Source organism: Pseudalkalibacillus decolorationis (genome assembly GCF_024609785.1).
Lineage (GTDB): Bacteria > Bacillota > Bacilli > Bacillales > Fictibacillaceae > Pseudalkalibacillus > Pseudalkalibacillus decolorationis.
This window is the reverse complement of the sequence record NZ_JANHJQ010000002.1, coordinates 230686-288356: the sequence shown is the minus strand read 5'-3', so window position 1 is coordinate 288356 and position 57671 is coordinate 230686. Positions and strand designations below refer to the sequence as shown.

General features: G+C 37.3%; 66 protein-coding genes and 6 pseudogenes (2 of these 72 only partly in view). 47 read left to right on the top strand and 25 right to left on the bottom strand.

The annotated features are described in order from the left end of the window. Window positions 1-499: the 3' portion of a glutarate dioxygenase GlaH gene (gene glaH / locus NON16_RS03355; protein WP_257347081.1), read on the top strand. 437 nt of this gene lie to the left of the window's left edge; 499 of the gene's 936 nt are visible here — the last part of the coding sequence; its start codon lies beyond the left edge, outside the window; its stop codon occupies window positions 497-499. A gap of 163 nt (window positions 500-662) precedes the next feature. Here the strand turns inward: glaH and NON16_RS03350 are convergent, their stop codons facing one another. Then, on the bottom strand, window positions 663-2036 hold the full coding sequence (locus NON16_RS03350) for an MATE family efflux transporter (RefSeq protein ID WP_257347080.1): 1374 nt from the start codon (window positions 2034-2036) through the stop codon (window positions 663-665). Window positions 2037-2164: 128 nt separating this feature from the next. On the opposite strand from NON16_RS03350, the gene NON16_RS03345 reads away from it, so the two are divergent. The 3 genes from NON16_RS03345 (at window position 2165) to NON16_RS03335 (ending at window position 4298) form a co-directional block, all read left to right on the top strand. After that, complete coding sequence (locus tag NON16_RS03345) at window positions 2165-3187, top strand: NADP-dependent oxidoreductase (protein WP_257347078.1); 1023 nt, start codon at window positions 2165-2167, stop codon at window positions 3185-3187. A 273-nt stretch (window positions 3188-3460) separates the two neighbouring features. Next, window positions 3461-4084, top strand: a complete 624-nt coding sequence (locus NON16_RS03340) for a LysE family translocator (protein ID WP_257347076.1) — start codon at window positions 3461-3463, stop codon at window positions 4082-4084. 70 nt (window positions 4085-4154) lie between these two features. Then, window positions 4155-4298: a hypothetical protein gene (locus NON16_RS03335; RefSeq protein WP_257347074.1), complete on the top strand. Its 144-nt coding sequence runs from the start codon at window positions 4155-4157 to the stop codon at window positions 4296-4298. 52 nt (window positions 4299-4350) lie between these two features. On the opposite strand, the gene NON16_RS03330 is transcribed toward NON16_RS03335, so the two are convergent. Further along, window positions 4351-5307 carry a nucleoside hydrolase gene (locus NON16_RS03330; RefSeq protein ID WP_257347240.1) on the bottom strand — a complete coding sequence of 319 codons (957 nt, stop codon included), beginning with the start codon at window positions 5305-5307 and terminating at the stop codon, window positions 4351-4353. Window positions 5308-5412: 105 nt separating this feature from the next. On the opposite strand from NON16_RS03330, the gene NON16_RS03325 reads away from it, so the two are divergent. Together NON16_RS03325 and NON16_RS03320 are read left to right on the top strand one after the other, a co-directional pair. Beyond that, complete coding sequence (locus tag NON16_RS03325; protein WP_257347072.1) at window positions 5413-6129, top strand: class I SAM-dependent methyltransferase; 717 nt, start codon at window positions 5413-5415, stop codon at window positions 6127-6129. 40 nt (window positions 6130-6169) lie between these two features. Then, window positions 6170-6457 carry a DUF5316 domain-containing protein gene (locus NON16_RS03320; protein ID WP_257347070.1) on the top strand — a complete coding sequence of 96 codons (288 nt, stop codon included), beginning with the start codon at window positions 6170-6172 and terminating at the stop codon, window positions 6455-6457. 369 nt (window positions 6458-6826) lie between these two features. On the opposite strand, the gene NON16_RS03315 is transcribed toward NON16_RS03320, so the two are convergent. Further along, window positions 6827-7585: a DeoR/GlpR family DNA-binding transcription regulator gene (locus NON16_RS03315; protein WP_257347068.1), complete on the bottom strand. Its 759-nt coding sequence runs from the start codon at window positions 7583-7585 to the stop codon at window positions 6827-6829. Between the two features lie 162 nt (window positions 7586-7747). Here NON16_RS03315 and NON16_RS03310 point away from each other — a divergent pair, with 162 nt between their 5' ends. From NON16_RS03310 to NON16_RS03275, 8 genes are all read left to right on the top strand, one after another. Continuing rightward, window positions 7748-7885, top strand: coding sequence for a hypothetical protein (locus NON16_RS03310; protein ID WP_257347066.1), 138 nt, complete (start codon window positions 7748-7750; stop codon window positions 7883-7885). A 427-nt stretch (window positions 7886-8312) separates the two neighbouring features. Further along, window positions 8313-9311 carry a polysaccharide biosynthesis protein gene (locus tag NON16_RS03305; RefSeq protein ID WP_372508727.1) on the top strand — a complete coding sequence of 333 codons (999 nt, stop codon included), beginning with the start codon at window positions 8313-8315 and terminating at the stop codon, window positions 9309-9311. Window positions 9312-9459: 148 nt separating this feature from the next. Further along, window positions 9460-10527 (top strand): undecaprenyldiphospho-muramoylpentapeptide beta-N-acetylglucosaminyltransferase, encoded by a 1068-nt coding sequence (locus tag NON16_RS03300; RefSeq protein ID WP_257347065.1) that lies wholly within the window; start codon window positions 9460-9462, stop codon window positions 10525-10527. Window positions 10528-10629: 102 nt separating this feature from the next. Next, window positions 10630-11280 (top strand): response regulator transcription factor, encoded by a 651-nt coding sequence (locus NON16_RS03295; RefSeq protein WP_257347064.1) that lies wholly within the window; start codon window positions 10630-10632, stop codon window positions 11278-11280. Beyond that, a complete protein-coding gene (locus NON16_RS03290; RefSeq protein ID WP_257347062.1) occupies window positions 11273-12664 on the top strand; it encodes a sensor histidine kinase in 1392 nt (463 codons plus the stop codon). Before NON16_RS03295 ends, NON16_RS03290 begins: the two co-directional genes overlap by 8 nt. A 102-nt stretch (window positions 12665-12766) precedes the next feature. Next, the gene (locus NON16_RS03285; protein ID WP_257347060.1) at window positions 12767-12934 is read left to right on the top strand and encodes a hypothetical protein; all 168 of its coding nucleotides are present in this window, start codon (window positions 12767-12769) and stop codon (window positions 12932-12934) included. A 6-nt stretch (window positions 12935-12940) separates the two neighbouring features. Beyond that, complete coding sequence (locus NON16_RS03280; RefSeq protein WP_257347059.1) at window positions 12941-13072, top strand: hypothetical protein; 132 nt, start codon at window positions 12941-12943, stop codon at window positions 13070-13072. A gap of 301 nt (window positions 13073-13373) precedes the next feature. Then, window positions 13374-13997, top strand: a complete 624-nt coding sequence (locus NON16_RS03275; protein WP_425589723.1) for a YqeB family protein — start codon at window positions 13374-13376, stop codon at window positions 13995-13997. A gap of 233 nt (window positions 13998-14230) precedes the next feature. Here the strand turns inward: NON16_RS03275 and NON16_RS03270 are convergent, their stop codons facing one another. Next, window positions 14231-15235, bottom strand: coding sequence for a DUF3231 family protein (locus tag NON16_RS03270; RefSeq protein WP_257347055.1), 1005 nt, complete (start codon window positions 15233-15235; stop codon window positions 14231-14233). Window positions 15236-15444: 209 nt separating this feature from the next. Here NON16_RS03270 and NON16_RS03265 point away from each other — a divergent pair, with 209 nt between their 5' ends. The 4 genes from NON16_RS03265 to NON16_RS03250 all read left to right on the top strand — a co-directional run bounded on the left by NON16_RS03265 (window position 15445) and on the right by NON16_RS03250 (window position 17701). Continuing rightward, a complete protein-coding gene (locus tag NON16_RS03265) occupies window positions 15445-15984 on the top strand; it encodes a DUF3231 family protein (RefSeq protein WP_308216576.1) in 540 nt (179 codons plus the stop codon). A 181-nt stretch (window positions 15985-16165) separates the two neighbouring features. Beyond that, complete coding sequence (locus NON16_RS03260; protein WP_257347053.1) at window positions 16166-16891, top strand: ZIP family metal transporter; 726 nt, start codon at window positions 16166-16168, stop codon at window positions 16889-16891. A 21-nt stretch (window positions 16892-16912) separates the two neighbouring features. Beyond that, window positions 16913-17230: a thioredoxin family protein gene (locus NON16_RS03255; protein ID WP_257347051.1), complete on the top strand. Its 318-nt coding sequence runs from the start codon at window positions 16913-16915 to the stop codon at window positions 17228-17230. 261 nt (window positions 17231-17491) lie between these two features. Continuing rightward, window positions 17492-17701 carry a hypothetical protein gene (locus tag NON16_RS03250; protein ID WP_257347049.1) on the top strand — a complete coding sequence of 70 codons (210 nt, stop codon included), beginning with the start codon at window positions 17492-17494 and terminating at the stop codon, window positions 17699-17701. A gap of 153 nt (window positions 17702-17854) precedes the next feature. Here NON16_RS03250 and NON16_RS03245 read toward each other — a convergent pair whose 3' ends face one another. Continuing rightward, on the bottom strand, window positions 17855-19264 hold the full coding sequence (locus tag NON16_RS03245; RefSeq protein ID WP_257347047.1) for a YjiH family protein: 1410 nt from the start codon (window positions 19262-19264) through the stop codon (window positions 17855-17857). Between the two features lie 429 nt (window positions 19265-19693). Between NON16_RS03245 and NON16_RS03240 the strand changes: the two genes are divergently transcribed. Then, a complete protein-coding gene (locus tag NON16_RS03240) occupies window positions 19694-19783 on the top strand; it encodes a YjcZ family sporulation protein (RefSeq protein WP_257347045.1) in 90 nt (29 codons plus the stop codon). A 333-nt stretch (window positions 19784-20116) separates the two neighbouring features. Continuing rightward, entirely contained in the window at window positions 20117-20341 is a 225-nt protein-coding gene (locus NON16_RS03235) for a spore germination protein (RefSeq protein WP_257347043.1), read from the top strand. A gap of 93 nt (window positions 20342-20434) precedes the next feature. Here the strand turns inward: NON16_RS03235 and NON16_RS03230 are convergent, their stop codons facing one another. From NON16_RS03230 to NON16_RS03205, 6 genes are all read right to left on the bottom strand, one after another. Further along, window positions 20435-20866 carry an Hsp20/alpha crystallin family protein gene (locus NON16_RS03230; RefSeq protein WP_257347041.1) on the bottom strand — a complete coding sequence of 144 codons (432 nt, stop codon included), beginning with the start codon at window positions 20864-20866 and terminating at the stop codon, window positions 20435-20437. A gap of 27 nt (window positions 20867-20893) precedes the next feature. After that, window positions 20894-21121 carry a spore germination protein GerPB gene (locus NON16_RS03225; RefSeq protein WP_257347038.1) on the bottom strand — a complete coding sequence of 76 codons (228 nt, stop codon included), beginning with the start codon at window positions 21119-21121 and terminating at the stop codon, window positions 20894-20896. Between the two features lie 10 nt (window positions 21122-21131). Next, window positions 21132-21503 carry a spore germination protein GerPE gene (locus NON16_RS03220; protein ID WP_257347036.1) on the bottom strand — a complete coding sequence of 124 codons (372 nt, stop codon included), beginning with the start codon at window positions 21501-21503 and terminating at the stop codon, window positions 21132-21134. 3 nt (window positions 21504-21506) lie between these two features. After that, a complete protein-coding gene (locus NON16_RS03215) occupies window positions 21507-21689 on the bottom strand; it encodes a spore gernimation protein GerPD (protein ID WP_257347034.1) in 183 nt (60 codons plus the stop codon). Beyond that, complete coding sequence (gene gerPC / locus NON16_RS03210) at window positions 21679-22311, bottom strand: spore germination protein GerPC (RefSeq protein ID WP_257347033.1); 633 nt, start codon at window positions 22309-22311, stop codon at window positions 21679-21681. Before gerPC ends, NON16_RS03215 begins: the two co-directional genes overlap by 11 nt. A gap of 521 nt (window positions 22312-22832) precedes the next feature. Further along, on the bottom strand, window positions 22833-23054 hold the full coding sequence (locus NON16_RS03205; protein WP_257347031.1) for a spore germination protein: 222 nt from the start codon (window positions 23052-23054) through the stop codon (window positions 22833-22835). Window positions 23055-23204: 150 nt separating this feature from the next. Between NON16_RS03205 and NON16_RS03200 the strand changes: the two genes are divergently transcribed. Both NON16_RS03200 and NON16_RS03195 read left to right on the top strand, forming a co-directional pair. Then, window positions 23205-23429: a spore germination protein gene (locus NON16_RS03200; RefSeq protein ID WP_257347030.1), complete on the top strand. Its 225-nt coding sequence runs from the start codon at window positions 23205-23207 to the stop codon at window positions 23427-23429. 27 nt (window positions 23430-23456) lie between these two features. After that, a complete protein-coding gene (locus NON16_RS03195; protein ID WP_257347029.1) occupies window positions 23457-23927 on the top strand; it encodes an Hsp20/alpha crystallin family protein in 471 nt (156 codons plus the stop codon). Between the two features lie 75 nt (window positions 23928-24002). Here NON16_RS03195 and NON16_RS03190 read toward each other — a convergent pair whose 3' ends face one another. The 3 genes from NON16_RS03190 to NON16_RS03180 form a co-directional block, all read right to left on the bottom strand. Next, complete coding sequence (locus NON16_RS03190) at window positions 24003-24569, bottom strand: hypothetical protein (RefSeq protein ID WP_257347027.1); 567 nt, start codon at window positions 24567-24569, stop codon at window positions 24003-24005. 90 nt (window positions 24570-24659) lie between these two features. Next, complete coding sequence (locus tag NON16_RS03185) at window positions 24660-26051, bottom strand: S8 family peptidase (RefSeq protein ID WP_257347025.1); 1392 nt, start codon at window positions 26049-26051, stop codon at window positions 24660-24662. Between the two features lie 1417 nt (window positions 26052-27468). After that, on the bottom strand, window positions 27469-27750 hold the full coding sequence (locus NON16_RS03180) for a hypothetical protein (protein WP_257347023.1): 282 nt from the start codon (window positions 27748-27750) through the stop codon (window positions 27469-27471). A 325-nt stretch (window positions 27751-28075) separates the two neighbouring features. Here NON16_RS03180 and NON16_RS03175 point away from each other — a divergent pair, with 325 nt between their 5' ends. Both NON16_RS03175 and NON16_RS25555 read left to right on the top strand, forming a co-directional pair. Further along, complete coding sequence (locus NON16_RS03175) at window positions 28076-28711, top strand: MSMEG_1061 family FMN-dependent PPOX-type flavoprotein (protein ID WP_257347234.1); 636 nt, start codon at window positions 28076-28078, stop codon at window positions 28709-28711. 266 nt (window positions 28712-28977) lie between these two features. Beyond that, on the top strand, window positions 28978-29301 hold the full coding sequence (locus NON16_RS25555; RefSeq protein WP_257347022.1) for a four-helix bundle copper-binding protein: 324 nt from the start codon (window positions 28978-28980) through the stop codon (window positions 29299-29301). Between the two features lie 128 nt (window positions 29302-29429). Here NON16_RS25555 and NON16_RS03165 read toward each other — a convergent pair whose 3' ends face one another. Next, window positions 29430-31049, bottom strand: a complete 1620-nt coding sequence (locus tag NON16_RS03165) for an ABC-F family ATP-binding cassette domain-containing protein (RefSeq protein WP_257347020.1) — start codon at window positions 31047-31049, stop codon at window positions 29430-29432. Window positions 31050-31624: 575 nt separating this feature from the next. Here NON16_RS03165 and NON16_RS03160 point away from each other — a divergent pair. From NON16_RS03160 to NON16_RS03135, 6 genes are all read left to right on the top strand, one after another. After that, window positions 31625-33034, top strand: a complete 1410-nt coding sequence (locus tag NON16_RS03160) for a peptide MFS transporter (RefSeq protein WP_257347018.1) — start codon at window positions 31625-31627, stop codon at window positions 33032-33034. A 230-nt stretch (window positions 33035-33264) separates the two neighbouring features. After that, complete coding sequence (locus NON16_RS03155) at window positions 33265-33960, top strand: hypothetical protein (RefSeq protein ID WP_257347017.1); 696 nt, start codon at window positions 33265-33267, stop codon at window positions 33958-33960. Window positions 33961-33963: 3 nt separating this feature from the next. Then, the gene (locus NON16_RS03150; RefSeq protein ID WP_257347015.1) at window positions 33964-34857 is read left to right on the top strand and encodes a DUF3307 domain-containing protein; all 894 of its coding nucleotides are present in this window, start codon (window positions 33964-33966) and stop codon (window positions 34855-34857) included. A gap of 216 nt (window positions 34858-35073) precedes the next feature. After that, window positions 35074-35988: an ABC transporter ATP-binding protein gene (locus tag NON16_RS03145; protein WP_257347013.1), complete on the top strand. Its 915-nt coding sequence runs from the start codon at window positions 35074-35076 to the stop codon at window positions 35986-35988. Continuing rightward, window positions 35981-36748 (top strand): ABC transporter permease, encoded by a 768-nt coding sequence (locus NON16_RS03140; protein ID WP_257347011.1) that lies wholly within the window; start codon window positions 35981-35983, stop codon window positions 36746-36748. The genes NON16_RS03145 and NON16_RS03140 overlap by 8 nt, the downstream gene beginning before the upstream one ends. A gap of 112 nt (window positions 36749-36860) precedes the next feature. Further along, window positions 36861-37043 (top strand): hypothetical protein, encoded by a 183-nt coding sequence (locus NON16_RS03135; RefSeq protein WP_257347009.1) that lies wholly within the window; start codon window positions 36861-36863, stop codon window positions 37041-37043. A gap of 42 nt (window positions 37044-37085) precedes the next feature. Here NON16_RS03135 and NON16_RS25820 read toward each other — a convergent pair. Continuing rightward, window positions 37086-37158: pseudogene (locus NON16_RS25820) on the bottom strand (Tn3 family transposase); the annotation flags it as partial. 108 nt (window positions 37159-37266) lie between these two features. Here NON16_RS25820 and NON16_RS03130 point away from each other — a divergent pair. The 4 genes from NON16_RS03130 (at window position 37267) to NON16_RS03115 (ending at window position 41018) form a co-directional block, all read left to right on the top strand. Further along, window positions 37267-37698 (top strand): MarR family winged helix-turn-helix transcriptional regulator, encoded by a 432-nt coding sequence (locus NON16_RS03130; RefSeq protein ID WP_257347007.1) that lies wholly within the window; start codon window positions 37267-37269, stop codon window positions 37696-37698. 69 nt (window positions 37699-37767) lie between these two features. Next, window positions 37768-38325 carry an NADPH-dependent FMN reductase gene (locus tag NON16_RS03125; RefSeq protein WP_257347005.1) on the top strand — a complete coding sequence of 186 codons (558 nt, stop codon included), beginning with the start codon at window positions 37768-37770 and terminating at the stop codon, window positions 38323-38325. Between the two features lie 417 nt (window positions 38326-38742). After that, window positions 38743-40245: a transposase gene (locus tag NON16_RS03120; protein ID WP_257347003.1), complete on the top strand. Its 1503-nt coding sequence runs from the start codon at window positions 38743-38745 to the stop codon at window positions 40243-40245. Between the two features lie 518 nt (window positions 40246-40763). Further along, window positions 40764-41018 carry an N-acetyltransferase gene (locus NON16_RS03115; RefSeq protein WP_257347001.1) on the top strand — a complete coding sequence of 85 codons (255 nt, stop codon included), beginning with the start codon at window positions 40764-40766 and terminating at the stop codon, window positions 41016-41018. Between the two features lie 130 nt (window positions 41019-41148). Here NON16_RS03115 and NON16_RS03110 read toward each other — a convergent pair. Continuing rightward, window positions 41149-41562: pseudogene (locus NON16_RS03110) on the bottom strand (transposase); the annotation flags it as partial. A 284-nt stretch (window positions 41563-41846) separates the two neighbouring features. On the opposite strand from NON16_RS03110, the gene NON16_RS03105 reads away from it, so the two are divergent. From NON16_RS03105 to NON16_RS25550, 5 genes are all read left to right on the top strand, one after another. Continuing rightward, the gene (locus tag NON16_RS03105) at window positions 41847-41945 is read left to right on the top strand and encodes a YjcZ family sporulation protein (protein WP_257347233.1); all 99 of its coding nucleotides are present in this window, start codon (window positions 41847-41849) and stop codon (window positions 41943-41945) included. Window positions 41946-42349: 404 nt separating this feature from the next. After that, on the top strand, window positions 42350-42604 hold the full coding sequence (locus tag NON16_RS03100) for a stage VI sporulation protein F (RefSeq protein ID WP_257346999.1): 255 nt from the start codon (window positions 42350-42352) through the stop codon (window positions 42602-42604). An 828-nt stretch (window positions 42605-43432) separates the two neighbouring features. Further along, window positions 43433-43537, top strand: a complete 105-nt coding sequence (locus NON16_RS03095; RefSeq protein ID WP_257346998.1) for a YjcZ family sporulation protein — start codon at window positions 43433-43435, stop codon at window positions 43535-43537. A gap of 332 nt (window positions 43538-43869) precedes the next feature. Continuing rightward, entirely contained in the window at window positions 43870-44169 is a 300-nt protein-coding gene (locus NON16_RS03090) for a hypothetical protein (RefSeq protein WP_257346995.1), read from the top strand. Window positions 44170-44479: 310 nt separating this feature from the next. Further along, window positions 44480-44764 carry a transposase gene (locus tag NON16_RS25550; RefSeq protein WP_372508726.1) on the top strand — a complete coding sequence of 95 codons (285 nt, stop codon included), beginning with the start codon at window positions 44480-44482 and terminating at the stop codon, window positions 44762-44764. Between the two features lie 912 nt (window positions 44765-45676). Here the strand turns inward: NON16_RS25550 and NON16_RS03085 are convergent. The 4 genes and pseudogenes from NON16_RS03085 to NON16_RS25545 form a co-directional block, all read right to left on the bottom strand. Further along, a complete protein-coding gene (locus NON16_RS03085; RefSeq protein ID WP_372508739.1) occupies window positions 45677-45931 on the bottom strand; it encodes a YmaF family protein in 255 nt (84 codons plus the stop codon). 855 nt (window positions 45932-46786) lie between these two features. Further along, window positions 46787-47065, bottom strand: a complete 279-nt coding sequence (locus NON16_RS03080; RefSeq protein WP_257346993.1) for a YppG family protein — start codon at window positions 47063-47065, stop codon at window positions 46787-46789. A 218-nt stretch (window positions 47066-47283) separates the two neighbouring features. Beyond that, window positions 47284-47373: pseudogene (locus NON16_RS03075) on the bottom strand (YjcZ family sporulation protein); the annotation flags it as partial. Window positions 47374-48075: 702 nt separating this feature from the next. Further along, window positions 48076-48218, bottom strand: a pseudogene (locus NON16_RS25545) (transposase); the annotation flags it as partial. A 579-nt stretch (window positions 48219-48797) separates the two neighbouring features. Here NON16_RS25545 and NON16_RS03065 point away from each other — a divergent pair. The 4 genes and pseudogenes from NON16_RS03065 (at window position 48798) to NON16_RS03050 (ending at window position 52109) form a co-directional block, all read left to right on the top strand. After that, window positions 48798-49901, top strand: coding sequence for a GerAB/ArcD/ProY family transporter (locus NON16_RS03065; protein WP_257346991.1), 1104 nt, complete (start codon window positions 48798-48800; stop codon window positions 49899-49901). A gap of 352 nt (window positions 49902-50253) precedes the next feature. Next, window positions 50254-50514, top strand: a complete 261-nt coding sequence (locus NON16_RS03060; RefSeq protein ID WP_372508738.1) for an IreB family regulatory phosphoprotein — start codon at window positions 50254-50256, stop codon at window positions 50512-50514. A gap of 982 nt (window positions 50515-51496) precedes the next feature. Further along, window positions 51497-51615 (top strand): annotated as a pseudogene (locus tag NON16_RS03055) (alpha/beta fold hydrolase); the annotation flags it as partial. A 359-nt stretch (window positions 51616-51974) separates the two neighbouring features. Next, on the top strand, window positions 51975-52109 hold the full coding sequence (locus tag NON16_RS03050; RefSeq protein ID WP_257346987.1) for a YjcZ family sporulation protein: 135 nt from the start codon (window positions 51975-51977) through the stop codon (window positions 52107-52109). Window positions 52110-52436: 327 nt separating this feature from the next. On the opposite strand, the gene NON16_RS03045 is transcribed toward NON16_RS03050, so the two are convergent. The 4 genes from NON16_RS03045 to NON16_RS03030 form a co-directional block, all read right to left on the bottom strand. Next, window positions 52437-52547: a YjcZ family sporulation protein gene (locus NON16_RS03045; protein WP_257346985.1), complete on the bottom strand. Its 111-nt coding sequence runs from the start codon at window positions 52545-52547 to the stop codon at window positions 52437-52439. 123 nt (window positions 52548-52670) lie between these two features. Beyond that, window positions 52671-52823 carry a hypothetical protein gene (locus NON16_RS03040; RefSeq protein ID WP_257346983.1) on the bottom strand — a complete coding sequence of 51 codons (153 nt, stop codon included), beginning with the start codon at window positions 52821-52823 and terminating at the stop codon, window positions 52671-52673. Between the two features lie 216 nt (window positions 52824-53039). After that, window positions 53040-53204 carry a type 2 periplasmic-binding domain-containing protein gene (locus tag NON16_RS03035; protein ID WP_257346981.1) on the bottom strand — a complete coding sequence of 55 codons (165 nt, stop codon included), beginning with the start codon at window positions 53202-53204 and terminating at the stop codon, window positions 53040-53042. 62 nt (window positions 53205-53266) lie between these two features. Next, window positions 53267-54346, bottom strand: coding sequence for a bifunctional 3-deoxy-7-phosphoheptulonate synthase/chorismate mutase (locus tag NON16_RS03030; RefSeq protein ID WP_257347232.1), 1080 nt, complete (start codon window positions 54344-54346; stop codon window positions 53267-53269). Between the two features lie 732 nt (window positions 54347-55078). On the opposite strand from NON16_RS03030, the pseudogene NON16_RS03025 reads away from it, so the two are divergent. The 4 genes and pseudogenes from NON16_RS03025 to NON16_RS03010 form a co-directional block, all read left to right on the top strand. Beyond that, window positions 55079-55237 (top strand): annotated as a pseudogene (locus NON16_RS03025) (chorismate synthase); the annotation flags it as partial. A 38-nt stretch (window positions 55238-55275) separates the two neighbouring features. Further along, window positions 55276-56379, top strand: coding sequence for a histidinol-phosphate transaminase (gene hisC, locus NON16_RS03020; protein WP_257347230.1), 1104 nt, complete (start codon window positions 55276-55278; stop codon window positions 56377-56379). A 315-nt stretch (window positions 56380-56694) separates the two neighbouring features. After that, window positions 56695-56910 (top strand): hypothetical protein, encoded by a 216-nt coding sequence (locus tag NON16_RS03015; RefSeq protein WP_257346979.1) that lies wholly within the window; start codon window positions 56695-56697, stop codon window positions 56908-56910. Between the two features lie 216 nt (window positions 56911-57126). Next, window positions 57127-57671: the 5' portion of a shikimate kinase gene (locus NON16_RS03010; RefSeq protein WP_257346977.1), read on the top strand. 4 nt of this gene lie beyond the right edge of the window; 545 of the gene's 549 nt are visible here — the first part of the coding sequence; its start codon is at window positions 57127-57129; its stop codon lies beyond the right edge, outside the window.

Genomic DNA, 57671 nt, shown 5'->3' with positions numbered 1-57671 from the left:
ACAGGCCTATCGTCGCTTTACTCTTCATACGGATGGTACTTTTGTAAATGAACCCACAGATTGGTTGTTAATGATGAAGTTTGCAGAAGAAAATGCAATAGGTGGAGAATCTCGACTGTTGCATTTAGACGATTGGGAAGACTTAGAACATTATTCAACCCATCCACTTGCAACATGTCGTATCGAATACAAAGCCCCATCCAGCAAAAATGTTGAACAAACCGTCTACAACCAGACTTTTTTTGAACAAAACGGAAAGCCCTGTATTTGCTTTATTGATCAATTTGCTAATCCATCTACAATGGAGCAAGCGACATATTTAAAAGATCTTTCAGAATCCATGGAAAACAGTAAGCATACAATTGATCTTCCTTTACCTGTTGGAGATCTTGTCATGGTGAATAATATGTTTTGGCTACATGGAAGAGCAGCTTTCGAGAAAAGTCCAGACCTACATCGCGAATTACTTAGACAAAGAGGATACTTTGCCAAAGTGTAATTAATTCCGGTGATCCGAACAACTGAAAGAAAAAGAATATTTGTACTCATTAAGGTTTGAGAAAAGATAATTGAGGAATTAGGCCGATCATCGATGCTTAGATTCGGAAAAGATCGGCCTTCTTTTATGAATAGAATTTTTAAAATACTTGACGACTTGTAGTCTATATTGTCTTTTTGGAAAGTCCTGTTTGAATAGAGTAACGTTTTTGCAAGTGACGAAGCCGAAAGTACAAGGTGATGGCACCACAAAGCAAACCAGAACTTAACCCGATCCAATACCCAAATGGTCCTAACGAGCTGTAATTTGCTAATACGTATCCAAGCGGCAAACCAACAACCCAGTACGAAATTAACGCCATAATGAGTGTAATATTTACATCTTTATAACCACGCAAGGCGCCTTGTATCGGTGCAGCAATCGCATCCGATAACTGAAAGAAAATCGCATAAATCAAGAAATGTGCGGTTAGTTCCAACACTGCGTTGTCCTTTGTATATAAACCTGCAATTGGTTCACTAAACAAAATCAAAATGCCCGCAGACAATAAAGAAATTAACACAGCAATTGTAATTCCAAGTGTACTATATTGCCGAGCATCCTCAATTCGCTTTGCACCAACTTCAAAACCTACCGTAATTGTCAATGCCATCGAGATACTTAATGGAATCATATAAAGCATAGATGCAAAGTTAATTGCTGCTTGATGTGCCGCAATTGTTGTTGTATTATATTCACTCATTAATAATGTTACCGCTGCAAAAATACTTACCTCAAAAAAGATCGCAAAACCTATTGGAATTCCTATTTTCAAAAGCTCTTTCCAAGATGATAAAGATACCCGGTACCATTTTTGAAAAATACGAAAGAGAGAGAACGGTTCATGTCGAGCTACAACAAAGATCGTAATGATTAAAATAAACCAATACGTTATCGAAGATGCATATCCTGCACCCACACCCCCAAGTTCTGGTAATCCCCATTTTCCGAATATCAATAAATAGTTAAACACTACATTAATCGGTAATGATAATAGCGTTATTACCATGGTTGTGCGGGTTTCTCCTAAAGCATCAATGAAGCACCGTAATACTGTATACAGAAATAAGGGCAGAACTCCAAAAGATAGGGCGAACAAATAACGGAAAGCTACAGTTTCTACTTTATTATCTAATTCCATAGCACCTAATATTGGGCCTAGAACAACCGAACCAATTACAATCACAACTATTGAAAGAAAGATAGATAAATACACAGCTTGCACGACAGAATACGGGACCTTTTTCCGCTGATCCCCGCCAACTAACTGTGAAACAATCGGTGTCAATGCCATCAGTATACCACTCAAACCTGTAAATACCGGAACCCATAGGCTCGAGCCAATCGCTACACCTGCTAAATCTTCTGGACTCGCTTGCCCGCTCATTAATGTATCAAAGAAACTCATTGAATATAAACCGACCTGTGTAACGACAATTGGAAATAAAATAAGTAAAAATTGTTTTAACTTTTGCCTTGTTGTGTTTGTTTTGTACATTTTCTAACCTCATCATTTAAACGTAATTTTGTAATTATATCACACAACTATGCTTTATAAGCGTACTATTTTGTTCTCTACTTAATGAGAACTATAATAGGGTTAACGCTAAAAAAGGTGGGATATATATGACATCAATTACAACCAAACAAATACGACTAGCAAAAAGACCAAAAGGAATGCCGGAAAAATCGGATTTTGAATGGAACAAAATGGCACTCGAAAATCCTGACACTGGCGAAGTATTGCTGAAAACGTTATACGTTTCTGTTGATCCATACATGAGAGGGCGAATGAGCGACAGTAAGTCATATGTCAAACCTTATGAAGTAGGTAAAATGATCACAGGAGGTGTTATTGCTGAAGTCATTGATTCGAAAAGTTCGGATCTCCAAAAAGGTGATGTTGTTATCGGTGACCTTGGCTGGCAAACGTATCATTTGGTTCCAGAGAATCAATTGCGGAAGATTAATCCTGAGCAAGCACCTATTTCAACACACCTTGGTGTATTAGGAATGCCTGGTATGACTGCTTATTTTGGACTTCTTGATATTGGTAAACCGAAAGAAGGAGAGACGGTCGTTGTGTCAGGGGCTGCAGGAGCAGTTGGAACTGTAGTCGGTCAAATCGCGAAGATTGCTGGGGCTAAAGTTGTCGGGATTGCAGGGACTCAAGAGAAAATCAATTACTTAAAAAACGACCTGCATTTTGATGAAGTCGTCAATTACAAATCGGAAAACTTTCGGGACGAATTGAAACAGGCATGTCAAGACGGTATTGACGTTTATTATGACAATGTCGGTGGAGAAGTGTCGGACTCAGTATTACGGTTAATTAATAAAGGAGCTCGTATACCAGTTTGCGGTCAGATTTCATTGTACAACCTTGAAAAACCAGATTTAGGTCCAAGAATTCAATCTCAATTATTAATCAATAGCGCTTTAATGAAAGGATTCATCGTTTCTGATTATGGTGCACATTTTGAAGAAGCGATCCAAGACCTAGCAAAATGGTTGAACGAAGGAAGGCTAACTTACCGAGAAACGGTAGTAGAAGGCTTCAATAATATTCCTGATGCATTTCTAGGTCTTTTTAAAGGGGAAAACATCGGTAAGTATATTGTCAAAGTAGCAGATAGAGAAGTAAATTAAACTGGTCCAAATGTAATCTATCCAATGGAAATGTTAATTAATCAATAAGACGTTTATCGACACATTTCTATAATGACCTATATAATAGGGACTAAATAAGAAGGATGACTTATTTTTCAAGATAAGTCATCCTTCTAAACACCTATTTGATCTGTTTTAACATACTGAATCAGTTGACTTTGGTACGGAGAGACCGAATAATGGGCGGATAAACATAGCAACAAATGATCCAAGAAGTGCCATATTACTTATTTAGAAAAGGAGTTCAGAACTATGGAATTGCAAACAATCAGCTACTTTCTATTAGCATCCATTCTATTAACCATCACACCTGGTCCTGACTTTATGTTTGTTTTTGCACAAAGTGTTTCCCAAGGAAAAAGAGCGGGTATTGCAACTGGATTAGGTCTTTGTACAGGATTGATTGGACATACCCTTGCTGCTGCCATCGGTATTTCAGCAATAATATATCAATCTAGTCTAGCGTTTAATGTGATTAAAATAGCAGGTGCAATCTATCTTCTTTATCTAGCCGTACAAGCATTTCGAGAAACAGATCAGCCTGCCGAACAAAAAGCTGAATCCCATACAACATTCGTTTTATATCGAAAAGGGATCTTAATGAACTTACTTAATCCAAAGGTTTCGATTTTTTTCCTAGCTTTCCTACCACAATTCGTCGCGACAGGTGAGGGTAATATACCGATACAAATGGTAGTTTTAGGTGTGCTTTTTATTATTCAGGCACTGGCTATTTTTACGTTGTTATCCATTCTTGCAGGATCAGTAGGGAATCGGCTGTGGAAAAATCCAACCATTTTAAAATGGATAAACCGGACAAAAGGTCTTGTATTTGGTTTTTTTGCTATCCGATTACTGTTCGAAAAAAACAATTAAATATTTTTACGGCATTTTCAGCACCATGACCATACCTCAAATAAAGGGAATCTAAGGATACAGGTAGAACATGTATAGGATTATAGGGAAAGGTATGGATAATATTGGAGTTCAGCCTGACATTTACATTCCATGGACACCGCAACATTTAGAAGGAAAAGATATTGACTTAGAAAAAGCAATTTCACTTTTATATGAGCAAGCCAATATCTAAATACCGACAACAGGTGACTATAGTCCGCAACATATTTTGACTAAAAGGATCGTTATTTTACAATTTTACCTGTCATGACATCCAAAAAGTCTTGATAAAATAGTTGATAGTTAAACTGTACGGCGATTCGAACCTTATTTGTTGAGTTCTCCAATAAGTTAGACGATCCAGGGCGAAAATCAGCAATTGTAACTCCAAGACCTGGCCCAATAATATCATCGACCACAACTGTTTTATAAATAAAGCTGCATAACTCGGGATTTACGAGGGCACTTATGGATATCACATCATGTATCGGTGCTCCAGGTATTCCTGGGACAAGCTTTTCATAGACCTTGATATAATAGTTAATAACTTTAGGGACCAATGTACGAAATGGGTTTTTTGACTGTTGACGAATGATCTCAGCCATACTACTGGTCACGTACGCATACCTCGTAACATTTAAAGGGAATAAGCTAACGTTTTGAGCACTAGAAAGAACAATTTTTGTAGCTGTCGGGTCTCCATATACATTTGCTTCAGCTAGAGGTGTTACATTCCCGGGTACAAGGAAAGCCCCACCCATGAGGAAGAATTCGTTTACCTTTTGCATTAGATCTGATTCCAGAAGGAACGTCATTGCTAATGTTGTATTTCGCCCAATATCAACTATTGTAATGTCATTCTCAAATGCTTTGATAATTTTAAAAATGCTACTGAAGGGTAGAAATTTACCCGAAACCGTCTCAGGTGGCCGTATCGGTCCAAGTCCCTCAGGTCCATGTATTTCCGGATAATATACGGTAGCATCACCTGTAAGAGGACCTTCAGCACCTCGAATGACTGGTATCTTTTCCAGGTTGCCGATTTCCAAAAGGTAATTGGCGTTCTCTATAGCTTGTTCCTTTGTTACGTTACCGTAGCTTGCCACTACACCTACCAAATTAATATCTTGATGAAGGATACAATAAATTAGCGCTACTGAATCATCGATACCTGGATCTGTAAAAAGAAGAACGTTTTTAATTGGAATTCCCTCCTACATATAAAGTTACGGTAATATAATGTTTATGTTTGGAAAATTACGAATAACTCAAAACTTGGAATATAGGGGAAGAGAGGTTCGTTTGTTATGAAGAACGTTTCATATGATGCTTTTCAAAAGCTTGCTGATTATTATTTTCGAAATGTAGATGAGAAGCCCGCGAATGCCGATTACGAGCGGCCAGGAACCTTATCCTTATTACCTGACGTAGATGGGCTTCGCGTTCTTGACGCTGGATGTGGCACAGGATGGTATACAAAATGGTTAGATGACAAGGGAGCGAAAGTAACATCAATTGATTTTAGTCCAAATATGATCGAGTTAACAAAACAGAGAGTTGGAGAGGAAGCAGTTGTATTTCAAGCAAACCTTTCAGAACCAATTCCACAAATTAGTAGTAACAGCTTCGATCTTGTAGTCTCACCGTTAACATTACATTATATAAAAAATTGGGAAATCCCATTTAGTGAGTTTAATCGGGTTTTGCGAGACAAAGGAAGGCTCGTCTTTTCTGTCCATCACCCATTTATGGATTTCACACAGTTTAATCGTGATAACTATTTTGCAACTGAGCTCCTAGAAGACACCTGGAATGTGCAAGGTGAAGAAGTAACCGTTCATTTTTATCGAAGACCGTTATCTGAAATCATAAAACCATTATATTTAAATGGTTTTGTCATTGAAAAAATAATTGAACCGATGCCAACTGAAACATATCGCGAAAAAGCACCCGAATCATATAATAAACTATCTAAGAAGCCGCAATTTCTTTTCATTAGAGCTCAAAAGAAAATGTCTATTTAAATGGGATAATTTCATACATGGAGGAGGATATAGGGGGAACATGAAAAAATCGTTCTTAGTTGGGTTAAGTATACTCGGAATTTCAATCCTCATTTCGTTATTCACAAATGACTGGAATATGCTTTATACGATTTCAGGTACCGCTGGTGTCGTAGCGTTATTTATTAGTGGGCTATATATAGGTGCTTTTATAAGCGGTAACCAAATACGAGGAAATCATTATTCTGAAAATAAAACTGACCGAAAGAGGCGGAGAAAATATGCGAATAACTTATCAGCATTTAGTGCTCCAAATCTTTTAGGTGTGATTATTATGTATTTCCTTTAAGAAAAGCGCAAGCGCCCTGCTTAGCCACGAAGGTCACTGGAAGACCGACGAGGAGGCTCGGCCCAAACGAGTTTGGCCCTGCGTGGGAATATACATGAAGTACTTCAGTGTGTTGCCGCCGCAGGAGGCCTGAAGTGATCCAAGTGGTTGGGCGCTGAAGCTGGACATTACATCCATGCCGCAAACTTTTATACTTTCTTTACTCATAAAGAAAACTTGGCTATTGTCAAGCCTTAGCGCTGGCGATCGCCTTAGTCCCTAAAGGGGTGACCTAAAGGCCCTTGCTTTACACGTTAAGAAAGTATTTTTATACTTTCTTAACGTGTAAACGGAGACAGAGGTTAACTTACAATAAGCTAACCTCGTTTTTTAATCCACCACGATTAATTCAACATTAGACTCTTCCAAAAGAGACATAATATCGCTGTCAGGTGTTCGATCTGTAATGATAATATCAACATCTTGAAACGTTACGCTCCGATACAACTGCTTCTTTTTAAACTTCGTATAGTCCGCAAGAACAATCACTTGCTCCCCATGGCGTGTCATTTCCTTTTTGACCATTGCATCTTCCTCGTGTGGATATGTAAATCCCTTTTCGGAAATACCCGCAGCGCCAATGAATACTTTATCAACATAATAATGATTGAGCTTTTCGATTAACGTAGACCCATACAAAAAACCATGATCCTTGTTCAATATGCCACCAAGTAAGTGAATTTCTACATTTGGCTTTTTCGAGAGAATTTGAGCTTGATCAATCGAATTTGTTAAAACCACTGTTGATTCTTTATTAAGATTTTCTGCAAGATATTGGACGGTTGTAGATGTGTCAAACAATAGAGTATCACCAGGTTGTATAAGTAATTGTGCACGTGATGCAATTTTATTTTTTCCGGTAGAATCGAACTGTAAGCGATCGGAATAACTTTTGATAATTTCTTTTTTCTTAGGTAGGATAGCTCCTCCCCTTGTACGGATGATTTCATTTTGTTCCTCAAGCCTTACAAGATCCCTTCTAGCAGTGTCACGGGAAATTGTAAACTCCTCCATCATCTCGTTTACACTAATACGACCGTTCGTCTTCAAATATTCAATAATCTCATGTAATCGTTCTTCTTGATACATTACATACCATCCTTAATAATGACTTGTTCTCATTATAAGCACTTTAAGTTATTAAAGCAATCGACTTCTAAGATACACTTAAATAACTTAAGTTAATCACTTGCATTTTCACTTATATTAACTTACAATTAATTAAAAATACTTACCATTAGGAGGGGTATTGTGATAACGGGATTTTTATCAATCATATTCCTTTGCGTTTTGGAGGTAGGCCTTGCCATGCTCGTAGTCGAAGATAAGTCTTATCCTGGTGAAGAACCAAATAAAAATGATCCATTTAGTTCGATATTCAAATATTAAAGTGTAATATAATATTATTATGTAAATAAGTAAATATTAGAAAGTGAATCGACACATTAAGTTATTTTATTTAACGTCTGATAGTTGAACACATATATAGAAAACACCATTCTCTATTTGAATGGTGTTTTTCTATAGTAACTTTGTTTTCAACATGGTCTTTGGTAAAGTTACCCAACCTATAGATGTTATCTCATGAAGCTAACTAACTTATAAATAATTCAGAGCCTTATCCTTTATCATGTAGTTTTTTATAACTATTATGATGATTGTCAAACTAATGTAACAAACAAAAACTATTATTTAACTAGAATAAAAGCTCATCAAAATATACGTCATGATGGCTGTTATGAATTGAACATTTTTCGTTATGCAATGTAAAGCGAAATGATTGAATTATTTTATGATTTATATGGAGGGGAAAATATTGAATAATAGTACATTTTTAATTACAGGCGGTACAGGATCATGGGGTCTTGAAATTGTGAAACAGCTTTTTGATCATAAACCGAAAGAAATTCGTATTTTTTCGCGGAATGAAACAAGACAAGTTGAGATGCAACAACAATTTGCTAATGATGATAGATTCAAGTTTGTCATCGGTGACATCCGTGATAAGGAAGAACTTATGCAAGCATCTGAGGGTGTCGATTATGTTTTTCATCTGGCAGCATTAAAACATGTACCTGTTTGTGAATATCAACCATTTGAAGGCATAAAGACAAATGTACTTGGTACTCAAAATGTGATTGAAGCAGCGATTGAAAACGATGTAAAAAAAGTCATATACGTTTCAACTGATAAAGTTTCGGATCCGTCAAATACTTACGGAATTACGAAGGCTCTTGGAGAAAAGCTAATTATTCATGCAAATTTAAAAGAAACAAACACTAAATTTATTTGTGTAAGAAGTGGTAATGTTCTTGGATCCAGTGGCAGCGTCATTCCTATTTTCAAGAATCAAATAAAACAATTTTCACAAATAGGGATTACTGATCAACGTATGACTCGATTTTTTTTAACGATTGAAAATGCCGTTCAATTGTTGTTTAAAGCAACAATAAACGGTAAAGGCGGAGAAACATATGTTATGAACATGCCTTCTATTAAAATAGCTGATCTAGCCCAAGTGTTAATTAAATCATCAGGTGAAAAAAATATTGTAATAAACGAAATAGGTGTTCGTCCTGGAGAGAAATTGAACGAAACCCTCTTTACCGAATGTGAAAGCAGCCGAACTGTATATTTTGATAAAGATTTTTTTGTAATCCTGCCTTCTATTACTATGCCAGGGCTTCAAGATCATTATACTAGCAGCACACAGATAAACATGAAGGAATATAATTCTGCTACAAAGCAAATTTCAAATCGAGAAGTTGAACAAATGTTAATGAAAGGAGGTTTTCTGTCGTGGAACGAAAACTGACAAGCTCATTCCGTGTAAGGAGCTGAAAAATGATGAAAAATAAAGGAAACTTTATTAACTTAATTATATTCGACATAAGAAAAACACGTACAGTATGACTGTATGTAATAGGATGATATTTGTTAATGATAAAGGCAGGGGAAATAAGTTGAAGAAAAGTATTGTTTTTACTGGAGGCGGATCTGCCGGTCATGTAATGGTCAATTTCGTGCTGATCCCGAAGTTTATTCACGAAGGTTGGGATGTGCATTACATCGGCTCTGAAAACGGAATCGAGAAACAATTAATGGCACGTTTCCCAGCCGTTCAATATTATAGCGTTTCAACTGGGAAGTTAAGGCGCTACTTAGCTTGGAATAATGTGAAAGATCCCTTTAAAGTAATCAAAGGAATCCTCCAATCGTATCAGTTGTTTAGGAAGATTAATGCTGATGTTGTATTTTCTGCAGGAGGATTTGTAGCGGTACCTGTTGTCTTAGGAGGATGGTTTAACAAAGTTCCAGTAGTGATTCGTGAACCCGATCGGACACTTGGACTTGCAAACAAACTATCTCTCCCATTTGCGACAAAAGTATGTACGACCTTTCCTGAAACTGGACAAGCCCTGAAAAACAATAAGACGATTCATATCGGTGGTATCATTAGAGATGATTTGACAAAGGGCAGCCAGATTCAAGGCTTTTCTTATTGTGGATTTACAAAAGAGAAACCTGTGTTGTTGATTATGGGTGGAAGTCAAGGAGCTCAACGTATTAATGAAATTGTCAGATCATGTTTAGATGAATTACTTACAGATTTTCAAATTGTGCACATTTGTGGGAAACAAAAAGTCGATCCATCGATACGGTTAAAAGGCTATCGACAATTTGAATATATCAATGAGGAATTATCTGATGTGATGGCTATGACAGATTTTGTGGTTTCAAGGGCAGGCTCAACAGCTATTTTTGAATTATTGTCTTTACAAAAGCCGATGCTTCTTATTCCACTATCCTATAGGGCAAGCAGGGGGGAGCAAATCATTAATGCTCAATCCTTTCAAAATGCTGGATATGCAGAAGTGCTACTTCATGAGAATTTGAACAAAGGTACATTGATCGATGCGATTTACACTTTATATCAAGATCGCGAAAAATACCTCGAGAATATGAAGAAGAATAAAGAAGACCGAGCAATATATAAGCTAATGGATTTGATTAGGAAAGTTACTGTTTAGAAGCATCTATGCATAGAAATTTTATTATGTAAAGACTAGCACACTGTGAAATATAAAGTTGAAGAATCAACTTTATATGAATTCCATAAATCGGAGGAAAAAATGAACGTACTGATCGCAGATGATGAAAAAGATATGTTGAAAATTTTAAAGGTTTATTTCGAGCGTGAAGGATTTCATGTTTTTCTAGCTGAAGATGGAGAAGAAGCACTAACTATTATTTATAACAACAAAATCAATTTAGCTATACTGGACTGGATGATGCCTGAGATAAGCGGCTTGAAGGTCTGTAAAGAAATAAAAAGTAAAAGTGACACAAAGGTACTGATGCTCACAGCAAAAAGTGACAATGAAGATGAGCTTGAAGCTTTAATAATTGGAGCAGATGATTATGTTAGGAAACCTTTCCATCCTGGGATTTTATTAGCCAGGGCAAAGAAACTACTTCGAAAGGAAAAGATCGTTCATATAAAAGATATAAAAGTTGATTTTGAAGCAAAAAAGCTTTATAAATACGACATGGATTTGAATGCGACAAAAACGGAATTCGAACTTATAAGCTGCTTGTTAAATCATAAAGGGAGTATATTGACACGGAAAAAACTCCTGGATATCGTTTGGGGGTTTGACTACTTCGGGGAAGAGCGGACGGTCGATACCCATATTAGAAGATTACGTGAAAAAATTGGAGAAGGTGTCATAAAAACTCATAGAGGATTGGGGTATAGTTTGGAGGAAGAGGAGAATGAATAAACTTGGAAGAAAGCTATCCATAAGCATCTCCATAGCAGTAATCGTCATTTTTTCTATTTCAATCTTCCTTACTCAATACTTTTTGCCAAACTATTACTTGCATAAAACAAAAGAAAAGGTAGAGGATGTTTCTGACAAGATAGAAGGAATGGATAAGGCTACATTTATCGATTCCATAGAAAGTATTGAAAATAAATATGGTATAACCATCGTTTACGAGCCTATTCATAGCAATGTAGATGAATTGAATGAGACAATACGTAATCAATTAGCAAAAAAACGAATTACATTAAATAAATTTTGGATTACAAAAGAAGCACTGCAAAGATTGGAGAAAGGAAACACAGTTAATAAACTATATGATCAAGGAAAGTTAAAATCAAGCTTCCTAGCTAGCTTTATGCAAAAGGAAGACATTCTGGTTTTAGTCGGGGTTTCAATTGCCCATTTTAGCGATACTGCAAACATCGTCAATGAATTCAATTTATATATGTTAGGTTTTTCCGTTATCATAATCGTCATGTTAGTCTGGTTAATGTCGACAAAAATAACCACTCCGTTAAAAGAGTTGAAAGATGTTTCTAAAGATATTTCAAATTTAAAATTTGAAACTGTCCATATCAAAACAAATGATGAAATCGAGGAGCTTGCTGACAGCATCAATGTGATGAGTGATAAGCTTAATAAGGCTCATCTAAATTTAAAGCAAAAAAATGAAAACCTAAAAATAGTTACGTCTGATCTTACTCATGAACTTAAAACACCGTTGTCTTTAATAAAAGCCTATTGTGTAGGAATCAAAGATGGGCTGGACGACGGTACATATATTGACACGATCATAAAACAAACAGATAATATGTCCAATGTAATCGAGGATTTATTAAACTTCTCGAAAATTGAAAGAGATGAGATTGAAAGGATCCCTATTAATCTTTTCGAATTAGTTCATAAGTGCCTTCTAAAGCACAAAATAGAGATCGAGACAAAAGAAATAAAAGTTAGAATTTATAATTCTCATTTACAACAATTATTTGTGTTGGCTGATGAAGAGAAGATCGAGATGGTGTTTAACAATTTAATTAGTAATGCGATAAAATATACAGAGGATGATAGGATTGACATTGAATTTGAGGATTTTGAAAATGAGATCGTATTTAAAATTAGGAACGGTACTAATATACAACAAACAGAAATGATTGATCAAATCTGGGAGCCATTTTATGTTTTAGAAGAATCAAGAAACAAAAAAACCTCTGGCACAGGCTTAGGACTTGCTATTGTTCATTCAATTCTTAATCGTCATCTTTTTAATCATGGAGTCTCGATTTTGAATAATCAGATACAATTCTATATATGTTTTCAAAAGAATCCTTTCAATCATTAGGGTTCTTTTTTTATGAGCCATAAAAGCCAACGTAACTTTGTGGAGAATAAAAACTAATGTAACAAAAAGAAATTATAGTGTGCGAAGACAGGAGGGAAAGAAATGAAAAAGAAGCTGATGATGATACTTTGTGTCACGCTAGTTATTGGTTTTTTTGCGGGCTGTGACAATAAGGAACAGAAGGAGAAAACCGATAAGTCTAGCCATGTTCATACCTCGGATTTCACATTCGATGTGAACCCCGAAACATTTGAATTGTTTATCAAGTAGGGTGGTGTGAAGGAAAGGGCATCGATGCCAATGCCGAAAATGAAGGTGTCGAAGGTGAAGAAGGATAACGACAAAATTACGTGGAGTTATCCGGATGAGAAAGTAAACGTGAAGATCGAGAGAAAGAGAAGTATTTAGATATTGATATTAAATCGACAGGGACTAAAGCGTTTCAATGGCCGAAGTAAGTGCAGACAGCTACATGTTGCCTTTAGGGGAAGGGAAATTCATCCCGAATGATGATCCGTATTGGAGAGAATTTTTAAAGGATGAGAAGTTGACCTTTAGTGAGTCCTTTTCCATGAGGTTTTTCACCTTAAACCATACGAACTATTCAGTCTCGTATATCGTGGAGAAGGAAAGGAATTATGAGAGATAACAAAACGGTTCTCGGACTCAATAAGTTCGAAAAAGCACTCATTGTTTTAGTTCCTATGGTATAGGTGGTTCGATTGGTTGGTTTATTCCTGCCATTGCAGATTGGGTACTGACGCTTCCGATAGTCCCAATGGAGAAGCTAATCTTATTAATTGCATCATTTAACAGCCTATGGGTTTCAATCGTAGCTACCGTTATTGGAATTATTGTTGGTGTATTGTTGACATTTATTATTTTTGACGAGAGTCTTGAAGTTGCGATTTCCTATAAAAATTTGCATTTAAAATTAAGAGATAAGATTGATATCATTGAGAAAAAAGACATTTCAGCAATTTATATGGAAAATAAGCAGTTAATCATCTTTGGCCAAAGTAGCGATGAATTAGATAGAGAAGTTATTGAAACGAAAGAGGATACTGTTCCAGAAGCATTTAATCATTACCAATATCCTTGGAATGAGAAAGATCCATTTGACAGCCAATACCAACGATGGGTTCTAGGGCATCCTGACTTTCCTGAAAACATTAATGCATTACTTTATGCTCGAGAACATGCATTAAAAGAGAATAAAAAGAAAAATACTAAATATCTACGAGAGGATTTAGCTAAATTGGGAGTTATCATTAGGAATGAAAGAAATGGCCAATACGCGAGGCTTGCTAAAGTTGCTAATCATGAAAACTAATCAAGTTACTCAAAACAAGAAGCGTACATTCTGCATTGACAGGGATTAGTTTCTCGGTTCAGGAATATATCTTATTCCACCTTACTAGGGGATGAACAAAAACATCCTTATTTGATTCATGAACCTTTTTTACAAGACGAAATTGTTTTAATTGTTGGAAAGAATCATCCTCTTGCCAAACAAAAACACAAAAGGCCTATTGAAACCTCCAGGCCTTTTTACAGTATATTATTTCATGGATTAGCTAACTTATCACGATCAGCTGCTTTTGGAGGATATTCCATCCAACCATTATCAATCATAATGTTTGCACCGTCTTCTGCATACTTCCCGATTTCTGATGTTAGTCGACCGTATTGTGCCTGTATATCCCGTCTCATCGTTGTCGCCATACTTGTTCCATAATAACCCATCGATATCGCGATCAGGGCAGTCGTATGGAACATCATCAATTTGTCTGAGAAAGGAGTAACAGTCGAGTCGGTTACCTCCATATCCCAGGACATCGGAACAGGCAAATCATCCTCACGTAAAATCGATCCGAAGACTTCAACATGCTTAGCTGCGATTTCTTTTCCTCTTACCATATATTGCTTCACTTTCTTGGAAGCAGCTGCCTGGCTAAATCCAATAAGAGTGGACATTCCTAATGCATTTCGCTGAATATTGTCACACAAATTGGTGACTTCTAACGATACTAATGGTCTCCTGTTACCAAACCAACCTGTAAGAAAGCTCTGTTTTGTAACAAATTCTACTTTTTCCGGCTTTGGAATATTTGGTGGACGGATATAGAGTCCTTTACTTAATAAAAGATCTGAAGCCATTTTATGAAGCTTCGTAAATTCGGAAAGACATTCAGAAAAGTAATTGTGGATATCATTGCGTGCTGATAACGCGACAGCAACACTAAATGCATTAATACCTAACTTCCCCAACTGTTGAATATAATTTAATATAAAACTATCTGAATATAGACGTGGAGCACCCACATTCACATCATTTTCTGTAAATCCGTAAGGAACAGGATATTTTTCTTGGTTAAAGAAGAGGGTAAGTTGATCGATGTGTGCCTCCGTTAATTCTAAAACGTGTTGTACAATTGTACGAACATCTTCGTCCTCAACAATCTCTATAAAATATTGAAAGACACATTTAGTTAACGTGTCATTTTGATATGCCCCCCAAATCTGTGAAATTTCTGCTGCTGACAACGTCGCATTGTGATGCACTTCCATAACATAATCCCTCCTAAACAGTAAAAGTGAATCTTAAAATTTTTTTACGTAATGGCAAACTTTATAAGGGTAGTTAAACTTCCTCCAGTATCAATCTATTTAGTCGTTGTATAGTTTACCCAATTATATAAAGGTTATTTGGAAAATTAAGCACCTTTTTGTAATAAATATTGTCTACTTATCTTGGTTAAACTTTTAACAATAACGATATTTATGGAATCGATTTTGTTAAACATCAAAACTATTTAAAGGGTTGGTTTGGTAAGCGACGACCTTTGAATGCAACGGAAATTACCGGTCTTTGTTTTAACATAAAAAAAACGGTGATAAAAATTGTATTAGAAATCGGTTTTAGTCAGGTGGCTCATTCGAAGGACCTTCGGAAGTATTTCCAAAGAGGGGCAGAACTTTGTCATAAGCATGTTGAGATTTTCACTACAATTTTATCTGAGGATAATTTGCCATCTCCTAAACAATGGGAATCAGAGATTTCTAACTCCACCGTATCACCTTTTTCAGAAAAACTTATGCTCTATCATCTCGTGACGTTGGTTTCTGCATCATTAGGGTTTTACGGAGCGGGATTATCAGTTGTCCAAAGAAGAGACTTGGCAACTCACTATGGACGTCTTATCACCGAAATGGGGAAATATGCAGAGGATGGGGTCAATCTACTTATTAAGTATGGTTGGTTGGAGCAACCGCCAACAGCAGATGACCGTAATGCTTTGGCAAGTAAGAAAAAGTAAAGATGTATATAAGTAAGCCGGACCTCTAAGTTGTGCAACTGATGTAATGTTAGGTATACTTCCATTAGGGTAAATGTCTTTTATTTCAATAAAGATGCACGTTCCCCACAAACTACAATATACTGTTGATAATTGGGCTCTATATTGAAATTCTGAATTCATTCTAAAAAAGGAGATCCACATGGAAAGTGCAATCTTGGGAAGTATATTATCTGCATTAGCCACTGGACTCGGGGCTATACCGATTTTATTTTTTAAAAGTTTATCACATAAATGGCGAGACGTGACATTGGCTTTTACGGCAGGTGTGATGGTGGCTGCCTGTACGTTCAGCTTAATTCCCGAAGCCTTAAATCAATCGAATATTTATGTGATCAGCATCGGGTTACTAATGGGGACCTTCGTATTAAACCAAATTGAGAAAACGGTACCACACATTGATGTAGAACAGCACAATCGAATTAAGATTGATGGAAAGACCTATTTGATCATCGCCGCATTATGCATACACAATATCCCTGAAGGATTAAGTGTAGGGGTCAGTTATGCGAGTTCAACAGAAGAGTTAGGAAGTTTAATCGCTCTTGCCATCGGATTGCAAAACATGCCAGAGGGACTTTTAGTTTCATTGTTTTTAGTCAATCAGAACGTCGGGAAATGGGCAGCACTTGGTATTGCTACACTCACTGGTGCTATTGAAATTGTAGCAGCTTTATTTGGTTATTTGCTTGCCACGGTTATTGATGGTCTCGTTCCGTTCGGCCTCGCTTTTGCTGCTGGAGCAATGCTCTTTATCGTGTACAAAGAACTAATCCCCGAAAGCCATGGTGATGGTTATGAACGAAGCTCAACCTATTCCTTTGTAATAGGACTTATCGGAATGTTATATTTAACACATATTTTTTAAAACTTTAAATGGGGGATTATCATGGAAGAAATCAGAACAAAAAGCAAGTTTAATGAATTAATTGATTCAGAGGAAAAGTCAGTCATTAAATTTGAAACCGATTGGTGCCCCGACTGTAGACGTTTAGATATGTTTATTGGCGATATCATGCAAGAACATAACGATAAACAGTGGCACCAGATTGACAAAGATGCATTTCCAGAACTTGCTGAAAAGTATGAAGTTATGGGAATACCAAGTTTACTGGTCTTCAAGAATGGAGAGAAGATCGGACATTTACACAGTGCGAATGCAAAAACACCCGAATCGGTTAGAGAATTCCTTTCTTCACTTAAATAATAACTATCTCTTAGGATGTTTCATAACAAATATGAAGCATCCTATTTTTACACATTAAGAAAGTATAAAAATACTTTCTATAGTATAAGCGCAACTAAGGCGATCGCCAGCGCTAGCCAAGTTTTCTTTATTTAATAGACAATTTTAGGCATTTGTCCGTTCCGAAAATCCCCCATTTTCTATATGTTAGTAACGACAGATAAGGAAATTTGCGGAACTAAGAGGGAAGAGTTATAGGATATTATTAGAGGAGGTAACATGATGGGGAAGAAAAAGAATCAGTCTACAGAAGAAGTGGATACTAATGAAGAAAACGAATCCAGAAGATCCGTTCACCCTTGGGATGCAATGTGGGGATTTGGGGGAGATAGAGACGGTGAATCGGAAGTAGAAGAGGACACTGAAAGAGAAGTAGAAGAAGGTGAAGGTGAAGAGGAGCAGGAAGAAAGACGTGATCCTTGGTTATGGTAGTAATAATTGAATGAATGATTTACTTGAATAGGCTGGATAAATGGGGGAATTTCACCATTTATCCAGCCTATTTTTAGTAACCTTAGGGCTCCACAGGGCGCTTTCATTATTATTTTAAAGAAAACTTGGCTAGCGCCAAGTCTTCTTTAAAAATTAAAAGATTATATGTGCCATTAACACGATAATCGGTAGTGTGATCAGCGTTCGTAAAAGGAAGATGATAACGAGATCTTTAAAATTAACCGGTATTTTGGATCCAAGCAACAATCCGCCGACCTCTGACATATAAATTAGCTGTGTAACAGATAGACAAGCAATAATGAATAAAGTCATTTCACTTTCAATGATGCTGCTTCCGATAACTGTCGGGAGAAACATGTCAGCGAAGCCTACAACAATTGTTTGTGCAGCATCAGATGCTTCAGGTACCTGCATGAGTTCGAGCAATGGGACGAACGGAGCACCGACCCATACAAAGAAAGGTGTATATTCCGCGATAATCAATGCGATTGTTCCAATTGCCATAACAATTGGGATTACACCCATCCACATATCAAGGACGTTTTGTGTACCACCTTTGATAATCGCATTAAATGAGTTTGTCTTTCGGGCAGTCGTTGCTGCTTCTTCCAGTCCCCATTTCAATGGGCTTTTACCCTCTGGAATTACCTCAACATTACGATTCCCAGTCGTTTCAGAATACGTATTCTTTTTACGGGATAATGGTGGAATACGTGGTGTAATTAGTGCAGCAATTACTCCAGCAATTGCAATCGTCAAATAGTACGGACCAAAATATTCACCTAATCCCACTTGTTTAAGAACAACAATTGAGAATGTAATTGAAACCACAGAAAACGTCGTACCAATTACAGCAGCTTCACGCTTGGAGTAAAACCCTTCTTCGTATTGCTTACTTGTTAACAAGACACCGATTGTTCCATCCCCGAGCCATGAGGCTAAGCAATCTATCGATGATCGTCCAGGTAATGTGAATACAGGACGCATAATCTTTGTTAATAAAGCACCGAACAATTCTAGTAGTCCGAAATTCAACAGTAAAGGTAAGAGTAATCCAGCAAATAAGAACACTGAGAACAACACTGGAATAAGAGACCCTAGCAATAAGCCGCCTGTAACATCCGACCAGATTACCTCCGGGCCGATTTTAAACAATGTTAATATTGCAAAGATCATTCCAAGGATACGAGCAGTCACCCAAAGTGCACTTACATTAAACAGGGCGTTTAAAAAAAGATTTTTCATTATGGATGACGGTTTCGAAATTTTCGCGTAAAGCGTTAATAAGGCTGTTAAGGTAATGATCACAGTCATGATTGCAGGAATACTTGCACCCAATGTATTTTGTAGCCAGCTTGCTAGTATGGCTACTGGGATTGTGACTTGTTCTTCATTCGTAGCCTTATCTGTATACTCAATTGGAATCATAAAAAGGAAGATTCCAATAATAGAAGGTACGATGAATTTTACATAGTTTGCTACAGTAAGAGCTTGTTGTGGTTGTTGTACTTGTTGTGCTTGCTGTGAATTCTTGTTGTCCATGTGTCGACTTTCACCTCGAATAGTAGATTTATTGGTAACGCATACATCTCCCTTACATCATTTTTACCTTAAGAACGCCATTCGTCAACCTTACCAACCCTATTCATGTCTCCTTAGCCCAATGTGGTTTTGTATAAACATGTAAGTCATCATTCTGTTAAAAAGTAAAACAGACGAAGAATAATAGATTCTGTCTGAAAGTTGCAGAGATAAATGAATGAATAATAACCAAACAGTATAATCATAACATACTTAAATTTTCTAAAAAAGAGGGCGGTTGGGGCTTGTTAAGCATTATTTCTATTAAATTTCTATGAAATACTGAACACTTGTCCCTTTCATTAAATGATTCCAAAACATAGTATGTATTGAAAAGGGTTCGTCCTTTGGATTGAACCTCAACATTCCTTGAAAGGGGGATTTTATATTATGTCTTACAATAACGGTTCAGGATTTGCTTTAATCGTAGTGTTGTTTATTCTCCTTATCATCGTGGGAGTTAGCTTTGTAAAATACTAAAGAAAACTTGGCTCAGCCAAGCCTTTGGCGCCAGCTGAGCCTTAGCTGCGCTTATACTATAGAAAGTATTTTTATACTTTCTTAACGTGTAAAAAAGAGGAGGGAGTCCCAATCAACAGAAATCTGGTATTCATGTTTGGGGCTTTTTCTTTTTTTACGTTAAGTATAAAAGTTTGCGGCATGGATGTAATGTCCAGCTTCAGCGCCCAACCACTTGGATCACTTCAGGCCTCCTGCGGCGGCAACAGCCTCCTCGTCGGTCTTCCAGTGACCTTCGTGGCTGAGCAGGGCGCTTGCGCTTTTCTTATAAAATCGATCCAAAAGGGGAATTAGATGGCAGCGTTCATTTTCGCACCGATAAAAATTACATCAATTAGTGGAGAAGGTACTGTAAGTTTTGGAGACGTTTTTTACAACGCACCGAAATCAACCTCTAAATCCGTTGTAGGAGCCGGTGGAGGTAATACTGGGGATTGTTTACAAACAACGACCATTTTTAACATAACTTTACCGGTTGATTCGGATGTAAGTGACAGTAACAATATCGGAAATGTTTAACAACATGGGACTGGATCCATACTTAGCTAACTTAACTCCGTACACAACGATTTAACGTGAGGTTAAGTGCTTAACTAAAGGATTCAGTCCCACTTATTCGTCTTCATTTTTTATTTCAACCTTTTTCTTTTTCCGCTCGTCTGTCAACAAACGATACAAACGGATACATAGGAGTCCTTTCCGGTAATAAGCATCGATTGGATCTTCACGTACGGAGTAAGGAAGACTGATTTCACGCTCAAACCTTCCTTGATATATTTCGTTCTGTCGAATAGACATCCCTTTAATATGAAAACTCGTATTTCCGATCAGCTTAACGGCATTTTGATATACATAGACTTCCACATCATCCATGTTCTTTAATCCAGGAAGGGAAGCAACACAAAGTAATTCATGTTCTGATTCGTAAAGATTAATATGTGGACCGGCTGCTTTATTTTGATCCTCAAAGTTTGGAAAGAAACTTTGGTTCATGTATTTATCTGCAAGTTGTTTCCATTCCATCATCTTAGACCAGGAATCCATAACATCTCCTCAAATCTAACATCATTTTCACCCAGGTTGATTTAAAGGAACGAGGGGTCCTTCTAAGGTTGTTTCAGTAACTCCTCCAAAAGGCTGTTCTAAGGGGGGAGCAGGTTCAGTAAACCCTCCTGTATTATATAAGGATGACGTTGGCTTCATAACCCCGCATGTTCCAATTTGTAAAACAGAGGAGTTCGATAAACCGTCAATCCGGATTGTTTGGATGGAAATCGTTTGGTTGACAAATAATTTCATAGGAATCCTCCTACTCATATGGATCGACTTCAAATTGCCTAATGTGTTTAACGCGGCTTTCAGCGGTGATAAAGTCAGTGTTTCCAATTCGTACTGCAGAGGATGCTGCCACCCCTAATATATTGATTGTATTCACGTGAATAGCTTTACCTTCGTTTACAGTACAGACTTGGATTGCTTCAAAATCAGGTAAGGGGAGTCTTTTGGAAAAAATGGCGTACTTTTCAAATGGGTGCTCATCTTCGTTGTAGCTTGAAACCTGCTTCTGTACAGCAATTACCTTAGCGAAAGGTGTTAAAAACCGTGTATCACCTGCTTGAAACATAGATGAAGATGAAATCGTGTGAATCTGAACCTTTTGTACAATAGATGCTCGTTCCATTTCTTAGTTTCCCTTCGCTAATGGAACTAACGGTGTCCCGATAATTAAGGATTCTGGTGGTGTATCAAATATTGACTGACAATTAATTACGTCACTATCACCAACAAGTACTAGAGAGGAGGTTCCAACCCCAATAATACGAATGTCACCAACTGATAATTGTCGATTGATTACATTAAGTTCCATCCCGATTTCCACCCTGTGTTTTTTGTCGTTCATTATTTAAATAAATTTCAACGCCACTGACAATATCTTTTTTTACCTGATTCATGATTCGATCTGCCTCTTGATGAGGATTTTCCTGCGTTTTATCTTGTCTTGCTGCCATCACGTAATGTTGTAACCTAGTACTCATTTGTTTCTTTATATCATCGACAATTACTTGGTGCTGGGCTGGATCTACCGAATATTGTACCTTTTGTTCCATGCTTTTAATATCTGTATAAACATCCTCATTTAAGTAACGTTCAACACACATATTCATCCACTGATAAAAGTCATTTGAAAAAGGGGTACCGTTCATCGTTTGTTGATTGATATTTGCAGGATCACCGTTTACAGTAAAATCTTCAATATTATCTAATCCGTTTCCACCAGGGGAGAGTCCTATGTTTAGGGTACCTTCCAATGTATCGATTTTGAGTTGATCAAAGTTATACTCAATTGTCCGTGGTTCTTGTTTGTATTGGGAAAACTCTTTTTGCATGATAGAAAGTGTCAATTCCATTGCTTTTGTTTTCTGTTGTTGTTGATGAAGCAACTTTTCGAGTTTTTCAATCCTTTGATTCCAATAATTTGTATTGGTCAAACCCTCACCCCCTTACTATAAGCCTATGCGTATATAGTGAAAACTTCACTTTAATCTGTCATAAAGTGCGTGTTCAAAAAGAAGGACAAAAAGAGCCGTAATATCTGAAGTTCAACTAAATTCGTCACGTCCTGTGACAACGTTGAACTGACTCACATCGTGTGAGCCCGAGGCGTGAAAATCTCGAGGAAGGCAACTAACTTGAAGACCTCATTGCTGCCTTGCACCGAGGAAGCTTTCTTCGTTAGCATTTCCTTGGAGACGCAGGTGCACAATGAATTTTCCTCAATGAACCATTCCAGCATCCTCGTAATACGTGAGGACCGGAGAGATCGAACACAAGAGTAACCTACGGGAGCGGTACCTCGCACGCAGGAAAAGTGTTCTCCTTTTTCAAGGAACGAAGAAATTCGACAGCTCTAATAGGAAGTTCGACTAAACGCATCACGTCCTGTGATAACGTCGAACTGACTAACATCCTGTTAGCCTCCGGACTTTTTGAACAACCTCATAAAAGGGAGCTAGCTATTTCCAATGTTACTATTATCAACATTATCTGGATCAACCGTGTGTGTAACGCTATATCCATTGTGTACACGGAGGTAATCACCTGTGTTAAAGGACCCTGCTCCTGCGAACGTTTTCGTTTGACTTCTTGGTTCGGCATGATAAATATCTCCAATGTTGACAATGGAACTTCCTGAAACATCATTTATTTTGATTGCTCCAACAAAGGCAGGCATGAGTAACATCCTTTTGCATTGATTAGTTTATACCAGTTTATGCGGATGCCCGGTTTATTGTTCGTATACAGGTACCATCATCCATGCGAAATGCATAGGATACGATAAATATGTAATAAAGAGACGGATAGAGGGGAGAGGAAACAACTTTTGCCATCAATTATTTTAGCACCAATTAAAATCACTTCTGTATCCACTGAGGGTACTGTCAACTTTGGAGATACATTATATATTGCACCGAAATCAACTGCCAAATCTTCTAGTGGGTCTGGAGGAGGAAATACTGGCGATTTCATGCTTGTAAACAATGTCTGGAATGTAACAAATACGATTGATCCGGATATTAGTGATTCAAACAACCTTGCGAACTTTTAACACGATCCTTTTGAAGAGGAGAGACAGATGGATATTTGGAAAAAAAATCAGTTGTTCAATCTGTTTGATGAGAATAAATTAGAAGAATTCATGAAGTCAATGGATCAGTATTTCAATGATTCCCTTACAACCCTTGACCAACATTTGGATCATTTTCATTCAACCTATTTCTTTGATATCGATACGACAGAGACAGAACAGGAAATCATCTTACAAGCTCAATTACCCGTAAGAGAAAACGACCGTGTTAAGCTTGAAATGGTGAATCAACAATTGCGTGTTTTAATTCAACGTTTCGAGTCTGAGCAAGTGCAAAACGACCAAGGTCAAACGTTGCGATCCGAAAATTTTTCAAAACGAATTGAACGATATATTCCATTACCGCCAAACACATCGAGTGAAAAAGTAAAAGCCTCAATGTCGGGAGATCAATTAACAATCCGCATTCCAAAACAAGCTGACCATTCAACAGTCATTGATATTGATTTATCGGATTAACAAATAACAAGTCATGGGAAAGGGGCTGCCCCAAAGGGTTCGTTCCAGAACTTTTTAAGGCAACCTCCTTTTTGATTAAGGGTGCGATTCATGATTGGTATCATTTTTATCGTTCGGAATGTAAGTTAAATTAGATGCATAGATCGTGTACATTATTCCAGAGAAAACCAGGAGAACACAAAGAAGCCACTTATAAGGCGAAATTGTAGATGCCACTGGTCTATACCTTTTATTTAAGTACCAAACGAGAACAACTATTACGACTGTTTGAAGTAAGAAGAGGAATTTCAGCATCTCATTCCAATCTTCATAGGAAAGCATAGCCCCGAGCATCGCACCCATCATACCTCCCATAACTCCAGATAAAAGACCATCGATCGAGGCAATAATGCTGCACGGAAGCCCTAATATAAAACCGACTATTCCTCCAAAAGCCATACTTATTAACGTTGAAAGAAATAAATTTTCAATGATAAAACCAAAATAACAACCCGATACAAGACCTACTGTCATGCCTATTGACATTGCTATAGTCATGACTTCCATCGTTGAAACCTCAGTTTTCTTATTCAAAATAAAGGAAAATAAATACAAGAGTAAATTGAAGGTTACGATGAGCATTAGTGCAACCGCAAAAGTCATTTTATCGTTAGCCTCCTTTAGATTGTCCTAATGGAAGCATATGCGATAAACTAAAAGAGAATGATCAAGCGCCCTGTTCAGCCCCTTAGATTAGCCAATCTTTTCGATCCATTCACTCATTTGTCCGTACGGATATTTTTTGTCATAGGTTGCTTGCAGGGCTTCTGCGATGTTAATTACGCCGCTACCTGTGTAAATATCATTTCCTTCCTGACCCACATCCTCTGTCGTATCCTTTATGATAGTAATGACTTCATTGTTAGTGAGGTCGGGATAAAGAGAACGGATTAATCCCGCTAATGCTGCAACATGGGGAGTCGCCATCGATGTCCCGGAAAGAGCAGCATATTGCCCATCGAGATAGGTGCTTGCAATATCAACTCCAGGTGCAGAAACGTCAACATACTTTCCATAGTTTGAAAAAGGTGCTCTTTTCATGCTCGGGTTTACTGCAGCCACCCCTAAGACGCCATCAAAACCAGCGGGGTAACTTGTTTGGTTTGTATTTTCATTTCCTGAAGCGGCAACAAGAATGACATCATTTTCATTTGCATAATTAATCGCTTCCTCCATCGCTTTCGATGCTTTGTAATTTCCTAAGCTCATATTAATGATATCCGCTCCATGATCAGTTGCCCAACGGATACCCTTAGACACATTAAACGACGTTCCATAGCCTTCTCCATTCATCGCCTTTATTGGCATAATTTGGTTGTACCATGTCAAACCGGCTATACCTAACCCATTATTGGTTTCAGATGCAATGATTCCTGCAACGTGTGTACCATGCCCGTTATCATCGTTTGGTAATGGACTATCTGTCAGTACGTTGTAACCATCTGTGAGGCGATTTACGAGGTCTGGATGTTGCATATCAACACCCGTATCGATGACTGCGATCACCACATTCTCATTTCCACGTGTAAGATTCCAGCCTTCATTCGTTTGAATAGCCGGTAAATTCCATTGATATTGTTGATACAATTGATCGTTTATTTGGTTTTGAATATAAATATAATTTGGCTCAGCATATACAACACTTTTTTTACTGTTAAAATAATCGACAAGCTTGGGAGTAGAGAGGGTATTCGAGCGAAATATATACGTTGAATCCAATTTCTTTGCTACTTTTCCATTAATATCTTCGTTAATTTCTCCAAGCTCTGTATCGTTCGGTTTTGTTTCAAATCGAACCGTTACTTCCATGTCTTGATAATGACTATTGACCTTTTCATGCTTGATCACACCCATTGATGAGTTTGTATTTAACTTCTGCACGAGCTGGTTTCCATATTCAATTGAATCAACTTTAACCATTTGATTGGTTTGTTTTGTCTTGCCTAACTGTTGTGGTTTTCCTTGCCCAAGTGGAGCAACCTGATTCCTGGGTGCATCCACTTCATTTGTTGGAAAGAACACAAATACAAGACCTAACACACAAGCAGCGGCTACTACTAAAAAGGAAATGGACCTTTTCCGCATACAATTCACCTGCCATTCTAATTTGCTAATTTTAGTATGGCTTTTAATTGAATTTTTATAGGACCCAAAGTTTAAAATCGTCGTTTATTGTCTATTGCTTTTCTTTGTCCCTGTTTTTATCGTCCTTGGAATTAGGTATTGTTTGAAGATATGGCTTGTGGATATACGTATACATTTAGCGAGAGGGTATTGATAGAAGCTGTAACTGGCACCAAAAATTAAATACCTCCTATCAGTGGATGCCTTTTATACCCATTTTTTGTATTACAGTATCAATTATTGCATTAAAGATGATGACAGAAGGGTTACTGTCAGCAATGCTAAAAGGCGAAAAAGTGAATGATCGACCATATAAGTGCGTGTTCAAAAAGTAGACGAATCAGAAACAAGAAGTTCAAGGCACGACAGTTTTGAGGACCGGAACGTATGGTGTTAATACGTGAGAACCGGAAAAACCGAGTAACGTAGAAATTCGCCGTTTATCAGTTGGATACTTTTTGAACAACCTCTATAAGAAGAAAAAAGGGAGAAATACCAAGAAAAAAAGGTGATTGGAAAGGAGGATTTCTCAATTGTTACTAAAAAAAGAGCCTGAGGAATGGAAATCAACAACGTGTAAAAAGGACTGACCCACTCCAGACAACAGGAAGATAAATAACGTGTCCAATGGAGAAGAGCCAGCCACCTTTGCCAAGTTTTCTTTACACGTTAAGAAAGTATAAAAGTTTGCAGCATGGATGTAATGTCCAGCTTCAGCGCCCAACCACTTGGATCACTTCAGGCCTCCTGCGGCGGCAACAGCCTCCTCGTCGGTCTTCCAGTGACCTTCGTGGCTAAGCAGGGCGCTTGCGCTTTTCTCAAAGTTGTTCCAATATTGATCAAGTGAATCATACGATCTTCGGACGAATCCATTCATTCTTGTACGGGTGTTTGGATTTAGTAACTCGTTTCTATAACTACCCCCAAACCAAGAATAGTATAAAACTTGAATATTAACTTAAGACATGGCTTGCCAACCCAAGACTGGACCCTGCGATAATGCTGAAGATAAATAACCGCTTGAGGAACAACTTAAACCCTCCAAACATAATAGGATGGACAGGACAGGAGCGACAGTTTTGTATATTATTGTTATTTGATTTGACCAAATTTTAAAACGGATTATCCTCAGGGTCAATGATGGAAATGTTATTGGTTTGTACAGGAACATATTAGTTAGACTTATCGACCGAGAGTAACGTTTAATAAACGTTTTTGAAAGTTTTGGTTAAGGGATAGAGGTAATAAATCAGGGGGGAAATTCGAGTTTATAAGCTAAGCTTGTAAATGTAGTATTTATGCACATTAAATCGAGCCTATTTTCCTGCTGAACGCAGGATATGGCTATTCTATCAATAATCACATCATTTTTGTCAGGTTAAGAATCGAGGATTAGTTTACTACACTTTTGACATTTAACATCCGCAATATCTATGTTTCTTTTTTTAAAATAATCTATTACCCGATCATTCGCCAATAACAATTGAACAATAAAAGTATATTTCTCTGGACTATTTAGTAGCTCCTGATCGTATGAATGTAAATTCCAGTGAGCCTCTTTTTTGTTCCATTTCATCATCATTGTATAAAGCCGTCCACTATAAACAAAGGCAAAACGGATTTCATCATAATGAAAGGAGCGGATAACTAGGGATCTCAATTGCACACACCCTCTTTTTTGAATTTTATATCCTCTTAACCGAAAACCAGAAGCACAAATTCAGTTGATTAGCTTCATAATGTTGTAGTAAGCAGCAGAAGAGTGCTTTCAGTGTTAGAACTGTATGAAGGTCTATGATGAAAGACATTTAACGGTGTACGTGCATATTCCATATAGTGAGAAATTACGATGACTTTTTTCCATTATATATATAATCCTTCAATAATGGAATGATTCGTACCCGAATTAGCAATGATTTGCTATAATCAGTCATATATTCCTATTTATCGATAACAACGATTTGAAAGGAGGAGAGTACGTGAACATGTCAACCAACTATTTCTTTAAGGATCTGGTTTATACAGAATCAGAGGTAAAAGAACTTGTGGGGTCACCAAGTGTAAGGGGCGAGCAAAAGGTTATTACAGAGGTTGATGACCAATGCCGACATTTTATTCAAAATAGTCCTCTAATTGTTATAGCTACTTCAAGCTCTTCGGGGGCTGATTGTTCCCCAAGAGGAGATGCTCCCGGTTTTGTCAATGTCTTGGACCATAAACATTTACTCATTCCAGAAAGACCAGGTAATCGGAGAACTGACAGCATCAAAAACCTACTCGAAAACTCGACAATTGGACTTCTTTTTACCATTCCAGGAATGAATGAAACGTTACGAATCAATGGCAAAGGATATGTTTCCAGAGACCAAACGTTATTATCTCAATCAGAGGTAAACGGCAAGATCCCCGTCCTTGGAATAGGTGTAGAAGTGCAAGAATGTTTTCTTCATTGTGGAAAAGCTTTCATACGCTCGCAATTATGGAATCCGGAAAAATGGCCAGTTAAGGAACAACTTCCATCTCCATCTAAAATGCTGACGAGCCACATTAATATGAGAACCGTAACAGAAAAAGATATCACTGAAGTACTTAGAGATACCTATACGAATGAACTTTATTAAAGAGGTTGTTCAAAAAGTCCGGTAAAAATAGCTGTCGAATTTCTTCGTTGTTTGATCTCTCCGGTCCTCACGTATTAATAGCATACGTTCTGGTCCTCGAGATTTTCACGCCTCGAACTTCTCGGCTCTTTTTGTCCTCCTTTTTGAACACGCACTTAAAGAGTATATCGTTTTGACGTCTCCAATTAGAATGATTAAGTTTAATAGGAGATACATTGTGGTACAACTAAATCAAGCTGACCTTTAAAAAGGAGAGGAGCTTGATCATGCGCGAAAAATACAGAGAATGTCTAGATGAATGCCTCCAATGTGTAGTAGCTTGTGACCATTGCTATGATGCTTGTTTGGAATTGAATAATTCTCACATGAACAATTGTATCCGATTGACAAGAGAATGTGCGGAGATTTGTAATTTCGCAGCCTCATCAATGTCCAAGAATAGCCCATTTGCTGAACGGATTTGCGTACTTTGTGCCGATGTTTGTGAGGCGTGTGCAGACGAGTGTAATCAACATGAGCATGACCACTGTAAGCGATGTGCTGAAGTGTGTCTGAAATGTGCGGAGTCTTGCAGGAAGATGTTGAACTAACCATAAATCGTTAACATACCGTTAGAGGTTACAATTAATGCCTATCCGGGTAAAGCGGTGAAATTTAAAACATAATAAAGGCTGACCCAACTACTTTTATCCAAGTCAGGGTCAGCCTTTTTAATCATTTAGTTGTACATTGACTGCAATTGCTTTTGGACATCTTTGTTTTCTAAATACTCATCATAGGTCATTTGTTTGTCCATGATTCCTTTGTCTGTAACCTCGATGATTCGGTTTGCGATCGTTTGTACGAACTGGTGGTCATGAGAAGCAAACACCATGGACCCCTTGAATTTAATCATGCCATTGTTAAGTGCTGTAATTGATTCAAGGTCAAGGTGGTTTGTTGGTTCATCCATTAGCAGGACATTGGCGTTACTCAGCATCATTTTCGAAAGCATACACCGCACCTTTTCTCCACCAGAGAGGACGCTTGCCTTTTTCAAAACCTCTTCACCAGAAAATAGCATCCTACCGAGAAATCCTCTTAAGAATGTATCGCTGTCATCTTCAGGTGAAAACTGTCGTAACCAATCAACAAGGTTTAAATCACAGCCTTCAAAATACTTGGAATTATCTTTTGGAAAGTAGGCTTGTGAAGTCGTTATCCCCCATTTATATGATCCTGCATCAGGTTCCATTTCGCCCATCAAAATCTTGAATAGTGTTGTTTTCGCAATTTCATTTCTTCCTACCAATGCAATTTTGTCATCTTTATTCATAATAAAGCTGACATTGTCGAGCACTTTTTCCCCATTTATTGTTTTCGTCAAGCCTTCGACTCTTAACAGGTCATTCCCAATTTCACGTTCAGGTGAAAACCCAACAAATGGGTATCGACGAGAGGAAGGACGGATGTCATCAAGTGAAATTTTATCAAGGAGCTTTTTCCTTGAAGTAGCTTGCTTCGATTTTGAGGCATTTGCACTAAATCGGGCAATAAATCCTTGGAGTTCTTTAATCTTTTCTTCCTTTTTCTTATTTGCATCTTGTGCCATTCTTTGTGCTAGCTGGCTAGATTCATACCAGAAATCATAATTCCCAACGTAAATCTGAATTTTGTTGAAATCCAAATCTGCAATATGGGTACATACCTTATTCAAGAAATGCCGATCATGCGAGACTACAATGACGGTATTTTCGAAGTTGATTAGGAATTCTTCTAGCCAATGTGTCGCTTTTAAGTCTAAATGGTTTGTTGGCTCATCCAAAAGTAGGATATCAGGATTTCCGAACAAGGCCTGTGCTAATAATATCTTCACTTTATCAGCACCAGGAAGATCTGCCATCTTTTTCGTATGGAGTGCTTCTTCGATACCTAGTCCTTTTAACAGGATTGCCGCATTCGATTCCGCTTCCCAACCATTCAATTCTGCGAACTCACCTTCGAGCTCTGCAGCCTTTATTCCATCCTCTTCAGAGAAATCAGGCTTTGCATAAATTTGATCTTTTTCATGCATAATTTCATATAGTCGTTCGTGTCCCATCATAACCACATTAAGTACCTCAAATTCTTCATACTCAAAGTGATCCTGTTTTAATACAGCCATCCGATGACCAGGTGGGATGTGAACATCACCTTTTTGTGCCTCAATTTCACCAGATAAAATTTTAAGAAATGTAGATTTTCCTGCACCATTTGCTCCAATTAATCCGTAACAGTTACCAGGTGTAAACTTTATATTGACATCTTCAAATAGCTTACGATCCGCAAATCGTAAACCAACATTTGTAACGGTAATCATGTATTCATTCCTCCATCATTAATATACCTAGTGATTATAACACTTTCCTGACCATCAACGATAGCCCATGTATCTAAAATCAATGAATCGTACAACTTAGAGGAGGAGATTAAACAATCACTTCTGACCATATTCGAATTTTCACATCATAACGTCCTAAAGTTATTAGGAATCTGTTTTTTTCGACAATTTACTGTGACCGACAGTTTATAAAGAGGTGAGTCGAAGGAATTTTGGTGGACTCTATCAATTGATTTTTCGGAAAAAGGAGAAATATCTTTATTTAATACTCTTCTATATGTTAAAATGTTTCTTGTCGCTTCAAAGCCCTTTTGGATTATATTGGATACTTACACATCAGACAACAGGAGGTATTAAAATTTAAATTATGCAACAATTCAAAATCCAGTAGGACAGCCTCGATAAAAACCATTAACGGGGTTTTAGCCGTTCGTTATTAAAAAGTAGGAGAGATACAAGCAAAATAGTATCATCCCAAAATCAATAGGACAGATTAATATAACGGAACGTTGAACGTAATGTATGGCTAACACAACATACTGAGGAGGAATACAATGGAAGGCATAATAAACGAACACGAGGGAACGGGAAACAAACGAAAACATCCTAAGGGTTTATTTTTATTGTTTATTACTGAAATGTGGGAGCGTTACAGCTACTATGGAATGAGATCAATCCTAGTCCTCTATTTAACTGCTGAACTAATTAGTGGTGGGCTAGGAATGGACAAATCATCTGCTTTGATGTTATATGGGCTTTATACGGGATTGGTATACTTTACTCCATTAATTGGAGGTTATCTTACAGACCGTCTTATGGGACTCCGAACAGCAATTACAATCGGTGGAATTACGATGGCATTTGGAGACTTTACCCTATTCCTTGTACAGGAAAAGTGGGGACTCTATTTAGGCTTACTTCTATTAATAATTGGAAACGGTTTCTTTAAGCCGAACATTTCAACTCTTGTAGGTGAGCTTTACGAGAAAAACGACCCTCGGAAAGACTCGGCTTTTACCATTTTTTATATGGGAATCAATTTAGGTGGTCTTATTTCTCCGATTATAGCAGGCTTGATCTATGCCACATGGTTCCACTCAACAACAGGTGGAGTGGAAACTTTCGGGTTTAAATATGCGTTTTTAGCATCATCGATCGGGATGATTATTGGACAAGTACTCTTTAACTCACTTTCCAAAAAATATTTAGGTGATATCGGAGTACAGCCAGCAGCAACAAAAGCTACACCCTCAAATAGTAATGGTTCAGCAGCACCTTTAACAAAGCATGAGAAGCATCGTACGATTGTAATCTTAATTTTGGCATGCTTTACTGTTATGTTCTGGGCTGGTTTTGAACAAGCTGGTGCATCCTTTACGCTCTATACAAGGGATTTTATCGACCGGACAGTTTTCGGGTATGAAGTGCCAGTATCTTTCTTCCAATCACTGAACCCTTTCTTTATCTTGTTATTGGCTCCAGTGGTTTCAATTCTTTGGCTCAAGTTATCGAGAACAAAACGTGGTGACTTTTCGATACCGACAAAAATGTCTTTTGGATTGATCTTACTTGGATTAGGTTTCATGGTTATGGTTCCAGCGGTAATGATAACAGGTAGCGATGAAAGTGCTACAGTTCAAGTAACTATGATGTTCATGATTGTCACCTATTTATTTCATACACTTGGTGAACTTTGCTTATCACCGATTGGGTTATCTCTTGTAAGTAAAATGGCACCAATCAAAATTGCCTCATTACTGATGGGTGTGTGGTTCTTGAGTAATGCAGCCGCAAACTACTTGGCAGGATACATCGCCTCGTTAACTACTCATATTGGTTATCTAGAGATTTTCACTTACTTGGGAATCGCTGCGATTGTGCTCGGAATAATCCTTCTTGCACTCTCTAAATCGTTGCAAAAGCTTATGCATCTTGACGATTTTGAGACTACAACGAAAGTATAATAACGATTTATGTTCTAACGGCATAAATGGAAAAGGGGATCCGAATTATGGGTCACCTTTTTTTACACGTTAAGAAAGAAAATATTTTCTATGATCAATTCAAACCATTTCCTCATTGATACCTTTACCTTATTGCTTTATAGTTGTTATAAATGCATCAACAAAAATAAAGTTGTTATATTTACATCAACCTATAAGAGGTTGATAAAACGATGAAAGGGGATGATAAAATGAGTAACAGTTGTATTTGTATCGCATGTGACGTTAAATCATCTAGAAAAATAGACAAAGATTTTGTTTCTATACTTATACAATGTGCAAAAGATATGAACACGGACTACCAAAGCGATCTGCTTATTCCATTTGATGTTCGAAATGGGGATGAGTTGATTGGTGTTGTAAGAGATTTTTCGAAGGGGTATGCCATTACCAGAAGGTTAAAAGATGTCCTGGCTGAAAAGGAAATTTTCCTGTACATTGGGGTGGGTTTAGGACAGTTAGAATCCACTAACGCAACCATACATACAATGAACGGGTCCGCTGTAATCAATGCACTCGAAGCCAGGGATCGTTTCTTAAAGAAAAACCATACAGAAGCTCGAGCATGGCTTGTTGATGAAAAGCGTTCAAATACATTTTTTTATTCAAAAGAGTATCCGTATCAGGCATTGAATGCACTTAATTATTCCATAGAAGATAAAATTCAGCACCGAAGTGGTAAGCAGCAGGAAGTGGTTCGAATGGTTAATGAACAGCCGAATTTAACCTATGAGCAAATAGGCATAAAGATGGGGTACAAGTCTCCAAAATCAACAGTTAGCTATTTATTAAGACGAGCAGATCATCACACCGTACAAGCATTGAATGATAGCCTAATTGAGTTATTGGAAGAATTGCAAAACTGGTTTAACAAAGAGGGGTCATAGCCTATGTTTCAATTATTTCTTGTATTCGTACTTGCTCATTTGACTGCTGACTTCATTTTTCAAAGAAACAAGACGATCGAGTTAAAGAGAACCAATATTCATAAAGGTTTATGGCGGCATGTTATTTGCCATTTCTCGGTTACACTAGTCGTTGTTCTTAGCTATTTTGTCTTAAGTACGGATTGGTCGATCGGCTTGGTAATTAAAAGCTTAATAGCTGTAGTAGTTATAACTCTTATTCACTATTTTATCGACTGGTTTAAAGAGAGTATGAAAAGGAAGTCGGACCGTGTATGGGTTTCAGGGAGTTTATTTATTTTCGATCAACTGTTGCATTTGCTTTCTATCTTCCTTATCATGCAGCTTCTCGGACTTGTTTCATATTCAATCGAGCAATGGAAAGTAGACTCCGTACAATTCCTATTCGAAGGCATTGACTTTCCCAACGTAACGAAGCTGCTAATCATCTTAAATTTACTATTGATTGCGACTGAGGGAGCGGGTTATTTACTCGGTATTGTTCTGAAAAACCTTGGTCCAAACCTATCCTTAAACAAAGGATCTTATAGTATTTCAGATGAAAAAACAGAGATTAAAACGGTATTGAACGAAAAGGGTGAAGAAGTTAACGAGGTTACTAGAATTAAAACTGAGCAATTTTACAAGGATTCACCAAAAAATATTGGCAGATATATCGGGATAATTGAGCGTCTGCTCATCATCATTTTTATTGTACAAGGATTTCCACATGGGTTGCCATTTTTGATTGCGATAAAATCATTAACAAGATTTAAGCAGTTTGAAAACAAGCAGTTCTCGGAATATTATCTGATCGGGAGTCTTTCCAGTTCAGTCATCGCGGTCGTGATCGGTTATATTATCTTGAGAGTTTTATAAGAGGATATCTTTGATAACCAACTTATATTTTGATGCTAGTTCCTATGAAAAGGGAAATATACCGCTTAAATAAATATGACCTCTATTTAAACGTTTATACCTATATTGAGGAGGTATATGTCCCAATGGAGTCGGTGCTTCAATGTGTTGAAGAGTACAAAATGGTATACTAAGGCTTCAGAAACTACCTAATGGTAAATGAACGAAGGTGAAAGAATGGAGCAATACCCATTACTGAAATTGATTGAGATTAGCAAACGAATTGGTAAACACCAGATCCTATCTGATATCAATTTGGAAATTGGACATGGGGAAATTGTTGGGTTACTTGGTCGCAATGGATCTGGTAAAACAACGTTAATACGTACAATTGTTGGACTTGTAAAAGCGAACAAGGGCAAAGTTATCATCAACGGTACAAATTTAAATTCAGACTTTGAACGTGCGATTCAACATGTTGGAGCGATCGTTGAGAACCCTGAGTTTTATACGTACTTAACTGGTTATCAAAACTTACAACAATATGCTTCCATGTACGGGAATATCTCCGATGAGCGGGTTGAAGATGTCATTGAGCTGGTGAATCTGGTGAATGCTATTGATGATAAAGTCGGGACGTATTCGCTTGGCATGCGTCAACGACTCGGGATTGCACAAGCCATTTTACATCAACCAAAGCTTTTAATTCTCGATGAACCTACCAATGGTCTCGATCCAATGGGGATAAGAGAATTCCGTTCCTATGTAAAGACACTTTGTGAAAAAGAGAATGTGTCGATCATTATTGCAAGCCATCTTTTACGTGAAATCGAGGATTTATGTGATCAAGTCGTAATTATTCAATCCGGAAAAATCGTTCAGGTTAAACAGTTTAAACATCATGATGTCTCTATGAAAAAGGTTCGCTTCGAACTCTTGCAACAAGAAAAAGCGCGGAGCCTTCTTCATAAGAATGGTTTTTCCGTAGAAATAAGTCCAAATGGAGTTGTGCTTGAATTAAAAAAAGAACAAATTCCTGGAGCTATTCGTGTTTTAGTAAACAATGGGATTGACGTTTTTTCCGTAAACTCCATTCAGGCTTCACTTGAAGATGCATTTTTCAAGATACTGGGGGAAACTTCCCATGATTAAGCTCATTCGAAATGAACACATCAAAATTTTTAGCAAGCGAAGTAATCGTATTTTGTTCCTATCATTCGGTATCCTGTGTCTATTATTAGCTTTAATCATGAAAAACTTATTGTCTAGCTCAGGTAATAATGAAAGTTTTATCGATTATTTATTGTTCAGCACTAATTTTCTTTTTCTGATACAATTCTTCCTTATAATTATTGCTGGGTCAATCGTGTCTAATGAATATGATTGGGGTACAGTCAAATTATTGCTCATTCGACCCGCCCGACGATCAAAAATATTGCTTGCCAAATATATAACCGTGTTATTAATTGGCTTTTGCCTCCTCCTGATCTATCTTATTCTCGCTTTATTATTCGGAATGCTGTTGTTTGGATTTTTTGATTTAGCCAGTGACTTTGAAATGATTAACAAGCTTCCGCTGATCTACCTCAACAGTTTAGTTGAGGTTGGTGTAATGGCGACTCTCGCATTTTCGATTTCAACAGTGTTTAGGAGCAGTGTATTAGCCACAGGGATCGCTATTTCTCTCGTGTTAACTGGTCGAACATTTGTAGAAGTGTTGGCACATTATAAAATTGATTGGGGTAGGTATATCCTTTTTGCAAATACAGATTTAACTCAGTTCACAATTGGAAACCGCCCTCTATTTGAGGGTATGGCGTTACCATTCTCAATCATCATTTTATGTGGTTATATGTTGGTTTTTCTAGTAAGTGCATGGTTTGTATTTTGCAGACGTGATGTGACGGTTTGAATGTGTTTATAAAATTTAAAGTTCATTTTCGCAGCTGGTAAAAAGTGCATAAATTACTTAATGTGAACCATCCTAACGAATAAGGTCCTTTTTTTACGAAGGAGGTGTTAGGATGAGCCATCAGAAAAACCAAAATCAAAAGTCAGTTGAGCAAACAGCAAAAACGGTTAAAGATACCACTGATACCGCTTTTGATTCCGTACAAAATGCAGTTGAAGCTACGGAAAGTGCAGCAATGAATACGGTAGACAAAACAGCCGATGCGATGAACAAACAAATGGACAAGAAAAAATAAGAATGACATTGAACGGGATTGCCAAATCGAGGTGATCCCGTTTACACATCAAGTATTCACATAAAAAAATAGTTTTGATAACCTTTCCTAGTTCACTCAACGCTTTATATACCGGACGGAATCCCTTACAAAAAGGTTGAAGGGAAGGTTTGACAAGAATTATAACATTTAGTAAAATAATTTTTATGAACAGTTGATATATCAACTAATTAGGATGATGCATATGGAATACGAACCATTAGATAATATTGGGGTCTTGATTCATACTGTGGATTTAGAGATTACTAGCTATGTAAATAGTCAATTAGCCGCTTTTCAGTTAACATCTGAGCAAAATTTAATTATGGCGCTTCTATGGAAGCATGAAGGAATCTCACAAAATGAAATTGCAACAAAGCTGAAAAAGGATAAAGCTGGTGTTACTCGAATGATTTTTACGCTAGAAAAAAAAGGCTATATTCGGAGAGAAACATGTCCAAATGATAAACGTTCAGTAAAAGTCTACCTAACCGAAGATGGAAGGAAACTTGGGAATGATGTGATCCCTAACAATAAAAGTATCATTCAGCTTATTAGTAAGGGAATGACCAAAGAAGAAATTTTAGAATTACGAAGACTTCTAATGAAAGTTCGGGAGAATGTAGGTCGATCATAATTTGGTTGACAAGGTTATGTCTCATAGTTGATGTATCAACTAATTTTTAATATTCTGGAGGAATTATAAATGAAAGTTGTTGCTATAGTTGGAAGCACTCGGAATGAATCATATAATTTAAAGCTTACAAAGTATATTCAGGAAAAGTATAAAGAACGCCTAGATATAGAGATTTTAAATATTCGTGATCTTCCTCATTATGACCAAGATATTGAATTGGACCCTCCTGAATCTGTTACAAAATTGAAAAGAAAAATTGCCAAAGCGGATGCAGTTCTTTGGGTAACACCAGAGTATAATTATTCTATACCAGGTGTTTTAAAGAATGCAATTGATTGGTTATCCCGTGTGGAAAAAGTCATGTTTGGTAAACCATCATGGATTATGGGGGCAACAATGGGAACATTAGGAACTGTTCGTGCCCAGCAGCATTTACGAGACATACTATTTTGCCCAGGGGTTGGATCTCCGCTTCTACCTGGTAATGAAGTGTATATTGGAGCCGTTCATGAAAAAATTGACGGAGCCGGGAACCTTACACACGAACCAACGATTAAGTTTTTAGATACCGTCGTTGACAGCTTTATCAAATGGTTTAACCAACAACAACCTTTTAATAATAGGTAACTTTAATATGAATTTAATAACTACTGCAAGAGAAAAACCGAATGGAAGAACTATTCGTATCGGGACCTAAACAACGAATTACGTAAAATTCACCAAAAGTTGAAAGCCGCATTCTTTCGTCAAAAAATGCGGCTTTATCAAAAAGAGTTGTTTATTTTTCACATCCTCCCAACCATTAGCCTTCATCACCATTTAACGGCAAATGACCCCAAAATTGACGGATGCTACATCACCCCCTTATAAAAGGAATAGTCTCTCGGAAATTCACTTTCCTTGTTCGCTCTAGTTTTTCCACTAGGGCTTTTTTATTGTTTCACCCCCAAAACAAGGGTGCGAACAAACTTTCCTCTTGACAAATCAACATCGCCCCAAAAATCGAGTTGAAGACCAAAAAACACTCGACGGGGGAATTTTTCAATGCTTCAAAACGTTCGTTCTCACGAATCCTATCTACACTTTGTCGTTGAACAATCCAACAAACACTTCAAGGACAAAAGGTTTCTAAAAGACTTCTACCTGGACCCGATCGTCTGGTGTTCATTGATGGACCTAACAGATACCGCAGCCCTGCTTAAACATCGGTATTCCTCAAACCCTAGAGGAAGGAAACCACGTAATCCTTGTGATATGCTTCGTAGTTTACTGCTTATGCATCAACAACATATAACAAGTGTTGACAAATGGGTGTTCACCTTAAAAACACTTCCCGTCTTTGCCATCCTTAGTGGCTTTTCTCCTGACAACGTTCCAGGGGTCGGTACGTTTTACGACTTTTTCGATCGCCTTTGGCTGGCTCCAACCCCACATCTGACCAGACGGAAGAAAAGAAAGTTGAAGAAGCCGAAAAAGAAAGGCAAAAAGAATCAGAAACTCGAGCCTAAAAACCCTCGGATTGTTGAAAAACTGGTGAAACGTGCCCTTAAAAATAAGAAGGTTCGTTATAACCCAAAAGCACATGATCAACTCCAGATCCTTTTTCAATCCTTGTTCGTCAACCAATCGGCATCAAAAGGATTACTCGGTCATACACAGTCCCTCAGTATTTTGGCGGATGGATCTCCTTTCGTAACGGGAGGTCGACCCTACGGTAAATTCCTTTGTGACTGTCGGAAACAAGGAAATTGGAAATGCCACTGTAAACGGCAATTTTCCGATCCGGATGCCGATTATGGCTGGGATAGTTCGAGAGAAAAGTACTATTACGGACGAAGCTTTTTCATGGTCGCTGCCTCCGATAGCCCATATGATTTACCGATTTATCCAAGGATGTATCGAGCGAGTAAACATGACTCCGTCTTGTTTGTGAGCACCTTTCATGAACTCAAGCATTGGTATCCCGATTGGACATTCGGAGAAGCCATCTTAGATTCTGCCTTAGATGCTTACCCCATCTATGAAATGTTAGAGCACTATGATGTTTCGGCCATCATCGACCTGAACCCTAGGCGCTCGAAACAGTTCACCTATAATGAAATGGAGATTAACTTAGACGGTGTTCCCGTTTGCCCCATCGGTCGGAAAATGCGGGATTGGGGTGTCGATAAGAAACGGTACCGTCGTAAATGGCGTTGTCCAGCTGCCGTCGGGAAATGGACATGTTCAAATCCGTGTTCTGAGTCGGCATACGGGAGAACCTTTTATACATCGACGAAGGAAAATCCCCGCCTTTTTCCTCGTGTGAAACGTGATAGTAAGGAATGGTATAAACGTTATGCGTTACGTAATGGGGTCGAGCGTTGTATCAAACGCCAAAAAGTGGATTATCATTTAGAGGATTCGAAAGGACGTAGTTCAAGACATTGGACCATTCGATCATATTGCATCGGCATGTGTCAGCATGCCGATGCGTGGGTCAAGGAAGCCAAAAAGGGTAACTTTTTAAGCCTAAACCCATTAATAAGGTCTCTTCTGTCCTTATAAATCCATCTTAAAATACCTGTTTTAAAAAATCCACTACATCTGTGGTTTATTTGGCATGTTTATTTTTGAAAACAACTGTTGGAAATTCAGTCTGTGCTCCTAAAATCAGCTGTCATCCCCCAGAAGACCCAGATTTACTCAATTAATTTCCGAGTCTCTATAAGGAAATAACGAATCATTTATCGAAGTAATCAAAAAACTAGGATGGATTGCGAGAAGGATGAAAATGTCTTAAGTTTCTACTTTAGACCAAAGTTACATTTTTGAAAAAGCGCAAGGTGAAGACCTAAATGGTGTAGTTAAGATACTCATGCTGCTGCAGAATGGCTTCAAACAAAAGGGACACATCAATGGGATTTTTATCTAGAGGACGTTCAATCGAACATTCCAGAGGTGAAAGAATCCATTAGTAATGGAAATACATATGTCTTTAGGAAATACAACAATAATAGCCTCCATCACTCTAGAAACTGAACCAAACGAGTGGGATCGTTTAATATGGGAATCAGAAGCGAGCGATGAAGATGTCGTATTATTCATCGGGTGTGATCGATCGAGCCTATGCCGGGCAAGAAATTGGATTGACATTAATGAAGTGGGCAGAAACCTATACCAGTGAAATCGGCAGGAACAGAGTACGCTTCGATTGTGTTGCTCATAACGATGGACTCAATAAGTATTATCAAAAGCGTTATCCTTTACAGGGGGTCTTACATGATTACGGGGAACATTGTAAGTACGAAAAAGTTGTTCAAGTCACTAGCGTTGCATAAATGATGACAGAATATTCTGAAATGTATTTTTGGATCTTTGGGCCAAAAAGCCAGAGCCTTAAATAAAGGTGGTCCTGTCCATTTGGCAATAATATACATTTATACCTGGGTGACAACGACAATGATCAACTTACGAGCTAGACGGTTCTCCTACTCTGCGTAGCCACACATAGGCGGGTTTCCAAATGGCTGCTTTTAACCATCGACTGATTCGTTGGAGAGATTTTTTACTCTTGGTTTCCAATTGAATGAGAACGTTTAGACAGTATACGATCACTGCTGAATAAATCTGATTGTGAATCGCTGTTTCGCTCATTCCATAAAAGTTTTTGATCTTCACATGTTGTTTCATCCACTTGAAAAAGAGCTCAATGGCCCATCGTGATCGATACAGGTCGCTGATCTGTTCGGCACTTAAATCAAAACGGTTCGTGATTAAACGAAGGATATTCCCTTTCGTATCCATTACTTCAAGGAGGCGAAAGACATTTTCAGCTCGTTTTTGAGGACCACCGATGTACACCATTCGATCCGATAAGACCGGACAACCTTCTGAAAGGGGTAGAACCAGCAACCGTGACACGAAGCGCAATTTATCTAAATAATAGAAATAGGAACCGATCTATGCTAAAGAATCGGTTCTTTTTATTTGAAGGATTCATTATAGAGCCAGTCGTTGATCCATATCCATACGGTGAGTTTCGTATGGATAATCGACTAAAGATTTAGTATCAGCTAAACCGATTTCTCAATGGATTCGGTTTATTTTCCATTTTTCGGACAAATTGCACGTCGTAGCGTTGCTGGTTTTACCCCTCAAAAGACGGTATTTTTGTTGAAAGGGGAGTAGGGGGCTACGGGTACAGTTATGGGTTTTCGTTAATCGCTGTGTTCTTCATCCTTCTTATTATCGTTGGTGTACTATAAATATATGAGATATCACAAAAAAAGGAAAGGGACAAGAGTATAGTAGATAAAAAATCCACAGTTGTAATAGTTTGAAAGTCTAGTAAATATTTTCGTAGGTTATTCTCTTGATTATCGTTGGAACGGATTTTAAAGATAAAAACTATTAAAATTTAAACGGTTGTACCTCACTGATCAATCAGTGGAAACATATTGTACAAAAGAAGGGACAAGGAAAGGATGATCCAATTGTATATAAACGAATTGTTATTAATTTTAGTCCTTTTTATTTTGCTTGTAATCATCGGAATCATCATTCTTGGTTTTTAATATGAACCTTTAATTGCTGTACGTCTGATGATAGATTCTATTACAAGATACGAATGTTCCTTTACTAAATAAAAAACGATAGGAGTGAAATACAAATGAGCGACAATCATTTATTCGACATGATCGAAAAGAAAACAGGCCTTAAAAAGGAGAATGTTTTTAGGCTGGCGAATTCGCTGCAAAATGCAAATTTTCGAGATGAACAAACGGTTCGAAAAATTATCAGGCAAATTGCCAAAATGGCGAACCATTCGGTATCTAAAGCGAAGGAAGACAGGATAGTCCACACGATCGTGGATGGGAACGTACCAACAGATTTAGCTTCATTAACTGATATGTTAAAAAGATAGTATAAAAATTGAGGGACTTTCGGACTCATCTCTTTGAATTTAATACTCTATGAAAAAACAAACGTATTTCTTGATTATTTTATCTATACATCTCAGTAATGGTTTCATAGAATGTTACCATACGACGATTAACGTAAAGTTGTATCCGAGTAACCCATAATCCATCTCTCTTCGCCCCCGTGCTGAACGGGGGTTTTTTACATGAATCTATTGAAACTGCCCTACAAGTTGTCCATCCCTTGCATAGATTATTGATATAGATTTTTTAAGGAGCCAGTGCAATGGGGAAGATTATTCATTGGGAACCGTTTGAAAAATACAGGAAAAACTACCAATAAAAACAGAAAAAATCCGTGACGGCAAATGATTTAACGAACGATTGGAACGGAAACATATTTCCTGAAATTAAGGAAAAACAACTACAACCTATCCTTGAATCCATACGACATTCAAGATACCAATACTTCCAAGGAAGATTATTACCAATTACTTGAGCATTATAACGACATATTTGAATAAACACTCCTATTGGAATCAACGAAGCAGGTAAGTGATGAGATACAGCTTGGAACCATTAACCACCTTCGCAAAATCAATAACTTGGCAGGTCACTCATAATCAAACATCACCACTTAGATTTCATTAATCAATATCATGAAATTCCGATAGACATAACCGAGGGTAACTCCTAGTTTTTTGTTATCAATTCTTTGAATGTACTAAAATTCCACTATTGTGGTCAAACACTTGTCCATTACGGATTCCCTGCTTATACATACTCTATTTAATGAGAGCATAAGCTCACCTATTAAAAAGGGGGGATGTTACATGTCTGATTACTATCCTAAAAAGAACAACAACTTTGCGTTAATCGTAGTATTGTTTGTTCTGTTAATCATTGTTGGAGTAAGCTTCATGAATGACAAATATTAATTGATTTCAACCACGATGTAGGGACTTCTCGTCCCTACAGTTTAATTCTCACATTCCCCAAGGCTCTGCTGAAAAAATGATGAAGATTCTGGACATAATCCTCCTACTCCTACCACCACTTAGATTTCATCCTGAATCCGTGGCATAGAATCACCTACCCTGTCCCGGACCGCCTGTTATAATACGATTCCTTCCACTACCGGGGAGGAATTATATAATACGATTTCTAAATGAATCACGTGGTGTCCCAACCGATCCACACGTCGCCGGCTTCAATATATGATGGATCTAGTGAAGCGAGCCCGAGCTAAAAAAGGGGCCCTCGCCCAGTTGTGTTCTTCATCGTTGACGATACACAGTGTAAAAAGGATCGCACTACCTGTCGAATGGAAGGATTGGATCATCACTTTTCCCACTCTGATGGAAAAACGGTCTGGTCCCATAGTCTTTTGACACCCCACCTTTTCAGTGAGGGACACTCGCTTTCCTGGGATTTCCACCCGTATCTTCGTGAAGTATTTTGCCAGTCACACGGTCAAACCTTTAAAAGTAAAAATGACCTTGCGATTGAACTGATTCAATCCTATCAACCGTTGGAAGACGAACAGGTCTATGTCCTTGTAGGTAGTTAGTACACAAGCAAGAAGCTCATTGATGCCTGTAACCAAATAGGATACCACTAATTGGTGGGATAAGGACCAATCGTAAAATCTATCCCAAAGGCATTGGGATCAAGCAATCCGAGTTTGCATCTGATTATATCGCTAAGTCGATCTCCACTCCGTTACGACGGTGGACGGTCATTCCTATAAAATCTATCCGTATGAGGGACCTTCCTTTAAGTGATATCGAAAATGTCCAGGTCTTTTATCTTGGGAAAACGGATTTCGTTCGAAGGAGACGCCATTTTGCCTCCTTTGTACAGACAGTAGCTTGAATGTCGTGAACATTCTGAGCTACTACAATATCCGGTGGAATATTGAGACCGGATACCGTTATTTCAAAGATTTACTGGGCTTCGACGAATACCAGCTGCTTTCCTATAAAGGTATTGAACGATTCTGGTGTGTTCAGTTTTTAGCGTACAATTATCTGGAGTGTCAACGAAAAGACTGGGAAAAAGACCACCCGCTCACAATTGGAGATGTTGTCCGAAGAATACGGAAAGAACTCTCGGTCAACTCATCTTCTACGTTTATGAACAGGCACTGGCAGACAAACCTTTAAACAGGATCTTACGCAGCTTAAAGTTAGTCGCTAAAGTAGTCTGCAATGAACCCACTACCCGTATGTCTTTTTTAAGGAATCTGATCAAAATCTGCAACAGTCAAGTAAATTATAGATTTGTTCAATCCATGTAAGGTCCGACAGTTGATTCAATTGTTTCTTACTGATCTGTGACATCGAACTGTTCAAACGTTTTATACTCCAGAAACGTCGCCCCCCTTAATCGCTTTTCCATTTACTTTTCTTCCCGACGTTGAATAAAAAAGCGATCGCGATTAGGAAGGCCAAAATAAGAAGTAACGGATTAGTATCGTCCGATTTCCTTGATCACATTTCTTTTGACGTTAATTTCATGATGAAAAAGAAGCCTTTATAAAAGGTTTCTTTTTCATTCTGTAAAATCTATCTTGTATTCGACAAAATATTACAACGATGAACAAAAGGAATATGCTAGAAATAACGACGGCCTTATAATCGAGGCGTTTATGGAACGTTTTTTCTAACCAAATTTCTGGATGCTACAGTAAAACAGGGGATCCAAGGATTAACAGAAGAAGAAGCAAAGATTTTTACATCAAATGTCGAAAAACTTAAGGAAAGAGAATAAAGCTCACATTCCGCACGGATCATAATCAACAAAATTAGATTTCTGAAACACAATCGACAAAGTTATTATTTTTTTGATGTGAATTCTAATTTGATATCTATTAATGTGTTATGGTAATTAGATCTTATTTGACCTAAAATAAGTAATAATAAGTAATTAGGATAAATAATTTCAAATATGCTATCGATGTGCGAAGTGTGAGATAAAGGATTCAAGAGTTTTTATTTTTGATATACGCTTAAACTGGAACTATATTGAGAAAAGCAAGCACCTCCAATTTAATATGAGGTGCTTTTTTACAATATTCACACTTCCGTTTTTCCTTTATAGGCATGTTTATGTGGAGGATCACCATCGATCGATGTAACCCCGTTAAATTCATGAAAATGACCCACACCTAGAACGGGAATGGCAGGTCCAGTCACTCCTTTAATACGGTGTTCATGACCATCATCAAATGAAGTGATGGTAAAGTATCTGTGTGTATGAGGAACGCCACTCGGTGCAGGTTTCGTTGTGCCAGCGTATTCATGTCGATGACCGACATCGAATGAGGTTATTCCTCAAAATTCATGGTCATGTAAAGGTTCCCCATCCCAAGTCGTAAGATAGAGCACATGTGTATGTTCCCCATCGGCATTCTCTGAAGAATAATCAAATCCAGAAACAGGCATTTTCATGTTGTTCTCTCCAATCTTAATTTGTTTTTACATATCTATTTGTATGAAAGGGGAAAAGAATCATTAACGTGAAAAACCGCTTTTTATAAAAAAACCATTTGAAGAGATCGATTGAATAAACGCAATTCTGTTACTTAACAAAAAAGATTCCCCAGCGTGTCGCTGAGGAAAGTATAGGATCAACACCACTATAACTATATGCCAAGGCAAAGAAAAAAATCCCTGAATTTTTCACGCTGTACCATATGTGTAAGGAATATAAGTATTATTATGTTCAAATTGAAACCAAGGAAGGAAGGTAACATGATGGCCCGATGGCGTAGACAACGATCATTTATACTTGCTGGTCCCAATAGGTGATATGGATAACGACAACAGACAGTTTGGATTTGGAGGCTTTCCACACGGTAGTCTTGGAGGATTTGGGCACGGATATTCGTCCCGATTTAGGAGGTTTGGATGATTTGGGCCCCGTTTTCGGAATCCGAAGATGCTTCTTTGTATTCTTTTTTAATATACGAGGGGCCAGTCAGGTCAGAACAGGTGAGTTAACCGAGTGATAAGGAAAGCGTTATAATCCACAAGTAACTGGTAAAAAAAGAGAATCTCTTGTTTCAAACCGATTCTCCACCTTGAAAATTTTTAATTTTTGTATCGATTAAAAAAAGCTTCGAAGACAAACATAATAGACGTACCTTGTTTTCTATTACACTTTCCTATCACTATCTTTTGGTTCTACTTGTTTTTAAATAATGAAAATATGTCACCGCCCATTTGTTTAAATTGGCCAGCTAATTTCATCATTTCGTCTACGGTTGAATTTATTTTATCTATATCCCAATGGCCTTCTGGTGTTTTGAATTCAGACATCATTTGGTTAATAAAGTTGGACTCAGTCGACTGGTTCCTATGGGGTACTTGTTGAGGTGGGGGAGGTCCAGAACCGAACATCATATCGAATGGATCAACCTCATAATCTTCATGGTTTTGGTTGGTTTGATTTTGAAAATTCATTAATCGAACTCCTTTCTTGACTTATAAGTCATTCGTATAAAGAAATTTCGGTGGAAAACGCAAAAATTCAAGAGAGATGATCATAACGAAAGGAATAAAGATCCTAATACTTACAATTCAGAAAAAAGAGGTAAATCTCTCTCGGTGTAACCTCTTCATAAACCTTGATAGATTGCTGTCTATATAGTAAAGGCAACCCCTTTGTCTAAACAAATACATTAGTATTTAACAAATGCTGTTCCGACGATAATTAAAAGGATAAATAATACAACGATGAGTACAAAACCACTGCCGTAACCATATCCGTAGCTACCCTCTTTTTATTCTTTTTTCAGGGATTAATAGCAGCCGAATCCGCTATAGCCTCCGTATCCAGCACCCATACCTTTCTCTCCTTTTCTCTAATTTTTAGGATTTCCTCACCATAATGTATGTTGAAGTTTAAAATTTGTACAAGATATTCGTGTAGAATTAGAATAGGCAAACAATGTTTGTTTGTTTTTGAGTATGGATTCTCATCAAACATTTTAAATAATTCGTTCCCTTGGTTTGGATCAATTTCTAATTCGGAAATAATTACCATTACTAACTATAAAGCATAAGAAAGTTCAAAATGGAATTCACTCATTCTCGATACATATCCTTTACCAAAAATGTCTTTCAACATAACCTAATATGGAAGACCTTGAAGTAGGATAAAAACTGTCTGAACATTATTTTCATTTAAAAATATTGGTGAAGCAGTTGAAATTAGATGTTGTGATGGTCATGTTTATAAAGGGATAATTGACCATGTCGACCATGAACATGTATATCTAGCCCCTATAGATGGCCCTCGGTATGATGGCCCAGATCATTCGTTGCCTGGATGTAGCATGTTTTTATGGGGGGAGGTTCTTTTGCTGGTGGCTTTCTAGGTGGATTAACAGGTGTTGCGCTTGGCTCCATCATTTTCTTTAAACTGTTTCCATTTTTTGTTAAGTAGTACGTAAAACCTTTCCGTGGGAGTGCTCCAAGTTCATTACGAGGAATTGGAGGGCGATCACGGATTCATTCGTTTGTGGAAGGCGTGCTCGAATAAGACCAAGCCCATAGCTGCACTTGCCCTTCCAAATTTCCCTTCTATTGCATTTTGTTCTACGGGATCATGTTTTCCAAATGTTTTTGTTCTCCATGATCCTTCTTGAAGGTCGGCCTAGCTTGGGGCTATTTGTTGCTTAGTTTATATGTTTATTGGAGCACTCATTCGAAAGGCGACCAAACAAAAAGCATTAAACTACTAGGTAGTGGGTAAAGCGGACAGGGAGAGCCGTATTAGAGATCCTAGACAATGTCCAAATTAACTCAAACAAAGTGGTCGGGTGTGACGGGTACCAAAGCCATTTAATTGAATGAAGAGATGCTTTCCGATTAAGAAAAACCGATTAAACAGGTGATATTCGAACAGTTAATTCATTCGCCCCCTAGGGGGCACCCCCTTTATTCCCCTTTTCGGGGAATATTCAACTGATTATTTTGAGGGATTTTCAATTGATGTTGACATTATAACAGAACTTGTCGCGCGCGCCCGATTCTTGAAGATCAATAATATTATTAAAAGCTGTTAAAGCCGGCCCGAGCTTATAGAAACAATTGTGCCCTTTAGTTTATTAAGCTTATAGGCGTATGAATCATTTAGATCTAGAACAGAATGAGATTAGAGAATAGTTTAAGTTGAAAGTAGGTCTTAAAAATGCTTGAGAATGGGAAAATATCTGTAAGGCAGTTTACGATATTGCTTATTTTATTCATTGTTGGCGGCAGTATCTTAGTTGTACCATCACAACTTGCCTCGGAAGCGAAACAGGATGCTTGGATCGCAGCTATTCTCGGCCTCGTATTGTCACTGTCCTTGGTAATGTTATACAACGCTCTCGGCAGCCGTTTTCCTGACATGACTTTAGCACAATATAGTGAGGAGATTTTAGGTAAATGGATAGGAAAAGTCGTTTCCCTTCTATTCTTTTTTTATTTTTTTGAGCATACAGCCGGATTGCTTCGATTAATAGGGGATTTTATGACAACGCAAATTATGCCTGAGACACCAATTCAAGCCATACATATTATTTTTTTATCCATTATTATTATGGGTGTAAGACTAAGAATTGAACCGATTGCTCGTGCATCGGAGATTTTCTTTCCATGGTTTATATTGCTTTTTTTTATTTTAGTGATTTCGATTTCCCCGCATATTGAGGTTGAAAAAATACAGCCTATAGGTGAAGAGGTAAAACCCATTGTTTCAGGTGCTTTTCAATTTCTCGGCCTTCCTTTCCTGCAACTTGAAGTGTTTTTAATATTATATCCCTATATCAACCGAAAAAAGGAAGTCAAAAAATTCTATTTACTTGGTACACTGATCGGTGGTGTGTTTTTAATTGTCATCACATTTTTAAGTATTGCAGTTCTTGGTGCTGATCAATCCACAAGACAAATGTATCCAAGTTATTCATTAGCAAGAAAAATAAATATTGGCGACCTTTTCCAACGGGTCGAAGCGATCATGGCATTCATTTGGTTTATTACGGTTTATTTTAAGATGGCGATTACTTTTTATGCTTCTACTTTAATATTTGCACAAACGTTCAAACTAAAAGATTATCGTTTTTTGACTTTTCCTTTGGGTATCATCATAATTGTTCTTTCTATTGTGGACTTTCCAAATATCGTCTATTTCAAACAATTTATTAAAACGATATGGACACCTTATTCCTTGACTTACGGACTTTTTCTTCCATTAGTTTTGTTAGGGGTGGCCATGCTAAGAAAAAAGAGGGGGAATTCTGGTTCGTACTAAGCATCCAATGTTCGATAAATAAAGAAAACTGTTTTAAAAAAATTGCTTACTGATGTTAAACAACTTGGAACATTAACGTTTTTGCTCTAGCCCCTTTATTCCGCAATATGGTCCTTTAATGGAATATCATTATATTATTTTCACCATAAAAAGCCCCTTTAGACAAAGGACATCCAAAGGGAGCAATGCTTCGCATCTTTTTTATAAACGTCGTGACTTTATTTTAAACATCGCGTCTTTTTAACAAACATCGCGACTTTGTTTTAAATCTACAACTACGGTGAAGTGCAGTCTATCCAAAATATGTATGTTTAATTACCTACAAAATAGGGTACATCATAATTCAAAAAGGATTGAGACTATGGATCAAACGAAAAAAATTGAATTTGACAAGGATCCCTACCACGCTCTCGTTACTGAAATTCTTTCCGAGGTGTATGATGCGTTACAAGAAAAGGGATATAATCCTATCAACCAAATTACTGGTTACCTCCTTTCAGGTGACCCTGCTTATATTCCTCGTCATAAAAATGCAAGAAATATCATTAAAAAAATTGAACGTGATGAGTTAATCGAGGAAATCATCAGAACATACCTAACCAAGAATCACTAGCAAATTTTTACATAAAGACCAGAAAGAGGGGGAACCTTGGTGTTTCCCATAGCACCCCAAATGGTCACCTACTGTAGAAGTGGCAAAAAAAGTATTGGTGAAGAATTCTTGCTATCCCCTTATTAAACTAATACGGAGATATTTCATTTCTGTTTCCCTAATTTAGATACAGGGATAGATACAGGGAGTTCAGTTAAAGAAGCCGTAAAGGACATACCTGATTCTGTTAGGGGCAGTACCAGCGAAGCCACCCGCAAAGTAATTACAAAAATTGTAATCATTGATATAATGATTCTTAAGGTTCACAAGTTCCGATTTTATTATCGAAACGGAACTATGTTAAAAATACGTATCTAAACCTCTCAAGCAAACATTCAATTTTCTAATCAAAAAATTCCGAATCAATACTTCGATTCTAGGAACTTTTTCAGCGAAAAAGGTATTTTATGTAAAACATCTGACGGACTAGAGCAGCAACCCTGTAATTACCCCTAATAGGGTTATAAAGGGCAGTTGAAATGAAACATAATTTCTTTTTTAAATCAAAAAACACCTAGATTTCAAGTGAATTTAGGTGTTTTTTGTCCAAAATCTAAGAAGGTGTAGTATCAGCTCGTTAACTAAATCATTTACTGTCACGGATTTTTCCTGTTTTTTTTGGTTGTTTTTCCTGTATTTTTCAAATAGTTCCCAAGGAATAATCTCTCCCACTGCACTGGCTCCTTTTCTTTCAAAAATCTATATCAATAATCTATGTAAGAGATGGACAACTTGTAACGGCAGTTTCAATATGTGAAAAAAACTCCCGTTCTTCGCGGGGGCAAAGAGGTATAGATTATTAGCTGATACTAGGATAACAACTTTGAGTTAATCTTCGTATGAACATTCTATGAAACTATTACTGAGTTAGTATAGACAAAACTAGGAGGCTATACGTTTGTTATTCATAGAGTATAAAATTCAGTGATTTTGAGTCCGTACTCCAGTTTGTGTCACTCACCATTATTGAATTTAATAATAGTGGTGATTACTTTGCTGAAACGTTTACCTCTAAACATAAAGTATACCTTGTTAACCTCAGGGAGGCTGGAAACTCTTAAAAGGCATCAGAATCCTATTAGTTCTTGGACATTTGCTGTACACTTCCACCGGAGGAATGATTGGGTTAATATACGCAACTTAAAGAATTACACCTGGACAATAAACAAAAAAATGGTTAACGACCTTCGTAAACAATGCAAACTTCAAGCAATCTAAACTAGTTGATACCAAATCTAATAAATTCGAAACTAGTTGAGCTACATTTTCGGTATCGGTTTGTGTTTGACTTAATAATTTAATTGTCAAATTTAAGTCGAGGATTTTCTTCTTGGCTTTTTTTGTTCTTCCTAGTCGTTAGTCTTTCCAATTTGTCATCCACCTTCATAAAATATGGTATCGACTAAAAAGGTGGTGATATTATGAGTGGTTTCGGTAACTTCGGTGGCGACTTTGGTCGCAAAAGAGATAATAATGGCTTTGCGTTAATTGTAGTATTGTTTATCTTGCTTATTATTGTTGGGGCAGCCATGTTTGATGATAAAAAGTATTATTAATTTAATGACAAATAAGGAGACAACGGAATTTAAAACGTTGTTCTCAGAATCGCTGTAGTGAGACATGCTTCTTTTTTGTTAGGTAAGAACTTCTTTTTATCATTAAGGGGTAACGACATGGCGTTACCCCTTAATGGAATAAGTACTAATCTGTTATCACTTAATTTATTACTGGGACAAATCCTCAACAAAATTAGTAATGTCCTCCAAGTCTATCTCGTTTGAAGTGAGCTTCTTTCATAATTGAAATAAAAAAAACGATATCCTATGGCTATCGTGGAAAAGAGAGAGTGCTGGAGATCTATGATTTGGGTAAAGGGTTAAATATTAATAATCACGCTTATCATCCTCAACGAAAGCTACCCCAACAATAATGAGTAGAATAAACAACACAACAATCAATGCAAATCCAGAACCACGTCCACCATAACCTGACATATTTTTCACCACCATCAACATTTATTGAAAGAGTTATCCTCTTCCCTTAGTATGCTATGAAAAAAATCAGCAGTGGACAGGACTATTGTATTGGTGAATAAGTATATTTTTGATATGTTATTGTTATATTGGAATCTTTTTATATTCTTCGATAGCCTTCTTTGAAAGCCATTCAATAAAGTTTTTTTCATCTTCAAGTAAAGGCCGGTTTAAGGTTATTTGGAATTCGATAGCAAGCCTTCTATACAAACCCTCAAACATTGTTTGATCTCCCATTTTTAAGCCACCTTTCAATATTTGTTCAAAGAAGAGGGTTTACTTAAAATTATCACTTATTGAATATATGTAAGTGCTGCTTTTTTAAACCATAGTTTTTCTGACAGTTAAAATGATTCTTTAATTCAAAGATGAGATCAATCGGAAAAAGCCGACCTCTAATTAGGCTTATTGATGAAATAAATAATCGATAGTCATAGGGATAGACCCTTCAATCTAATTTTCTAAAGGTACTATCGCAAAGTCTATTTTGCCATGCATAGCATCTTCCATGCATTCGACGATAGTAGGGTATGGTTGAAGAATTTCATTGGGGAATACCTTTTGCGCCGCTAATTGTAAAATGTTCCACTTGGACCTCAAAAAGCCGACAGAATTCATAATATTCTTTCCTCCTATATGTAAACTTTAATCAATACCAATACAGCGCTGTAATTTTTCTATTAGAGATTAAAATCGTCTGATTTGCTTTTTAACTTATTCATGAAGTTGTTGAACTCAGGAATATTCATTTGTTGAGCAGGGTCAGATAAAGCTATAGGGGGATCAGGATGGACCTCTGCCATGACTCCATCGGCTCCTATAGCAAGTGCTGCCCGAGCAGCAGGAAGGACTAAATCTTTTCGTCCAGTTGAATGAGTTACATCCACAAATACAGGCAAGTGTGTCTCTTTTTTGAGAATAGGAACTGCGGTTATATCAAGTGTATTTCTAGTAGCTCGTTCGTATGTTCTAATCCCTCTCTCACAAAGTATGATTTGATCATTTCCTTTTTCAATGATATATTCGGCAGCATACATGAATTCTTCAATTGTTGCAGACAATCCACGCTTTAATAAGATTGGCTTATTTACCAGTCCTGCTGCTTTTAATAATTCAAAATTCTGCATATTTCGTGAACCTATTTGAATCACGTCTACATAATCCATAGCTTTTTCCAGATCATTGGGATTCAGTATTTCACTGACCACCGCAAGATTATATTTATCAGCTACCTGCCGTAAGATCTTTAAACCTTCAAAGCCGAGTCCCTGAAAATCATATGGGGAAGTTCTAGGTTTAAAAGCGCCACCCCGAATTAAGGTTATTCCATGATCTTTTATTACTTTTGCCACACACCGGACCTGCTCCTCACTTTCAACTGCGCAAGGACCTATTACAAAATGTGGATTCCCATCACCAATCAGTTCATCTTTAATTTTGATGACAGTATTGTTTGGTTTTCGTTTTCTTGATACCAGAAGTTCTTTTCGGTTATCTCCTTCTTGTAGTTCCAAGCTTGCTTGGAAAATACTTTTGAAAATATGTTGAAGGGTAGGAGTGTCAAAAGGACCCTTATTGTTTTCAGCTATTAAGTCAAGAAGACTCCGCTCACGGACAGGATCAAAACGCTGTGTACCTTTCATCTTCTTGATCCTACCAATTTTTTGGGCAAGTACTCCTCTTTGGTTTAAAAGATCTAAAATTTTTAAGCTAAGTTCTTCTATCTCTGTACGTATTACTTCTAATTCATTTGACACAATTTTTCCACTCCCTCTAGTCTCGGTATTGATAATAGTTCAAGGCTTCCGAGTAACACATATGTAGAAGTTAACTAGTACTTCTTTCTGTGGATTTAATACAATTGACCACAAAAGCCTACTGCTACTGTATGTGTAAACAATAAAAATTGTGCAAGTAAAGGTGATTAACAATAAGCGAAACAAGGCTTTGATAATTGAAATCTTCGTTGTAGATATTTATTCGGAGAAATTCATTGAAGAGGTACAATCACGATTACTTTTTGTCTTTCATAGTTATAACTATCCTTGATCCAAGCTAAAATTAATACATTCCTACCTCAATGAATGCGTTATGAAATATGAAGTGTATGTCTAATAATTTTTCAAACTTCGATATAGAGAAATAGGTAGTATTAACAAGAGTTTCACAAGCCTTTCGAATTGCATTATTCCAAACCACGGTGAATAGATAGATCTGGACCACCCCCGCTTCATTTGACTTTAAAAAAGGAGTGCTTCTTAGCCGTAAAACCATAATTTTAATAACAGGGCAGGATGGTAAGCTTCTCCTCCACGAGCAGAATAGACATCCGTAATGGAAGGGAGGTCCAATTCATCTACAAGGCGCTGATCAACCGAACTAAGTGATTGTCTGGTACCCATTCGCTCAAATAAGACGGAACGAGTTCTCCTTGTTCTACGGAATAAGCTTTGAATTTTGCCATGTTGATTCCAAGGAGAGCCGTTTAAGGTTCTGACAGTTGTACGGTACCGTCTGCAAGTGTTGTGGCTGAAGCAGTTGTAGCATGGGAACTTCCAAAAGCTGTTGTCGAACAGTTCGGAAATGACCAAATGGAAGTGATCAGAGAAAACGTTAAACTCCATAAAAACAACACGAGGTTGTTTTATTAAGTTCATCTATAGATATTCATCTAAGTTTGCGAGTATTGATTCATTTAAAAAAAGAGCAAGGGTGGAGAAGTAATGAAGGTAAAAAACAATTGTTGACATTAAAACCATATGTTCCTGGAAAATCAATTGAAGAGGTAAAAAAGGAAACTGGTTTAACAAAAATTGTGAATCTAGCATCGAATGAAAATCCTTTTGGTTGTTCTGAAAAAGTATCTGAAGCATTAAGTGCTTTCTCTAAATATGCACATTACCCCGATAGCCGGGCTCGACAATTGAGAGAAAAGGTTGCAAACCATTTAGGCGTTAAACAAAATCAGCTTTTATTTAGCAGTGGTTTAGATGAGATGATTCAAATAATTAGTCGATGTTTATTATCCGAGGAAACGAATGTCGTTATGGCTTCACTTACTTTTCCACAGTATCGTCATCATGCCATTATTGAAAATGTGGAAATACGTGAGGTTCCCCTTAAGGAAGGACGTCATGATTTAGAGGGAATGCAAAAAGCTGTTGATGAACGTACAAGCATCGTTTGGATCTGTAATCCGAATAATCCGACAGGAACTTATGTCAATGAGAAAGAGCTACGTCGCTTTTTGGAACAAATTCCAAAAGATACACTTGTTATCCTAGATGAAGCCTATTATGAATATGTTACGGTAACCGACTTTCCAGAGTCGATAAGCCTCATACGAGAATATAAAAATTCACTCGTGTTACGAACGTTTTCAAAAGCATATGGACTTGCTTCATTTCGAATAGGTTATGCTATTGGGAATGAAGTGCTTATGGAGAAATTGGATGTTTGCAGACTACCATTTAATACTTCTAGTTTCGCACAGATTGCGGCACAAACAGCCTTAACAGACAATACATTTGTAAAGAGAAGTTCATTGGTCAACCAAAAGGGACTACAACAATACTATTCCTTTTGTGATGAATACAACGTCCAGTACTATCCATCACAAGGAAACTTCATATATATCAAGCCAGATAAAAACTTAGAAGAAGTTTTTCAATATCTGTTTCACAGAGGATATATCGTTCATCCTACTAAAGGTGGGATTCGGACCACAATAAGCTCTGTTGAGGATAATAATGGTATTATATCGTTATTAACAGAAATGCTTATAGAAGATTAGATGGTGCTGGAGTATCACTTGTGGTGGTGATAGAAAATGAACATAAATCGGTTAAGTATAATCGATTCATATAGGTTTAGTTACCCTAGAAAATTACTTAAGCAAAGTCGATTTGGGTCGATACAGGATATAAAGGGTCTATTGCCTTAAAGCCAATCTTATAAAGTCAAATAGTGAAAGCTCTGATAGGATATCATCCGTATTTTAATTTGCTGGGAATAATTAATAGAATGTTATCCAGTGACCATAACCTCTGAATATAAACAGAGGATAATTGGATAAAAGCATTAGTATATAAAACAAAGGGCTTCTTTTTTGAATCCACCTGGATCTAATGACTATCTTGGTGCACTATATAGACGTACAGCATCTCGAAAAGAAATGTATGTAGACTTAGTTGAAGATTACTTTGATAAACGAAGACAGCAATCTATTGTTCGGTATTCTCTACGAAGACTTGAAAGCTTAGGTTACACCGTATCTATAAAGAACCAGAAGCCTCTAGATCCAATCCACTTACGAACGAATTAGGCGCTCTCCCCTTTTTTAAAAATGTATGAACTGCGTCTTCTTTAGTATTGCCTTCTTCTCGATGTTACAGAAGTGAATTTAAAGCGGATAAATCCAAAAGAAAATTTTAAGGAGATTTGGAAAAATAATCTCTCCAATCTTTTTTCACAGTAATAATATTGAAGTACCTGACTTCTAGTTTTTTAAGAAAGAAGTTGAAAAATGGGTGGTGGTGTAATGAGAGCAATCTATATAACAGGCTTTATGGCAGTAGGGAAGACGTCCATCGGAAATGAGCTCGGAAAAGTGTTGGATCTACCTGTCATTGATACCGATCAATATATCGAGGAAAAGCTAGCGTGGGACATACCTTCGATCTTTGAAAGGAAGGGTGAGATGTATTTCCGTGACGAGGAACAGACAGCCCTCCGTGAATTGCCAAGAGAGAATGTCATTATAACTACAGGTGGAGGGATGGTACTCCGAAAGGAAAATCGATGTTTCATGAAGGAGAATGGCTATGTAATTACACTGGAATCTTCGGTCAATACCATTTTCAATCGTCTTCATGATGATTTATCGAGACCACTTGCTGCCGGCAAAACGAGAAGGGAGCTTCAAAAGCTGTTTAAACAGAGACAGCCTTATTATCATGATGCAGATTTGATTGTTGAGACAGAAGGGAAAAGCATCCCAAGAATTGCACCAGAAATTGTAGGTTGGATAAAAACTCAGATGTTGTCAAAACGGAGTACTGATAGAGGATGTTCAAATAGCCCCAA

Coding starts and splice junctions, on each gene's coding strand:
- NON16_RS03350 (WP_257347080.1), bottom strand. CDS start 2,036: ATGTACAAAACAAACACAACAAGGCAAAAGTTAAAACAATTTTTACTT.
- NON16_RS03345 (WP_257347078.1), top strand. CDS start 2,165: ATGACATCAATTACAACCAAACAAATACGACTAGCAAAAAGACCAAAA.
- NON16_RS03340 (WP_257347076.1), top strand. CDS start 3,461: ATGGAATTGCAAACAATCAGCTACTTTCTATTAGCATCCATTCTATTA.
- NON16_RS03335 (WP_257347074.1), top strand. CDS start 4,155: ATGTATAGGATTATAGGGAAAGGTATGGATAATATTGGAGTTCAGCCT.
- NON16_RS03325 (WP_257347072.1), top strand. CDS start 5,413: ATGAAGAACGTTTCATATGATGCTTTTCAAAAGCTTGCTGATTATTAT.
- NON16_RS03320 (WP_257347070.1), top strand. CDS start 6,170: ATGAAAAAATCGTTCTTAGTTGGGTTAAGTATACTCGGAATTTCAATC.
- NON16_RS03315 (WP_257347068.1), bottom strand. CDS start 7,585: ATGTATCAAGAAGAACGATTACATGAGATTATTGAATATTTGAAGACG.
- NON16_RS03295 (WP_257347064.1), top strand. CDS start 10,630: ATGAACGTACTGATCGCAGATGATGAAAAAGATATGTTGAAAATTTTA.
- NON16_RS03290 (WP_257347062.1), top strand. CDS start 11,273: ATGAATAAACTTGGAAGAAAGCTATCCATAAGCATCTCCATAGCAGTA.
- NON16_RS03285 (WP_257347060.1), top strand. CDS start 12,767: ATGAAAAAGAAGCTGATGATGATACTTTGTGTCACGCTAGTTATTGGT.
- NON16_RS03270 (WP_257347055.1), bottom strand. CDS start 15,235: ATGGAAGTGCATCACAATGCGACGTTGTCAGCAGCAGAAATTTCACAG.
- NON16_RS03260 (WP_257347053.1), top strand. CDS start 16,166: ATGGAAAGTGCAATCTTGGGAAGTATATTATCTGCATTAGCCACTGGA.
- NON16_RS03255 (WP_257347051.1), top strand. CDS start 16,913: ATGGAAGAAATCAGAACAAAAAGCAAGTTTAATGAATTAATTGATTCA.
- NON16_RS03250 (WP_257347049.1), top strand. CDS start 17,492: ATGGGGAAGAAAAAGAATCAGTCTACAGAAGAAGTGGATACTAATGAA.
- NON16_RS03245 (WP_257347047.1), bottom strand. CDS start 19,264: ATGGACAACAAGAATTCACAGCAAGCACAACAAGTACAACAACCACAA.
- NON16_RS03240 (WP_257347045.1), top strand. CDS start 19,694: ATGTCTTACAATAACGGTTCAGGATTTGCTTTAATCGTAGTGTTGTTT.
- NON16_RS03235 (WP_257347043.1), top strand. CDS start 20,117: ATGGCAGCGTTCATTTTCGCACCGATAAAAATTACATCAATTAGTGGA.
- NON16_RS03230 (WP_257347041.1), bottom strand. CDS start 20,866: ATGGATTCCTGGTCTAAGATGATGGAATGGAAACAACTTGCAGATAAA.
- NON16_RS03225 (WP_257347038.1), bottom strand. CDS start 21,121: ATGAAATTATTTGTCAACCAAACGATTTCCATCCAAACAATCCGGATT.
- NON16_RS03220 (WP_257347036.1), bottom strand. CDS start 21,503: ATGGAACGAGCATCTATTGTACAAAAGGTTCAGATTCACACGATTTCA.
- NON16_RS03215 (WP_257347034.1), bottom strand. CDS start 21,689: ATGGAACTTAATGTAATCAATCGACAATTATCAGTTGGTGACATTCGT.
- NON16_RS03205 (WP_257347031.1), bottom strand. CDS start 23,054: ATGCCTGCCTTTGTTGGAGCAATCAAAATAAATGATGTTTCAGGAAGT.
- NON16_RS03195 (WP_257347029.1), top strand. CDS start 23,457: ATGGATATTTGGAAAAAAAATCAGTTGTTCAATCTGTTTGATGAGAAT.
- NON16_RS03190 (WP_257347027.1), bottom strand. CDS start 24,569: ATGACTTTTGCGGTTGCACTAATGCTCATCGTAACCTTCAATTTACTC.
- NON16_RS03185 (WP_257347025.1), bottom strand. CDS start 26,051: ATGCGGAAAAGGTCCATTTCCTTTTTAGTAGTAGCCGCTGCTTGTGTG.
- NON16_RS03175 (WP_257347234.1), top strand. CDS start 28,076: ATGTCAACCAACTATTTCTTTAAGGATCTGGTTTATACAGAATCAGAG.
- NON16_RS25555 (WP_257347022.1), top strand. CDS start 28,978: ATGCGCGAAAAATACAGAGAATGTCTAGATGAATGCCTCCAATGTGTA.
- NON16_RS03165 (WP_257347020.1), bottom strand. CDS start 31,049: ATGATTACCGTTACAAATGTTGGTTTACGATTTGCGGATCGTAAGCTA.
- NON16_RS03160 (WP_257347018.1), top strand. CDS start 31,625: ATGGAAGGCATAATAAACGAACACGAGGGAACGGGAAACAAACGAAAA.
- NON16_RS03155 (WP_257347017.1), top strand. CDS start 33,265: ATGAGTAACAGTTGTATTTGTATCGCATGTGACGTTAAATCATCTAGA.
- NON16_RS03150 (WP_257347015.1), top strand. CDS start 33,964: ATGTTTCAATTATTTCTTGTATTCGTACTTGCTCATTTGACTGCTGAC.
- NON16_RS03145 (WP_257347013.1), top strand. CDS start 35,074: ATGGAGCAATACCCATTACTGAAATTGATTGAGATTAGCAAACGAATT.
- NON16_RS03140 (WP_257347011.1), top strand. CDS start 35,981: ATGATTAAGCTCATTCGAAATGAACACATCAAAATTTTTAGCAAGCGA.
- NON16_RS03135 (WP_257347009.1), top strand. CDS start 36,861: ATGAGCCATCAGAAAAACCAAAATCAAAAGTCAGTTGAGCAAACAGCA.
- NON16_RS03130 (WP_257347007.1), top strand. CDS start 37,267: ATGGAATACGAACCATTAGATAATATTGGGGTCTTGATTCATACTGTG.
- NON16_RS03125 (WP_257347005.1), top strand. CDS start 37,768: ATGAAAGTTGTTGCTATAGTTGGAAGCACTCGGAATGAATCATATAAT.
- NON16_RS03120 (WP_257347003.1), top strand. CDS start 38,743: ATGCTTCAAAACGTTCGTTCTCACGAATCCTATCTACACTTTGTCGTT.
- NON16_RS03115 (WP_257347001.1), top strand. CDS start 40,764: ATGAAGATGTCGTATTATTCATCGGGTGTGATCGATCGAGCCTATGCC.
- NON16_RS03100 (WP_257346999.1), top strand. CDS start 42,350: ATGAGCGACAATCATTTATTCGACATGATCGAAAAGAAAACAGGCCTT.
- NON16_RS03095 (WP_257346998.1), top strand. CDS start 43,433: ATGTCTGATTACTATCCTAAAAAGAACAACAACTTTGCGTTAATCGTA.
- NON16_RS03080 (WP_257346993.1), bottom strand. CDS start 47,065: ATGAATTTTCAAAATCAAACCAACCAAAACCATGAAGATTATGAGGTT.
- NON16_RS03065 (WP_257346991.1), top strand. CDS start 48,798: ATGCTTGAGAATGGGAAAATATCTGTAAGGCAGTTTACGATATTGCTT.
- NON16_RS03050 (WP_257346987.1), top strand. CDS start 51,975: ATGAGTGGTTTCGGTAACTTCGGTGGCGACTTTGGTCGCAAAAGAGAT.
- NON16_RS03045 (WP_257346985.1), bottom strand. CDS start 52,547: ATGTCAGGTTATGGTGGACGTGGTTCTGGATTTGCATTGATTGTTGTG.
- NON16_RS03040 (WP_257346983.1), bottom strand. CDS start 52,823: ATGGGAGATCAAACAATGTTTGAGGGTTTGTATAGAAGGCTTGCTATC.
- NON16_RS03035 (WP_257346981.1), bottom strand. CDS start 53,204: ATGAATTCTGTCGGCTTTTTGAGGTCCAAGTGGAACATTTTACAATTA.